The organism is Aquabacterium sp. J223 (assembly GCF_024666615.1).
Classification (GTDB): Bacteria; Pseudomonadota; Gammaproteobacteria; order Burkholderiales; family Burkholderiaceae_C; genus J223.
Genome location: NZ_CP088297.1, coordinates 4357178 through 4411463, shown reverse-complemented (window position 1 = coordinate 4411463; position 54286 = coordinate 4357178). Strand labels below are relative to the sequence as shown.

Genomic DNA, 54286 nt, shown 5'->3' with positions numbered 1-54286 from the left:
CCGGTCGTTGGTGAAGCTCTCGCTGGCGATCTGGAAGGCCTGCTCGCCGCGCACGTCGGCCACGGTGGCCAGCTCGGGCAAGCCGGCCAGCAGCTTCTCGACCGGCACCTTGGCCGCCTGGTAGGTGGCGCTGTTCAGCGCCGAGGCGCCGGCACCGGCGATGGTGCCACCGGTGGCGACCACCACCACCACCGGCTTGGCCGGCGCGGCGGTGGTGGCCTGGGCCTGGGCCTGGGCGTGCGCGATCGCCACGCTGGCGATCAGCGTGGCGGCGGCGCGGGGCAGCAAGCGGGACAGCAGCGGCAGGACAGGGGTGGGCATCGGGACCTCGGCGGTTGCACTGGTGACGCCACAGCTTGCAGCGCCTGCGCTGACGCTGCAAGGCCTGCGCCTGCCGAGGCCTGCTGCCGCGTCAGCCGCGTTCGCCGGTGGCCGGGACGGGGGTGCGCTCGGCACGCACCACCGGGGCCGGCTTGGCCGCCACCCGGCCGGTCTGCGGCAGCTGGTGGCCGTAGCTCAGGGCGTTGATGCGATCCAGCTCGCCGCTGGCACGGGCCTGCTCGTACTCGGCGCGCACCTCGGCGCGGGTGCGGGTGGAGGCGGTCACCGGTTCGGCGAAGACCTGGTAGCCGTCGACGCGGTACTGCGGCACATCGGCGGTGCGGGCGCGGGCCAGTTCGGCGCGGACCTGTTCACGGCTCGCGCCCTGGGACGCCGCGGCGGCCGGCGCGGCGAAGGCCTTGTCGTCGTCGCGGTGCAGCGGCAGCTCGCCGGCCCGCAAGGCACGTTGCGCTTCGGCCTGCACGTCGGCGCGGGTGAGGCCGCCGTTGTCCGCGGCCTGGGCGGGTGACAGCGCGGCCAGCGACGAGAGCAGGGCGATGGCGACGGTGATGGTGGAAAGGTGGCGGGAGGTCATGGTCGGCTTCCATTCAGTGAGGGCCGGGACCGGGATGGCTCGGCATGGGGGTCACTGTAGGCAGCCGTGGTCGTGGGATAAACCAGCGCCGTGAGAACGGACTGTTGCGCCGTCAGCATCAACCCGGCGCGATGGGCCGGGCGTCAGGGACGTTCAACGGGCCTTCCAGAAGCGCCGGTGCAGGGCGGCGATCTCCTCGGCCAACGCCGGCACCGGCCCGACCACCTGCACCGCCTTCTGGCCGGACGCGAAGACGTTGCGGCAGGGCAGGTCGAGCGTCGGGTTCTCGGCGTGCGCGCCCGTCAGCGCCAGCAGCTGGCGCTCCTCCATGCCGTAGACCAGTCGCCCGATGTGCGCCCAGTACTGCGTGCCGGCGCACATGGCGCAGGGTTCGACGGTGGTGACCAGGGTGCAGTCCCAGAGGAACCCGGGCGGGTGCAGGCGCGCGGCCTCGCGTGCCAGCACCGCCTCGGCATGGTTGACGCTGTCGACGTTGCCCTGCTCCATCAGCACCGTCTCGCCGTCGGGCGCCACCAGCAGCGCGCCGAAGGGGTGGTGACCGGCGTCCATGGCGCGGCGGGCGAGGTCGTTGGCGTGGCGCAGCAGCCGGTGGACCTGGTCGTCGGTGAGCGGTGTCATGCGCAACTTGTAGCACGCCCGGCGGAGGACCACGGGCCGCGGCTCAGCCCTGCACGCCCAGGCGCCAGGGATGCGACCGGTCGGCCGCGTCGCGCTGGCGGAACGCCTTGGGCGACAGGCCCAGCGTGCGCTTGAAGACCTTCGAGAAGCTGAAGGCGTCCTGGTAGCCCACCTCGGCGGCCACGGCCTCCAGCTTGTGGTCGGTCTCGGCCAGCAGGCGCATGGCCCGCTGCATGCGCAGCACGCGCAGGTGGTTCAGCGGCGTGTCGCCCATCGCGTCGCGGAAACGTTCCGCCAGGGCGGTGCGCGACAGGCCCGCCTGCTGCGCAAGTTCGTCCAGCGTCCAGGCGTGCGCGCTGCGCTCGTGCATCAGCGTCAGCGCCCGCCGCACCTGGGGATCGCGCACGGCGTGGCTCCATCCCTGGCCGACCTGGCCGCGCTGTGCCGCGATCTCGCGCAGCGCGTAGGTGAACACGGTGTCGAGCAGCGCCTGCACGATGGTGTCGGCACCGGGTTCGGCGGCGCGGATCTCCTGCTCCATCAGGCCGGCGGCCAGGGCCAGCGGCCCCAGGCGCGGTCGGGCATCGGCGCGCAGCACGGTCCAGGCCGGCAGTTCGGCGAAGAACGGGTGCAGCGGACGGTTCCACAGCTGGTAGGCGCCACCCACCACCACGCTGGCGCCGGCCTCGATCGGCCCCGGCGCGTGCGCGATGGTCTGCGGCGTCAAGCCGGCCAGCTCGGGCCCGACGGTCAACGCATGGTCGCAGCCGCGGGCCATGAAGGCGACGTCGCCGGTGGCCAGGGCCAGCGGCGCGTCCAGCGTGGGCGCATGCACGTGCACCGGCCCCTGCACCACGACGTGCAGGCCGATGCTGCGGTCGCAGGGGAAGCGCAGCGCCACGTCGGGCGGGATGGCGCGCAGGCCCAACAGCCGCCGCCGCAGGCTGGCGTCCTGGAGGATGTCGGAAAGCAGGTCCATGTTGAACGATTGGACATGAAAAGCGAACTCAAATCCATTCATCGTTCGATTCGGCGTCGACACCATGGGGCCATCGCAACCCCCATCAGGAGAACCTCATGTCCCGCATCCTCGTCGTCGGCGCCAGCGGCACCGTCGGGTCCGAACTGTCGCGTCTGCTCGCGGCCGAAGGCGAAACGGTGGTCAGGGCCACCAGCCGTGCGCCGGTCGCCGCCGACCAGGTGGCGTTGGACCTCGTCACCGGGGCCGGCCTGCAGGCCGCGTTCCAGGGTGTCGACCGCGCCTTCTTCCTCGCCCCGCCCGGCCATGCGGACCAGGAGGCGCTGCTGGCGCCGCTGATCGACGCCGCCGCGGCCCACCGCCTGCAGCAGGTGGTGCTGATGACGGCCATGGGCGCGAACGCCGACGAGAACGCGCCGCTGCGCAAGGCGGAACGGCGGCTCGAGGCCTCGGGCCTGGCCTACAACATCCTGCGGCCGAACTGGTTCATGCAGAACTTCAACAGCGTCTGGCTGCACGGCATCCAGACGGCGGGCCAGATCTTCCTGCCGGTGGGAGACGCCAAGGGCAGCTTCATCGACGCGCGCGACATCGCGGCCGTGGCCGCCCGGCTGTTGACAAGCCAGGGCTTCGCCGGCCGGGCGTTCGACCTCACCGGGCCGCGTGCGCTGGACCATGCCGAGGCGGCCGCCATCCTGTCGCGGGCCACGGGCAGGACCATCGGCTTCACCGACATCACGCCGGAGGCCATGCTGCAGGGCCTGCTGGGCGCCGGACTGCCGGCGGACTATGCGGCCTTCCTGGTCCAGATCCTCGGCTACTTCAAGGCCGGGGCGGCCGAGCGCACCACGGACGCCGTGCAGCAGGTCACCGGCCGTGCCCCGCGCACGTTCGAGCAGTACGCGAAGGACTATCGGACGAGCTGGGCGTGAACGGAGAAGGCCGCCCGAGGGCGGCCTTCTCGCATCGGCGACGCACCGGCCGTCGCGGTCACACGTTCTGCGACCCCCGGTGCGCCCAGCCCGTGGTGCGCTTCTCGATGAAGGCGAAGAACTCGTACATCGCCATCGCCATCGCGCCCACCACCACCAGGCCGGCGAAGGCCAGGCCCATCTGCATGGCCGAGCCGGCGGAGACCAGCAGGTAGCCGATGCCTTCGTTGGCGGCGTTCATCTCCGACACGGTGGTGCCGACGAAGGCCAGCGTGATGGCGACCTTGAGCGAGCCGTAGAAGTACGGCATCGACCGCGGCAGGCCCACCTTCATCAGCACGTCCCAGCGCTTGGCGCCGAGCACGCGCAGCACGTCCTCCAGCTCGGGCTCCAGCGTCGCCAGGCCGGTGGCGATGTTGACCATGATGGGAAAGAAGCTGATCAGGAAGGCGGTCAGGATGGCCGGCCCGGCGCCGATGCCGAACCACACCACGAGGATGGGCACGAAGGCCGCCTTGGGCAGCGCGTTGAAGCCGGTCATCAGCGGGTAGACCGCCGCATAGGCCACCCGCGAGCTGCCGATCAGGAAGCCCAGCAGCACGCCTACCGCGATCGCGAGCGCGAAGCCGGCCACCGTGACCCACAGCGTGCGCCAGGCGTGCTTGAGGATCTCGCCGCGGAACTCGACGATCTGCTCGGCGATGCGCGCCGGGCTGGGGAAGATGAACTCGCTGACGCCGAAGCCGCTGCAGATCGCCTGCCAGACCAGCAGGATGACCGCCAGCAGCACCCAGGGCGACCAGCGCTCGAAGTTCTTGTTGGTCACTGGGGCACCCCCGTGGCCACCGCCTGCGCGGGCTGCCGCATGGCGCCGATGTGGCCGCGCAGCTCGTGGACGATGTTGGTGAAGGCCGGTGTGTAGGTGATCTCCAGGTCGCGCGGACGCGGCAGGTCGATCTCGCGCTTGACCACGAAGCGTCCGGGGCTCTTGCTCATGACGTAGACCGTGTCGGCGAGGAACACGCTCTCCCGCAGGTCGTGCGTGACGAGGATGACGTTGAACTTCTGCAGCGCCTGCAGATCGCGCAGCGCGCACCACAGCTCCTCGCGGGTGAAGGCGTCCAGCGCGCCGAACGGCTCGTCGAGCAGCAGCATCTTCGGCTCGTGCACCAGCGCGCGGCAGATGCTGGCGCGCTGCTGCATGCCGCCGGACAGCTGCCACGGGAACTTGTCCTCGTAGCCGCCGAGACCCACGCTCTGCAGCAGCTTGCGCGCCTTCTCCTCGTACTCCGCACGCTTGGCGCGGAAGTTCGAGCGGTAGGGCTCGACGATCTCCAGCGGCAGCAGCACGTTCTGCATCGTCGTGCGCCAGGGCAGCAGGCTGGGCGCCTGGAAGGCCATGCCGGTGATCTTCAACGGGCCGGTGACCTCGCGCCCGTCGATGATCACCGTGCCCTTGCTCGGCCGCTTCAGGCCGGTGGCCAGCTTCATGAAGGTGGACTTGCCGCAGCCCGACGGGCCGACGATGGCGATGAACTCGCCTTCGCCGATCTGCAGGTTGATGTCCTCGACGGCGTAGTGGCCGGCAGCGAGCAACTCGTCGTTGTAGGCCAACCAGACATCATGGAAATCGACGAAGGCAGGCATGTCGGAACCTATTTCTTCGGGGCCGGGGGCAGCACGTTGCGCTCGGCGGCGGAGGGCAGGAAGCCGGCGTTCCACACCGCGTCGGGGTTGATGCGGCCCTTGGTGTTGAAGGCGTCGGCGACCTGGCTGGCCATCAGCGCCAGGCGCGGGCCCTTGACGTCGCCGAAGCCCTCGGCGCGGGCGTCCGGCGTGGCGATGGCGGAGTTGATCGCCAGCCGCAGCCGGCGCTCTTCCATGTCGGCGTTGATGATGCCGTCGCGCTCCTTCACCACCGCGGTGGCGGCCTTGGGGTCGGCCATCACTTCCTTGGCGGCCTTGGTGAAGGCGCGCAGGAAGCCTTTGACCGCCTCGGGGTTCTTCTTCAGGAAGTCCTCGCTGGCGATGATGACGTTGCCGTACAGCCGCACGCCGTGGTCGGGGTACATCATCACGGCCACGTCCTCGGCCTTGATGTTGCGGGCCTCCAGGTTGAGCAGCGAGGTGAAGTAGAAGCCGGTGATCGCGTCCACGTCGCCGCGGGCCAGCATGGTCTCTCGCAGCGGCGGGTCCATGCTGGTCCACTGCACGTTGCCGATGCCGTTGGCCTTCTGGAAGATGGGGAAGGCACGGCGGCCGGCGTCGAACACCGGGGCGCCGAGCTTCTTGCCCTCCAGGTCCTTCGGCGTCTTGATGCCGGTCTTCTTCAGCGAGAACACGGCCGCCGGCGTGTTGTTGTAGACCATCATGACCGCCACCGGCTTGTTCGGCGCGGTCGGGTTGTTGGCGTGGAACTCCATCAGCGCCGACAGGTCGGCGAAGCCCATGTCGTAGGTGCCGGAGGCCACGCGGTTGACCGCGTTGCCCGAGCCGTTGCCGGCGTCGATGGTGACGTTGAGCTTCTCGGCCTTGAAGTGGCCCTTGGCCACCGGCCACAGGAAGAAGGCCGACGGGCCTTCGAAGCGCCAGTCGAGCTGGAACTTGACGGGGGTTTCCTGCGCCTGGGCGGGCAGCGTGGTGAACAGCGAGGTGGCGGCGAGGCCGGCGGCGAGCAGGCCGCGGCGGGCGAGGGACAGGGGGCTGGTCTTCATGAGGGAGCGGCTCCGGGTTGACGAGGCGGCTTGCAACTTCTGTGCAAGCTCAGGGGGCGGGGGACAGCAGGTCGAACAGCGTGCGCGCGACGACGCGGGTGGCACGGTGCAGGTCGTCGAGCACCAGGTGTTCGTCGGCGCGCTTGGCGTTGGATTCGAGCACGGTGCGCGGGCCCGCGCCATAGATGACGGCCGGCACGCCGGCCTCGCCATACAGGCGCACGTCGGTGTACAGCGGGGTGCCGGAGGTGGGCAGCTCGTGGCCGAACACCTCGCGGCCATGGCGCTGCAGCGGCGCCACCAGCCGCTCGTGGCCGGGCAGCGGCTTCAGCGCGCGGGCCAGCAGCATCCGCTGGATGTCCACCGAGATGCCGGGCACCCGGGTGGCGGCGGTGGCGATGGTCTCGCGCACCTCGGCCTCCACCGCCACCGGGTCCTCCTCGGGGATCATGCGGCGGTCCAGCTTGAACGTGACGGTGCCGGGCACCACGTTGGTGTTGGTGCCGCCCTCGATGCGCCCCACGTTGAGGTACGGGTGGTGGATGCCGGCCACCTGCGAACGCACGTTGGCCCGGTAGTGCGCGTTGCGGGCGTACAGCGCCTGCAGGATGGCGACCGCGCCCTGCAGCGCGTCGACGCCGGTGTCGGGGATGGCGGCATGCGCCATGCGGCCGTGCACCGTCACCGCCATCTGCAGGCAGCCGTTGTGGGCGGTGACCACCTCGTGGCTGAAGCCGGCGGCGATCAGCAGGTCGGGCTTCGTCAGGCCTTGCTTCAGCAGCCAGCCGGGGCCGAGCTCGCCGCCGAACTCCTCGTCGTAGGTGAAGTGCAGCTCGACGTTGCCGCGCAGCGCGGCGTTCAGCGACTGCAGCGCGCGCAGCGCGAAGGTGAAGGTGGCGAAGTCGCTCTTGCTCACCGCCGCCGCGCGGCCGTAAAGCCTGCCGTCCACCACCTCGCCGCCATAGGGGTCGTGCGTCCAGCCCTCGCCCGGCGGCACCACGTCGCCATGGGCGTTCAGCGCGACGGTGGGCCCGGCGCCGTCGCCGAAGCGCTGGCGAACGACGAGGTTGGTGATCGATTCGAGGCCGAAGGCCTTCACCGCGTCGGCCGGCACCGGATGGCGCTCGGCCTGCAGCCCGAAGCCGGCCAGCCGGTCGGCCGTGGCCTCGGCGTGCGGCGCGTTGTTCCCCGGCGGCGTGTCGGTGGGCACGCGCACCAGCACCTGCAGGAAGGCCACCTGCTCATCGAAGTGGTCGGCGATCCACTGGTCCAGCGCGTCGTAGGGGCGGGTCATGCGAGGTCCTGGGCCAGGTCGTCGAGCAGGCGGTTGAAGGCCTGCACCGCCAGATCGGCGTCGTCGTCGGTGGTGGATTCGAGCGGGTTGTGGCTGATGCCGCCGTTGGCGCCGCGCACGAAGAGCATGGCCTGCGGCATCACCTCGTGCAGCTTCATCGCGTCGTGGCCGGCGCCGCTGGGCAGGCGGTGCAGCGGCACGCCCCGCGCGGCGACGGCACGTTCCCAGCGCCGCTGCCAGTCGGCGGCCGAGGGCGCGGCGGCGGCGCGCATCGTCTCCTCCAGGCGGTACGGCAGGCCACGGCGTTCGCAGATGGCCTTCAGCTCGGCCAGCACCTCGGTCGCCAGCGCGTCGCGCTGCGCGTCGGTGGGCGCACGCAGGTCGAGGCTGAAGCGGCAGCGGCCCGGCACCACGTTGATCGAGCCGGCCGGCACCTCCAGCTGGCCGACGGTGCCGACCAGGTCGGGCGCGGCCGAGGCGATGCGCTCCACCGCCAGCACCAGCTCGGCCACCGCGCAGGCGGCGTCGCGGCGGCGGTCCATCGGCGTGGTGCCGGCGTGGCTGGCGGTGCCTTCCACCTCGCCGAGGTACCGCACGCTGCCGTTGATGGAGGTGACCACGCCCAGCGGCAGGTCCAGCTCGTTGAGCACCGGGCCCTGCTCGATGTGCACCTCGACGAAGCCGAGGTAGCGCGCCGGGTCGCGGCGGATCGCGCCGATCTGCGCCGGGTCCAGCCCGGCGTGCGCCATCGCCTGGCGCATGGGGATGCCGTCGGCGTCGGGCTGGTCCAGCCAGGCCGTGTCGAACTGGCCGGTCAGCGCCGACGAGCCGATGAAGGTGGCCTTGTAGCGCTGGCCCTCCTCTTCGGCGAAGCCCACCACCTCCAGGCCGAAGGGCAGCCGCCGGCCCTCGGCCTTGAGCCGGGCCACGCAGGCCATCGGCACCAGGATGCCGAGCCGGCCGTCGTACTTGCCGGCGTTGCGCACGGTGTCGTAGTGCGAGCCGGTGAGCAGTCGCTTCGAGGCGGGATCGGCGCCGTGGTAGACCCCGACCACGTTGCCCACGGCGTCGAGCGACACCTCGTCGAAGCCGACGTCCCGCATCCACTGCTGCAGCTGTGCGGCGCAGGCGCGGTGCGCGTCGGTGAGGTAGGTGACGGTGAGCTGGCCATGTTCGCCGAAGCCGGGGTCGCTGTGCGCCGCCAGGGCCTCGGCCCAGTCCCACACGCGCTGGCCCTGCAGCGGCGGCTGGCCGAACTTGTCGTCCAGCCGCAGCTCGGCGATGCGGTGGATGTGGCGCAGGCACTCGGCCAGCTCCAGCGCCGGCGGCATGGCCAGCCGGCGCTGGAAGGCGGCGATGATCTGCTGGCGGGTGAGGCCGGTGCCGCGCGGGCCGCGCACCGCCAGGATGAACGGCCAGCCGAAGCGGGCGTTGTAGTCGGCGTTCAGCCGCTGCAGGGTGGCGAACTCCTCCGGCGTGCAGGCGGTGAGGCCCGACACCTGCTGCTCGTTGGCCGATTCGGCGGTGAGCGCCTTCGCCACCATCGCCTTGCCGGCCAGTTCGGGGTGGGCGCGCACCAGCCGCAGCTGCTCGTCGCGCGTGGCCTCGCGCACCACGCGGGCCAGCGCGGCCTTCAGCGCCGCCAGCGAGGCGAAGGGCCGCGCCGCGGCCGCGCGTTCGGCGATCCACGGCGAGTGCTCGTAGGTGCCGTCCAGCAGGGCGACGACCTCGTCGCGGCTGGCCGCGTTGAGCTGGTCCAGGGTCAGCGGCATGGCCCTCACTCCCACACGAACGCGGTGGCCGGATCGAACGGATGCACCTGCTGCCAGTGCCGCGCGATGTCGATGCGGCGGCAGACCCACACCCGGTCGTGCGCCTGCACGTGGTCGAGGAAGCGCTGCAGCGCGCGCATGCGCGCCGGCCGCCCGACCAGCCGGCAGTGCAGGCCCACGCTCAGCATCTTCGGCCGGTTCTCGCCGGCGGGGTCGCCCTCGGCGTACAGCACGTCGAAGGCGTCGCGCAGGTGGTCGAAGAAGTCCTCGCCGGTGCCGAAGCCCTGCGCGCTGGCGAAGCGCATGTCGTTGGTGTCCAGCGTGTAGGGCACCACCAGCTGCGGCGCGAGCATGCCGTCGGTCTTGCGCACCTGCAGCCAGAAGGGCAGGTCGTCGCCGTAGTGGTCGCTGTCGTAGAGGAAGCCGCCGTGGTCGGCCACCAGGCGCCGCGTGTTGGGGCTGTCGCGGCCGGTGTACCAGCCCTGCGGGCGCTGGCCGCACAGCCGCTCGATGGCCTCGACGCAGCGCGCCAGGTGCTCGCGCTCGGTGGCCTCGTCGGCGTTCTGGTAGTGAATCCAGCGCCAGCCGTGGGCGGCCACCTCGTGGCCGAGGTCGGTGAAGGCGGCGGCCAGGCCGGGGTGGCGTTCCAGCGCCATGCCGATGCCGAAGATGGTGAGCGGCATGCGGCGTGCGGTGAACTCGCGCAGCAGCCGCCACACCCCGGCGCGCGAGCCGTATTCGTAGATCGACTCCATGCTCAGGTGCCGGGCCGGGTAGCTGGCCGGGTTGAACATCTCCGACAGGAACTGCTCGCTGCCGGCGTCGCCGTGCAGCACCGAGTTCTCGCCGCCCTCTTCGTAGTTGAGGACGAACTGCACGGCGATGCGCGCGCGCCCCGGCCACATCGCGTGCGGCGGGTTGGGGCCGTAGCCGATGAGGTCGCGCGGGTAGCGCGCAGGGGTGATGGGGGCGATGTCCATGGTGCGAAGAATCAGCCGGCGTGGCCGCCAAGCGCCGACGCCAGGTCGCGCACCCGCGGGTTCAGCCGCAGGTTGCGCTCGACGTTGCCGAGGTGGTCGGCGATGAGCCGGACGGCGGCCTTGCCGTCGCGCCGCGCCAGCGCGTCGACGATGAGGGCGTGCTCGTCCTGCGACGCCTCGGCCGAGTGCGAGGACTGGTACATCAGCGCGATCAGCGAGCTGCGCGACAGCAGGTCGGCCAGCAGGTCGGCCAGCACCTCGTTGCCCAGCATGCGCGCCAGCAGCACGTGGAAGTCGGCCAGCAGCCGGGTGCGGCCCGGCACGTCGGTGCGGGCCAGCGCCTCGCGCTCGTCCGCCAGGTGCTGGTGCAGGCGCTGCACCTGCTCGTCGGTGATCTGCCGCGCCAGCCGCTGCAGCATGGCGGTTTCGAGGAGCTGGCGCACCTCGAACACCTGGCGCGCCTCTTCCACCCCCCGGCTGGGCGACGAAGGCGCCGCGCGCCGGCAGCAGGGTGACCAGGCGGTCGCGGCTGAGCTGGTTCAGCGCCTGGCGCACCAGCGTGCGCGAGACCTTGAAGATGTCGGCGATCTGCTGCTCGGCCAGCTTGGTGCCGGGCATCAGCCGGCGTTCGACGATGGCGGTGGTGATCGAGTCGACGATGCGGCGGGTGGCGTTGCCGTCGACCACCGGGTCCGCGTCGGCGGCCACCGCGCGCGCCGCGGGCGGCTTGGCCCGGGGCTTGCGTGCGGCGCCGCCCGTGCCGCGTGCGGTGCCTCGTGTGGTGGTCGGGACGGGGTTCATGACGCGCGGACTGTATGCGAAAGTGTATACACTTCGCTGCGCCTGCCAAGCCCATCTTTCCTTCGCCACCATGGACGCCTACCTGCTCGACTGGGCCAACCTGCTGCTGCGCTGGCTGCACGTGGTTGCCGCCATCGCCTGGATCGGCTCGTCGTTCTACTTCGTCTTCCTCGACAACCACCTGCACCCGCCGGAGGGCGAGGACCTGAAGGCCAAGGGCGTGGACGGCGAACTGTGGGCGGTGCACGGCGGCGGCTTCTACAACCCGCAGAAGTACAACGTCGGCCCCAAGCAGATGCCGAAGGGCACGCTGCACTGGTTCTACTGGGAGGGGCACGTCGCCTGGCTGTCGGGCTTCGCGCTGTTCTCGCTGCTGTACCTGTGGAACGCGTCGAGCTTCCTGGTCGATGCGCGGGTGTTCGCCTGGTCGTCGCCGGCGCTGGCCGCCGCGGCCGCCATCGCCTTCCTGGTCGTCGGCTTCGTGGTGTACGACGTCATCTGCCGCGTCTTCGGCCGCAACGCCGACGGCAGCGTGGGCGGCGGCAACGCCGACCTGCGGGTGGCGGCGCTGGTCTTCGTCTACGTGGTGGCCGCGGCCTGGCTGGCCTGCCAGCTGTTCGCCGGCCGCGCCGCCTTCCTCATCGTCGGCGCCATGCTGGCCACGACGATGAGCGCGAACGTGGCGATGTGGATCATCCCCGGCCAGCGCAAGGTGGTGGCGGACCTGACGGCCGGCCGCCGGCCGGACCCCATCCACGGCCAGCGCGGCAAGCAGCGCAGCGTGCACAACACCTACTTCACGCTGCCGGTGCTGGTGGCCATGCTGTCCAACCACTACGGGCAGTTCACCAACCACCCGCACAACTGGCTGCTGCTGGTGGGCCTGATGCTGCTGGGGGCGCTGGTGCGGGCCTACTTCGTGCGCCGGCACAAGAAGGGCCACAGCACGCCGCTGATGGCGGCGTCGCTGGCGCTGCTGGCCCTCATCGTCTGGGCCGCCCGCCCGGCGCCCACCCCGCCCGCGCCGCCGGTGGCCGCCGACGCCTCGCCGCCCACGCTGGCCCAGGTGCAGGCGGTGGTGAACCAGCGCTGCGTGATGTGCCACAACGCCGACATGGCGCAGAAGAACGTGCGCCTGCACACGCCGGACCTGCTCGTCGAGCACGCCCAGGCCATGGTCCAGCAGGTGGTGGTGACCCGCGCCATGCCGCTGAACAACGCGACGCAGATCACCGAGGAGGAGCGGGCGTTGATCGGGCGGTGGGTGAAGGCGGGGGCGCCGGCGAAGTAAGGCGGGCGCGGCGGATCAGGTCACAGCGTCCAGCGGGCTGCGCACGCCCAGCCCATGCCGCATCAGCACATGGGTGTAGACCATGGTGGTGCGCACGTCGGCATGACCCAGCAGTTCCTGCACCGTGCGAATGTCGTGGCCAGCCTGCAGCAGGTGGGTGGCGAAGGAATGGCGCAGCACGTGCGGCGACACCGGCTTGGCGATGCCGTTGGCCCGGGCTGCCGAGGCCACGGCTTTCTGCACCGTGGCCTCGTGCAGGTGGTGGCGGCGCTCGACACCGCTGCACGGATCGACGGACAGCGACGCGCTGGGAAACACGAACTGCCAGCCCCAGCTCCGTCCGGCCGCGGGGTACTTGCGGTCCAGCGCATCCGGCAACTGGACGTCGCCCCGGCCAGCGGCGAGGTCCCGTTCGTGCAGCGCCTTCACCCGGGCCAGGTGGTCCTGCAAGGGCAGCAGCACCGCCTCCGGCAGCACCGTCACCCGGTCCTTGCCGCCCTTGCCCTCGCGCACGGTCATCGCGCGGCCGGCGAAGTCCAGGTCCTTCACCCGCAGGCGCAGGCCCTCCAGCAACCGCAGCCCGCCGCCATAGAGCAGCGAGGCAACCAGCCAGGGCGTGCCGCTCATGCCCTGCAACAGTTGCCGCACCTCGGCCACCGAAAGCACCACCGGCAGCCGGCGCGAGGTCTTGGCGCCCACCACCTCGTCCAGCCAGGGCAACTGCACCCCAAGCACCTCCTTGTAGAGGAACAGCAGCGCCGAGCGCGCCTGGTTCTGGGTGGCAGCGGCGACCTCGCCGTCCACCGCCAGGTGGGTCAGGAACGTCTGCACCTCTGGCGCGCCCATGTTTGCCGGATGGCGCTTGCCATGGAACAGCACAAAGCGGCGGCACCACTGCACGTACGCTTCTTCGGTGCGCAGGGAGTAGTGGCGCAGCCGAATGACGTGGCGCAGTTGGTCGAGCAGGCGGGGAGGCGGGCGACCCTGCGCCGGAGCGCTTGCTGAACCGGCACCCGCTCGTCCGACAGGTGCAGGGGCCATCGGGTTCGACGGCGATGCGTGCGGTGGACGGAAAGAAGAGCGCATGCCGGAAAATTTAGTCGGCCTATCGCACTGCGTCGGCGCCTAGAACAAGGGACTCTCCGGTCAGTCGTTCGAGGGATGCCGCCACGGGAGAGAGTCCGGCGACACTCGCTTTAGGCCGAACGGTTCCGTCTATCGTGTTCGGTCCATTTAACGTTAGGGCTCACAGAAGAGGTCGGCGATAGATGAAGCTCAACACTCGGAGGGAGGCATGAGCATTCAATCTGCTATTCAGAACTTGAACCTGTTGTCCTTCCAGTACGAAGGGTTCAGCCGGACGGTGGAGCCTCACACGTACGGAATCGATGGCAAGGGTCACTATGCGCTGCGCGCATACCAAGTGGCGGGAGGCAGTCGATCGGGTGAGTACGTTGGCTGGAAGATCTTCCACGTCGGTGAGATGTTTGGCTTGTCAGCGCTTCCGACCAAGTTTTCAGGCCCGAGGCAGGGCTACAAGCGAGGGGACAAGGCTTTCCAAACCATCCTCGCTCAGCTATGAGCCCTAACCCTGCCATCGAGCGGACGGCTTCCAGCGTGCTTCGCACGCTTCCAGCCGCCGCTCATGTTGAACGTTAGCCATCTCACTCATGATCCAGCAGGCCGAAGTCATGCCGCTCCTTCTCGAAGCCTGTCCCGGCTTCGCAGAGGCGTGGGTTGAGCATGTGCGGGAGAACGGGAACGATCTCTTGTATGTGGCAGCAGGAAGCTTCGCGCGCTATCTGCTCTCGCTGCATCAGTCGGGCCAGTTGTCCGAGCTTTCAGCCGCAGGCGCGGCAATCGAGCAGCTTCATGTCAGTGGCTCGCAATGGGTCAAGGAGTTCGCGACAATTGGCCTTCTCGAGGGAATTCAGAATGTCTGGTCCCACAGCAACACAGATCCTGAGTGCTTTCGCCAGTTCCTCGGTCCCGAGAGTCAACGTTGGTGGGCAGGCCTCAACAAGTTCTGGTCCGGTCAGGCGCCACATGCTCAGGTCGATGGCTAACCCCTCAGTCAAGGGGGCAAAGTGCGGCAAGCCGCACTTTGCCCCTTACCTCGAACGTTAGGCCGCTGCAATGCCATTCGACCTCGCAGAGTTGTTCGTCCTCGCCGCGGAGGCGGCACTTGGCGCTAGGTTGCCATCGGCGTATCGCAGGGCGATGCTGCGCTCCAATGGGGGCGAAGTGCTGGTCAATGGCGAGGACTGGCAGCAGTACCCCATTGCGGACACATCGGATCGCAAGCGTCTTTCTCGCACCGCGAATCACATCCAGAAGGAAACGCTCGTCTGCCAAGGCTGGCCCGGGTTCCCGCCGAATGCTGTCGCAATAGCGGGCAACGGCTCGGGCGACCAGCTTGTCTTCGTAAGGCATGGCTCCGAGTTCGAAGCCGCGGTACATCTCTGGTCGCACGAGACTGGCTCACTCGTGAAGGTTGCGAATGACTTCGCCGAACTCGCAGCGGCCTAACCCTTCGTTGCACCCGAATCGCTACAGCGGGCTTCGCCCGCTTCCGCGATCGGGTGAACTCAAACGTTAGGCAGCACCGGCGCATGGCAGAGCGCGCGCTCAAGACTTGGTTCGACTACCGCCGCGAGGTACGCGAGTTCGATGCGGTGCTTGAGTACGCACGAGCCGTCTCTACTTCGCTGGTCGGAAAGCAGATCGACTCACCAAGAGTCAGTTATGCCGAGCAGATATTCATCAAGCTGCTGGCCCACTGCATCGTACTACGAAGACTATCGCCGGACCCTGCGAAGAAGGCGCGAAGCGAACTCTGGGATGTGCCGTCATCAAGCGCCGTAGCCCGCTGCGCAATCGAGGCACACGACGCGTTCGCGTATGTTGTCGGGCGCAACGCCAGTGACGCTGAGAGGTCCTTTCGGCTGATGTTGTGGGAGGCACATGACAAGACGCGTCGCATCAAGATGCTCGACGCCATAGGCTCGACCGCCTCGGAACTCGCGGCGATGAGGGCTACGGCGGACGAGATGCTCCAGAAGTTGCAAGCGCATCCGCTGTATCAAGCACTGCGCCGTGACCTTCAAAGGCAAATCGTCAAGGGTGATCCACCAGCATCACACCTCAGCCAAAGGGAGCTCTGTGCAGAGTGCGGTGTGGACTTTGAGTACTACACGGCCGTCACTATGCAGCTCTCGCAGTACGTACACACCTTCCCGTTCTCCGTGCGCCAGCTCTTCATGTTTCGTGCCGGCACACTCGAGTCACTCCGAATGATGTCGCTCCCGCTTCAGTTCGTGCTCCCATTCTTGACACGGGTGACAGAAGGGATGAGGGAGCTCTTCCCGGGTGAGACACCGTCACCGCCAAGCAGAACTGCACGGTCGATGACGGTCTGGCGATCCATCTCTGCTCATGGGACCAAAAGTGCTGCCTAACTTGTCGTTCAACCGGACCCGCTACGGCAGCCGTCTTAAGGCCGCTCCAGGCCAAGCCTCTCATCGTCCTTCCGCGGCCTTACGCCGTCTGCCTAGCGGGCCGGTTAACTCTACGTTAGGCATCAGATGTTCGGTCGCAGCGAATTCGAGCAACATCCAGACGAGCAACTCGACAGGTGGCAGTTCGGGCGCTCCTACAAAGGCCTTCACTACACGGTTTATCCGCAGTAGGCGTTCAGTCCGCCAGACTCCGAGCAGTTCATTAGAATTACACGTGCACCTAAAGACGCTAGCGACAACGGCTTGCGATTCTTGATCAATTCTGAACTCATCGATGACTGGGGCGGCCGTCAGGACAAACTGAGACCTTACCTCTCCGCGTCCCTGTTCCGCCTCATGACTGAAGAGGAGTTCAATCGCTTGGTGGAGGCACAGGCTCGAGACCTTGTAGCCTCACTCAAACCGCCGATACACAAGACCGGGCGCTACGTTGCTGGCCTCGCGATGCACACGATGGAGACGGAGTTTCTCGTGTCTCTAGTTGCGGAGTACGAAGATGAGTTCATCCACTTCTATTGGGAAACCTCGGCATGAACTCTCAGCTTGGCTCGCGCGCTGATGCTAACCCTTCCACCGAGAGGACGTTGACCGGCAAACTGGGCGCCGCCTCTCATGGCGAACGTTCGAGCCGCATCAGCCAGTTCCATAAATGAGAACACGACTCGCCGAGATTCAAGCCCTGGAGGTGGAGCTACATCACCCCGGTGTTCGTTGCAGCGTCGCCCGCCTGCAGCAGCTTCTGCACAAAGACTTCCACGAAGTTGGCCGCTCGGGTCGTGCCTACGATCGAGAAACGATCATTCGATTCCTGGGTGAGCAGAAGGCTCCTCCATCAGTGGCATCGGATGAATTTTCGCTTGCTCAGTTGGCACCCGATGTCGTGCTGCTGACCTACCGCTCGGCACACCAGAAGCCAGATGGAACTCTAGAGAACCACACGCTTCGTTCTTCCGTTTGGGTACGAGTGGCAGAGTCGTGGCAGCTTCGGTATCACCAGGGCACACCTGCCGCCTTTCCTTGGTAGCAGGCCTGGTGAGCAGATGCGTCCCAACGCCTCCGTCGTGCGCAGGGCTTTCAACCGGGTTCGTCGTCAGCACGCCACGGCTTGTGCCCATGGGTGGACGCCGCGGCCGTCACCCACCGCATTCCTTCCGCCATGGACCCCAGCATCACCCTCATCACACTCGGCGTGGACGACCTCGAACGGTCGGTGGCCTTCTACCGGGACGGCCTGGGCTTCGAGACGAAGGGCATCGTCGGCACCGAGTTCGAGAACGGCGCGGTGGCGTTCTTCAACCTGGCGTCCGGGCTGAAGCTGGCGCTCTGGCCCCGAAAGAGCCTCGCCGCCGACAGCGGCGTTGCGCTCCAGCCTGCCAGCGCCACCGAGTTCTCGCTGGCCCACAACGTCGGTTCCCGGGCAGAGGTGGACGCCGTGCTGCTGCAGGCCTCGCGGGCCGGGGCCAAGCTGGTCAAGCCCGCCCAGCCGACGTTCTATGGCGGCTACGCCGGCTACTTCCAGGACCTCGATGGGCACCTGTGGGAAGTGGCGTTCAACCCCGACCTCGCGTCGCTCGGGTAGCGGGTCGGCCCGCCCTTCAAGCCCAGCCCCGTGCGCCGGCGGCGGCCGCGTCGGCGGTGGGCCCGATCGAGGCGTCACGCCGCCCCACCGACGACCACGCGCGCTCGTGGAAGAAGTACACCACCGCCTGCACCGTCGGCTCCAGGAAGCTCAGGGTGAGGGCCGCGGCCAGGTTGCCGGTGACCGCGTAGGCCACCATCGCGGCCACGGTGATGTGGGTGACGTAGTAGGAGCCCGTCTTCTTGACGGTGAACTGGTTGGCTTTGATCCAGCGACTCATGGTGGGCACCGCTCGGACATGGACAGGCCTGCACTTTGGTCCCGTCCGCCGGTCGTGTGAAGCCGGCGGCGTCAATGGTGGCGATAGCCCACGCGGACCGCCGCCGACCCGCCACCCTCTGCCGCGGCGCCTTGCGATGGGTCGGACCGGCCTTGTAGAGTCCGTCCGATCGAGCCACCCTGCCTGAAGATGCGCCTGTACATCGTCCGCCGCATGGATGCGGCCGTGGACGCGCCGTGAGCCAGGTGCCCGCGGTGTGGCCCTACGTCGCCAAGGTGCTGGTGACGGCGGTGGTCGTCGTCGCCGTGTCCGAGGTCGGCCGGCGGCACGCGTTCTGGGCGGCGGTGCTGGCGTCGCTGCCGCTGACCTCGCTGCTGGCCTTCGTCTGGCTGCACCTGGGCGGCGGCGAGGCCGAGCAGCTGGCCCGCCTGTCGACGGGCATCTTCTGGCTGGTGCTGCCGTCGCTGGTGCTGTTCCTGCTGCTGCCGGTGCTGCTGCGGGCGGGCGTCGGGTTCTGGCTCAGCCTCGGGCTGTCGTCCGCCGCCACCGTCGCCGCCTACGCGGCAATGGCCGCCGTGCTGACCAGGGCAGGCGTGCGCCTGTAGCGCGATGCTCCGGGTCGTCCGCTTGGGAACACCGCGCGCCGAGGGCGAAGGGCTGCGCCTCGGCACGGTCCGTCGTCCGCCGCGTGGGGTGCCGAAGGCCCAGTTCGCCAGCGGCAACTGGTACGACGTGTGGTTCCCCACCCTGGCGCCGACCGCTGAGTCGGTGAAGCTGGCCTTGCAGGCGGAGACACCTGCGCAGTGGTCCGCGTTCGTCCGCCGCTACCGCGCCGAGATGGCCTCGCCCGAAGCGGCGCATGCCATCCGCCTGCTGGCCGCGCTCTCGCACCAGACCAACGTCTCGGTCGGCTGCTACTGCCAGCAGGAATCGAGGTGCCATCGGTCGGTGCTGCGGGATCTGCTGGTGGCGGCCGGCGCCCAGGTCGAGCCCTCGGGCAGCGAGTAGCGTCGCCGTCCGGGGCCTTCCGTGCGTCCGGCCTCGACCCTGCGCGCCTCAGTCGAAGATGTCGCTGAGCCAGGACTTCTTGCGGTAGCCGCCATGGCGGTGCTTGCCGAAGTCCGAGTCCTCGAAGGCGGGCCGGGCCCGCGGGTCGACGCCGCGGGCCATCGAAGGCGACACCGGGGCCGGCTGGTGGCGGGCGCCCAGTTCCACCAGCTTGTCCAGTTCCCCGCGGTCCAGCCACACGCCGCGGCAGGTGGGGCAGTAGTCGATCTCCACGCCCTGGCGGTCGCTCATCAGCAGGGTGGACTCCGGGCACACGGGACACTTCATGGTCAGGCCTCCATCGGGTCGGGCGCGCGGCACCGTGCCGCGCGTCGCTGTCCGGTCTGAAGGCCCGGGCCCGGTAGAGTTCCCGCCCACCCCTTCCACGCCCCGGCCTCATGACCCTCACCCCATCGCCCCTGACCGCCGCGCTCGCCGGCGCCTTCTCCGCGCTGGTCATGCCCGTGCTGTGGCCGCGGCTGGTGGACGACAGCCTGTGGCTGGTGCTGGGGTTCCTGCTGGTGGTCGCCTTCCCGGCCCATGCCTTCGTGCTCGGGCTCGGGCAAGCGCCGTCGGCCCGCCCGGGCACGCTGGACAAAGCCCTGCTCAAGCGGGTGGGCGCCTGGGGGCTGGCGGCGGCGCTGGTGCTGCTGGTGACCTGGGGCCTGCGCGCCTAGCCTCGGCCGCCCGCGGCGGCGGCGCGGCGCTTCAGTGGCCGGTCTCGCCGGTCAGGTCCTGGTGCAGGCAGAGGTAGTTGCCCTCGGGGTCCTTGAACCAGGCCGCCTTCTCGGCGCCCAGCACGCAGACGTGGTCCACCGTCTTCAGGCCGGGGAAGTCGTAGTCCTCGAAGGCGACGCCGCTGCGCTTCAGCTGGGTGATGGCGGCGTCGATGTCGTCGACCCGGAAGCTGATCGCCGTGTGGTCGGCCTTGGTGCCTTCCGGCTTGGGGAACAGGGCCAGGGTGCTGCCGCCGACGGTGTAGACGAACTTGCCGTCGGGCTTGAGCCCGCCGGGCTTGAGGCCGAGGCAGCGCTCGTAGAAGGCACGGGCGCGGGCCATGTCCTTGACGGGCAGCATGGTGGTGACGGAGGCATCGGACAACATGGGAGGTCCTTTCGCTCGATCCGGCCCGATCACGGTCGCCGGGTCCCCGACGAGCGTCTGGCCGGCGTCGAGCTTATGCCGGCCGTCGCAGCGGCGCCAGCCGGCGCGACGGCCGTGCTCAGCGGGCCGCCCGCCGAGGGGTGCGGGCCGCCCGCCGCGCCGGCTTGGCCTCGGCCCGCGCGTCGCGCCGCCACCAGTGCACCAGCCCGGCGGCGCTGAACAGCAGCGCCGCGCTCATCAGGGCGATGGACGAGCGGCCGCTCAGCCACAGGCACCAGGCGCCCAGCACCGCGTACAGCGCGGGCAGGCGTTCGTACAACCACTGCGGCAACCACATGCGTCCACCCCTGTCTTCGTTGTTGGGTCGTTGTCGACCGTTGATGAAGGCGAGGATCGCGGCGGGGGCCGCGGGCGTGTACCCCGCGATGCCGGGTGGGAGGCGCCGCCGGCGCCATGTTCGTGACGGAATGGGCAGGATCGTCCCCGCGCCATCCCAAGCCTGGTGGTGTGGCGCGCCGCACCATCCCCCATTGAGGCCACCGGGCCACGGTGCAACACTGCGCCCCGCCTGGTGGTTGCAGGGCCCGTCTGCCGCCGTGGGCACCAGAACGCACACGGCCCGAAGGCAGCAGGAGACGACATGGCCCCACCCGTGCCCGCCCGCGACGACCCCTTCCCGGGGGCGCCGCACGAAGGCGACGACCGGCCCGCCGAGCCCGCCGACCCGCTCGACACCCTGTGCGAGCAGCGGCGCCAGGCGCTGCCGCCCGAGGTGCGGGCCACGCTGACGCCCGAGCCCTGGGGCCTGGCGCTGTCGGGCGGCGGCATCCGCAGCGCCACCTTCTGCTTCGGCCTGGTCCGCGCGCTGGCGGCCAACCGGGTGTTCCACCGCTTCGACATCCTGTCCACCGTCTCCGGCGGCGGCTACATCGGCTCCACGCTGGGCAAGCTCTACCACGAGGCGGCCGACGGCTTCGGCGACGACGCGGCCTCCATCGAACGCGGGCTGGCCCAAGCCGACACCCGCTGGTTCGCCTGGTGGCTGCGCGCCAACGGCCGCTACCTGATCCCGCGCGGCGCGCAGGACGGCGTCTTCGCGGCGGCGGCCTTCGCGCGCAACCTGCTGGCCATCCACATCGAGCTGGCGCTGATCTGGGGCCTCGTCGGCGCGCTGCTGGTGATGCTCAACCTCGGCGTCTGGGGCTGGGCCGACGGCCTGGCCACCGCGCGGCCGGGCACGTTCGGCCTGGGCTGGGTGGAGCCGTCGCTGCTGGCGCTGATGTCGCCCTGGCCCACGCCCTGGCTGCTGCTGCCGCTGGCCGCGCTGGCCGGCGGCGTGTTCTGCTGCGCCTACTGGGCCCTGCCGGCGCAGGGCGCGCGGCTGGACGGGCAGCGCTGGCTGTCGCTGGCCTTCTGGCTGCTGGGCGCGCTGGCCATCGTGCTCGGCTGGGACTGGCTGCGCGGCACCCTGCGCGCGCGCCCGCCGCTGCTGGCCTTCGCGCTGCTGCTGCTGGCCTGCTGGATCGCCGGCACGCTGCTGGCCTTCGCGCTGGCGCAGGACGGCAGCGCCGACCGCCAGCGCAACCGCCTGACGCGCTGGCTGGCCAACGTGCTGCACGCGGTGGGCGTGCTGGTGGTGCTGGGCGCGGTGGACGCGCTGGCCTGGCGGCTGGCGGTGGCCGACCAGGAGCAGGCGGTCACCGGCGGCGCCATCGCGCTGGCGGCGGTGCTGCTGCGCGCGCTGCTGCCGCGCGTGGCCGACCTGCGCGGCCTGTCGCCGTGGACGCGCCAGGGCATCGGCTGGCTGGTGCACCTGGCCGGGCTGCTGGTGCTGCTGGCCATCGGCGTGTTCTGGGTCAGCCTGGTCCACCGCGGCGCCACCTTCGCGCTGTTCGACCGCCCGCCCAGCCCGCAGATCGGCCTGGCCTGGCAGTGGTGGCTGCTGCTCACCGGGCCGGCGCTGGCCATGGTCGTGCTGTCGTGGCGCAACGCCGACTTCCTCAACCGCTCGTCGCTGCACAACTTCTACCGCGCGCGGCTGATCCGCAGCTACCTCGGCGCGGCCAACGCCCGGCGCTTCGGCGACGGCACGGTGTCGCCGCTGGCCGCGGTCAACGGCGCGCGCATGGGCGGCGTGCAGGCGGTCAACAACGTGCACCCGCAGGACGACGTGCCGATGGCGGGCTACGCGCCGCAGGCCCGCGGCGGCCCGGTGCACGTGCTCAACGTCTGCGTCAACCAGACCCGCGACCCGCGCGGCGGGCTGTTCAACCAGGACCGCAAGGGCCTCCTGATGAGCATGGCGCCGGGTGGCCGCATCCGCGTCGGCAACGGCGGCTGGCGGGTGGTGCCGGCCGAGGCGGCGCTGAGCCTGGGCTCCTGGATGGCGATCAGCGGCGCGGCGGTGGCGCCCGGGCTGGGCGGCGCCACGCGGTCGGGCATCGCGGCGCTGAGCATGATCGCCGGCATCCGCCTGGGCTGGTGGTGGGACAGCCGGCCGCTGCGCCGGCCGGCGGAGGGCCGGTCGCCGCCGCCGCTGCGCAAGTACGGCCAGTTCGTCAGCGAGCTGCTGGCCCGCTTCGAGGGCTGCCAGCGCAGCCACTGGTACCTCAGCGACGGCGGCCACTTCGAGAACACCGCCGCCTACGCGCTGCTGCGAGAGGGCTGCCGCCTGATCGTCGTGGCCGACTGCGGGGCCGACCCGCGCTACGCCTTCGGCGACCTGGAGAACCTGGTGCGCAAGGCGCGCATCGACCTGCAGGCCGAGATCCGCTTCCTGCGCCCGCGCGACAACCCGGCCGGCACGCCGTGGGCGGCCTTCGGCTCGCTCAACGACCTCGCCTCGCCGGAAAGCCAGGCCTGCCTGGCGCTGGCCCGGGTGGACTACCGGCGCACCGGGCAGGTCGGCCACCTGGTCATCGTCAAGCCCAACATGTGCGAGGGCGCGCCGGTCGACCTGGTCAACTTCAAGGCCGACAACCCGCTGTTCCCGCAGGAGCCGACCACCGACCAGTTCTTCGGCGAGGCGCAGTGGGAGAGCTACTTCCAGCTCGGCGACTCGCTGGGCCGCTCGCTCACCCCGCCGCTGCTGTCCGACCTGGAGCAGATCGCCGCCGCCGCCTTCGTCACCGACGAGGGCTGCACCGTCGGCGCGGTCGAGGGCAAGGCCGCGACCGCCAGGCCGGTCAAGCGGCTGCCCTCGCGCATCGCCGCCACCGGCGCGGTCACCGCCTCGGTCAGCGCCGGCGCGGTGCTGACGCTGGCGCTCACCGCCTGGCAGGCGGTGGAGGGCGACCGCCGCCAGCGCGAGGCCGACCAGCGGCTGGACCGCGGCGCGCTGAAGGAGCTGGCCGACCTGTACGGCCAGCTGGCGCCGCCGGCCGCCCCCTCGGGTCGCCGGCCAGCACCGACACCCGGCTCGGCGCCATGGCGACGACGCTGCTGCGGGTGGCCGACGCGCAGTGCCAGGGCGGCAAGGTGCGCGACTTCCAGGAATCAGGCCTGCTGCGCGAGATCGTGGCCAGCACCCGCGCCGCCTGCGTGGCCTCGCCCACCCCGCACCCCGCCTGCCGGCTGCTGCTGGACGCCGACTTCGACGCCGACCGGGCCGGGCCCTGCCTGCAGCCGGTGGCCCGCGCCGCCTGCGAGCCGATGTACTGGATCCGCGACTACAGCGCCAGCGGCCCCGCGCGGCGCAACTGCCTGCCGGAGGGCGGGCCGGCCTCGCTGGCCGCGGCGCCGGCTCCCGGCGCGGTGGCCGCGGCGCCGGTGGTGGCGGCAGGGGCCGGGCCGAGCCCCTCGGGTGCCGCACCCGCGGCGGCCGCGGGCGGCGGTGCCGCGACGCCGGCCCGGCCGGTGTGCGCCGGCCGCACCGTCTACCTCCAGGTCTACGGCCCGGCGCGCAAGCCGCTGGCCGCCGCCGAGCGCGAGCCCTGGCAGGCGCTCGGCGCCACCGTGCCGGCGATCGAGGACGTCTGGGTCAGCGCCGACCGGCGCGGCCGCACCCGGCCACGGCCGGTGGAGGTGCCGACGCTGGTGGTGCACGGCGCGACGGCCGAGTCGCTGCCGGCCGACGCCTGCGTGCAGGCCATGGTCGGGCAGGCCCGGCTGCGCGGCTGGGTGGCCCGGCCGCTGGCCCCGTCGCTGAACCCCACGCCGGGGGTGATCGAGGCCTGGCTGCCGCCCTCGGTCCGCGGCGGCTGACGACCGGTCGGCCGCCGGGGCACCGGGATTGCCCTGGCGGCGCTGCGGTGCCCGCCGCGCTGACGAGTTCTTTCCCCGCCGTGCTGATCCCCTGGCTGCTGCTGGTCGGCGCCGTCCTCATCGTGATGGCGTTCTCCGGCCGGCTGGTGCAGCGGCTGCCCCTGTCCCCCGCCATCGTCTACCTCGGCGTCGGCGCGCTCATCGGGCCCTGGGGGCTGGACCTGGTGCGGCTGGACCCGCTCGCCGAGGCGGCGACGCTGGAGATCCTCAGCGAGGTGACGGTGCTGATCGCGCTCTTCGCGGTGGGCCTGCGGCTGCGGCTGCCGCAGCGCAAGGGCGCCTGGGCGCTGCCCATGCGGCTGGCCGGCGGCGGCATGGTGCTCACGGTGGTGGCGGTCGCGGGGCTCGGCTGGGCGCTGCTGGACCTGCCGTGGGCGCTGGCGCTGCTGCTGGGCGCCATCCTGGCGCCCACCGATCCGGTGCTGGCCTCGGACGTGCAGGTGCACGAGCCGGGCGACCGCGACGCGGTGCGCCTGTCCATCACCGCCGAAGGCGGGCTCAACGACGGCACGGCCTTTCCGGCGGTGATGCTCGGCTTGGGGCTGCTCGGCGCGCACGAACTCGGCGCCTGGGGCTGGCGCTGGTGGACGGTCGACCTGGTGTGGGCGGTGGCCGCCGGCCTGGGGCTGGGCCGGCTCTTCGGCCTTGCCCTGGCGCGGGCGGTGCAGGCGCTGCGCCGCCACGGCGGCCGGCTGGAGAGCGAGGAGTTCCTGGTCATCGGCGCCATCGCGCTGGCCTACGGCCTGGCGCTGGCGGTGCATGCCTACGGCTTCCTGGCGGTGTTCGCCGCCGGCGCCAGCCTGTCGCACGCCGAGCGCCGCCGCGGCCAGGGCGTCGACGCGTCGCAGGACGCCGCCCATTCGGACCGGCTGATCAACTTCTCGGCCCAGCTGGAACGGTTGGCGGAGGTGGCGATGGTGCTGATCATCGGCGCGCTGCTCAGCAGCGTGCGCTGGAGCGGCTGGACGCTGGCCTTCGCGCTGGCGGTGCTGGGGGGTGGCGCGGCCGCTGTCGGTGCTGCTGGTCACCCCGCGCGGACGGGTGAGCGGGCTGCAGCGCCGGCTCATCGCCTGGTTCGGCGTGCGCGGCGTGGGCTCGGTGTACTACCTGGCCTTCGCCGTCACCCATGGGCTGGCGCCGCAGGCCGCACGGCCGCTGGTGGACGCGGTGCTGGCCACCATCGCGCTGTCCATCGTGCTGCACGGCATCTCGGCGACGCCGCTGATGCGCGCCTACCGGCGGCGGCGCCCGCCGCGTCCGGACGAGGCCCCCAGGTCGGCGCCGGACAAGGAGGGGTTGTAGGCCCGGCGCCCGACAATCCGGCCGCCATGCGCCCGGTGCCACCGCTCCACCCGCCGTCCGTGGCGGAGCGCTGGTTCGGTTCCCGCGGCTGGCAGCCCTTCGGCTTCCAGCGCGAGGTGTGGACGGCGATGGCCGCGGGCCGCAGCGGCCTGCTGCACGCCACCACCGGCGCGGGCAAGACCTACGCGGTGTGGTTCGGCGCGCTGGCCAGGGCCGAGGCGCTGGGCCGCGCGGTCGAGGGCGGCCGCACCGCGGCGCCGATCGGCGTGCTGTGGCTGACGCCGATGCGGGCGCTGGCCGCGGACACCACCCGCGCGCTGCAGGCGCCGCTGGCCGACCTGGGATCGTCGTGGACGGTGGGCCTGCGCACCGGCGACACGCCGTCGGCCGAGCGCGCGCGGCAGGACCGTCGCCTGCCGACCGCGCTGGTGACCACGCCCGAGTCGGCCAGCCTGCTGCTCGGCCGCGAGGGCGCCCTGGCGCCGCTGGCCGGCGTGCACACCGTGGTGGTCGACGAATGGCACGAGCTGGTGGGCAGCAAGCGCGGCGTGCAGGTGCAGCTGGTGCTGGCGCGGCTGAAGCGGCTCAACCCGGCGCTGGTGGTGTGGGGCCTGTCGGCCACGCTGGGCAACCTGGACGAGGCGATGCACACGCTGGCCGGCGATGCGGCGCCGGGCGGGCCGACCACGCTGGTGCGCGGCCGCATCGACAAGGCGCTGACCATCGACACCCTGCTGCCCGACCAGCCCGGCCGGTTCACCTGGGGCGGCCACCTGGGGGCGCAGATGCAGGCGCCGGTGGTGGCCGAGCTCGACGGCTCGGCCACCACGCTGGTCTTCACCAACGTGCGCTCGCAGGCCGAGATCTGGTACCAGCTGCTGCTGGAGGCCCGGCCCGACTGGGCCGGGCAGATCGCGCTGCACCACGGCTCGCTGGACGGCGAGGTGCGGGCCTGGGTCGAGCAGGGCCTGAAGGCCGGGCGGCTGAAGGCGGTGGTGGCCACCTCGTCGCTGGACCTGGGCGTGGACTTCCTGCCGGTGGAGCGGGTGCTGCAGATCGGCTCGCCCAAGGGCGTGGCGCGGCTGCTGCAGCGGGCCGGCCGTTCCGGCCATGCGCCGGGCCGGCCGAGCCGCATCACCCTGGTGCCCACCCACACGCTGGAGCTGGTGGAGGCCGCCGCCGCCCGCCGCGCGGCCGAGCTGGGCCGCATCGAGCGCCGGGCCTCGCCGGCCAAGCCGCTGGACGTGCTGGTGCAGCACCTGGTGACGCTGGGCCTGGGCACCGGCGTGCCGGCCGACCCGCGGCCCGGCGGCGGCGGCTGCGGCTGGACCAGCGACGCGGTGTTTGACGAGGTGCGGCTGGCGCCGGCCTACGCCGCGCTCACGCGCGAGGAGTTCGACTGGGCGCTGGACTTCGTGGTGCAGGGCGGGGCCTCGCTGGGCGCCTACCCCGAGTACCACCGCCTGACGCTGTGCCCACCCGACGAAGCCGCGCCGGCCGACGCGCTGTCGCCGCTGCGCGCGCGGCCCGGCCAGCCGGTGCTGCGCGTCACCGACCGCGGCATCGCGCAGCGGCACCGGCTGGGCATCGGCACCATCGTGTCGGACGCGACGATGCCGGTGAAGTGGCTGAGCGGCGGCACGCTGGGCAGCATCGAGGAGGGCTTCATCGCGCGGCTGTCGGCCGGCGACTGCTTCGTCTTCGCCGGCCGGGTGCTGGAGTACGTGCGCACCCGCGAGCTCACCGCCTACGTGCGCAAGCCCGCCCGGGCGACCACCGGCATCGTGTCGGTGTGGAACGGCAGCAAGATGCCGCTGTCCAGCGAGCTGGCCGACACCGTGCTGGAGCTGCTGGCCGAGGCCGACGCCGGCCGCTTCGACTCGCCCGAGCTGCAGGCCGCCCGCCCCATCCTGGAGACGCAGAGGCGGCTGTCGCGCCTGCCGGCCCCCGGCCGGCTGCTGATCGAGCGCTGGCGCTCGCGCGAGGGCCACCACCTCTTCGTCTACCCCTTCGCCGGCCGGCATGCGCACCTGGGCCTGGGCCACCTGCTGGCCTGGCGGCTGTCGCGCGGGCAGGGCAACACCTTCTCGATCAGCATCAACGACCACGGCTTCGAACTGCTCAGCGCGCTGCCGGTGGACGATGCGCAGCTGGCCAGCGGCGCGCTGTTCGAGGACGGCGAGCGGGGGCTGGCCCACGACGTGCTGGAAAGCCTCAACGCGTCGGCGCTGGCGCTCAAGCGCTTCCGCGAGATCGCCCGCGTGGCCGGCCTGCTGCACCCTGGCTACCCCGGCGCGCCGCGCAGCGTGCGGCAGCTGCAGGCGTCGTCGTCGCTGTTCTACGAGGTGTTCCGCAAGCACGACGCCGGCAACCTGCTGCTGACGCAGGCCGACCGCGAGGTGCTGAGCCAGGAGCTGGAGCTGGACCGCCTGGCCGCCAGCCTGCAGCGGCTGCGGCGGTGGCAGCGGGTGGTGGTGGACCTGCCGGCGCCCAGCCCCTTCGCGCTGCCGCTGATGGTCGAGCGCTTCCGCGAGCAGTTCAGCACCGAGAAGCTGGCCGACCGGCTGCAGCGGCTGCTGGACGCCGCCGGCAAGGCCCTGGGCGAGCCGGCCGAGCAGGCCGCCGCCGGCCCGGTGCAGGCCGACGCGCCGCCGCTGCCGCCACGGCCGCGACCGCCCGACGGCCGGCGGCGGCGCGCGCGGCGCTGAGCGGGGTCAGAAGTTGCGGGCCTCGAAGGTGGCGGTGCCGTTGGCCGGGCCGCGCGCCAGGCGGGCGCGGCCGAGCAGGTTGCCGGCCGCGTCGATCTCGATGCAGGTCGACACCACCTCGCCGGCGCCCGACGGCGGGTTGTTCAGGCAGAAGAGCACGATGGCGGTCTGGCTGTCCTGCACCAGCTGCCACTGGATGTTCACCGTCGGGCCGGGGGCGGTGGCCGGATTGCAGTCGGGCCGCAGGCTCAGCGAGTACACCGTGGCCGGCGCGCCGTTGACCTGCGCAGCGGTCGGCAGGGCCACCTCGGTCGCGGCCCCCGGGTTGCTGCCGCATTCGCCGCTGACCTGGTTGCCGATCACCTTCACGCTGTTGCCGCTCAGCTCGTAGTAGATGGTGCCGTCGGCCGGCGGCAGCTTCAGGCCGGCCAGGATGGTGTTGCTGACCGACCGTGCGTAGGTTGTGCCGTTGAGCGGGAAGGCCGCCGCGGCCGCCGGCGCGATGGACACGGTGTACGTCGCGGTGGCGTTGCTGCGGTCCGGCAGGTTCCAGGTGCCGCCGGTGCTCAGCACGTTGCGGAACGCCGCCTGCACGTTGTAGGTGCCGGCGGCCGGTGCCGCCGGTGCCGCGCCCCCGCCGCCCCCGCCGCCGCCGCAGGCGGTCAACGTGGCAGCCAAGGCCAGCAGCGCCGGCACGGCGAGCCGTGTTCCAGTGGTCCGATTCATGAACGCTCCCTGAGGTGGTGTCGAATGCCGAGGGGCGTCGGCAACCACCATGCCCGTAACGCGATGTCACGTCTGCGGGCGGGCGGGCGGTCGGGGCGGGACCCGCGCGCGGGTCCCTCAAGGGCGCTGCCGCACCAGCGTGCTGCGGCCGAACAGGCTGGCCACCATCTCCACCGCCGCCTCGGCGGTGGCGTTGCGCACGTCGCGGGCGGGGTTGAGCTCCATCACGTCCAGCGAGCCCAGGCGGCCGGTGTCGGCGATCATCTCCATGCACAGCTGCGCCTCGCGCCAGGTCGGGCCGCCGCGCACGGTGGTGCCGACGCCGGGGGCGACGTCGGGGTCGAGGAAGTCGACGTCGAAGCTGACGTGCAGGTGGGTGCGCTCGTCCAGGGTGGCCAGCGCCAGTTCCATGGTGTGGCGCATGCCGTGCTCGTCGATGAAGCGCATGTCCCAGGCCTCGATGCCGCGGTCGTGCAGGAAGCGCTTCTCGGCGGCGTCCACCGAGCGCAGGCCGACCTGGCGCACGGACCGGGGCCTCAGCGCCGGCACCTCGCCGCTCATGCGCACCAGCGCCTCGGGGCCTTCGCCCAGCAGGCAGGCCACCGGCATGCCGTGCAGGTTGCCGCTGGGCGTGATGAGCGGGGTGTTGAAGTCGGCGTGCGCGTCCAGCCACAGCACCCGCAGCTTGCGGCCCTGCGCGCGGCAGTGGCGGGCCACCGCGCTGATGGAGCCGACGGCCAGGCAGTGGTCGCCGCCCATCAGCAGCGGCAGCCGCCCCGCCTGCAGCTCGGCCCACACCCCGTCGTGCACCGCCTGGTTCCAGGCGACGACCTCCTGCAGGTGGCGCAGGCCGTCCACCGCCGTGGTGAAGGGGTTGCGCGGGCCGTCGAGGTTGCCGGCGTCGTGGACGGTCAGACCCTGTTCGACCAGCACCTCGGCAAGGCCGGCGACGCGCAGCGCCTCCGGGCCCATGCTGGCGCCCCGGATGCCGGCGCCCACGTCGGTGGGCGCGCCAACGAGGCCGACGACAGTCGTCATGGCCCCGGCGGCCTTTCCACCGGCCGAGGAGGGTGCCGGTTCATGCACCCTTCTCGAAGCCGTATTCCTCGTCGAGCACCTGCCAGGCCTCCTCGGCCGTCTCGACGAAGCGGAACAGGTTGACGTCGCCGGGGCTGATCATGCCGGTCTCGACCAGCAGGTCGAAGTTGATCAGCCGGCTCCAGAAGTCGCGGCCGAACAGCAGCACCGGGCGCTTGCGCGACTTGCCGGTCTGCATCAGCGTCAGCGCCTCGAACAGCTCGTCCAGCGTGCCGAAGCCGCCGGGGAAGCACACCAGCGCGACCGAGCGCATGAGGAAGTGCATCTTGCGCAGGCCGAAGTAGTGGAACTGGAAGCACAGCTCCGGCGTGATGTACGGGTTGGGCGCCTGCTCGTGCGGCAGCACGATGTTCAGGCCGATGCTGCGCCCGCCGACCTCGTCGGCGCCGCGGTTGCCCGCTTCCATGATGCCGGGCCCGCCGCCGGTGACCACGTACACCGGCTTGTCCAGCTGCGCCGAGCGCCGCGTCACCAGCCCGGCGAAGCGCCGCGCCTCGTCGTAGTAGTGCGACATCGACAGCGCCGCCTCGGCCCGCCTGACCAGCAGCTCGGTGCCGTCCTTGCGGGCCGCCTCCAGCGCCGCCCGCGCATCGTCGGGTGCCGGGATGCGGGCGCTGCCGAACATGACGATGGTGGCCTCGATGCCCAGCTCCTGCATCAGCAGCTCGGGCTTGAGCAGCTCCAGCTGCATGCGGATGGGCCGCAGCTCCTCGCGCAGCAGGAAGTCCTGGTCGGTGAAGGCGAGCTGGTAGGCGCTGCCGGGCCCGTCGTAGCGCGACGGCGGCTGCGCCACCACCGCCTCCTGCTGGGCGGTGGGGAAATTGCGTTGCTTGAGGCCGTCGGCCTTGGCGTCCAGGGTCATGCCGTCGTTCTTGCTTGAAGGGTCGCCAAGGGTACAGCGGCGGGCCGACCGCGCCCGGCCCAGGTCAGGCCCGGGCGGCCGCCTCGCGGAAGACCGCGTCCAGCTCGGCGATCCAGACCGCCTTGTCGGCGTCGCCGGCGAAGCTGGCCTCGAAGCTGTTGCGCGCGAGCAGGTAGGCGTCGCGGGCGGTGAGCGCGGGCAGGGCGGCGAAGGTCTCGGTGTAGTTGGCGTTGACGTAGCCGCCGAAGTAGGCCGGGTCGTCCGAGTTGATGGTCACCTTCAGCCCGGCGTCGAGCAGCGCCTTGAGGTTGTGCTTGTCCAGCGCGTCGAACACGCACAGCTTGACGTTGGACAGCGGGCAGACGGTCAGCGGCACCTGCTCGCGCGCCAGCCGCTGCACCAGCGCCGGGTCGTCGACGCAGCGCACGCCGTGGTCGATGCGTTCGACCTTCAACACGTCCAGCGCGGTCTCGATGTAGGCCGGCGGGCCTTCCTCGCCGGCATGGGCGACGAGGTGCAGCCCGAGTTCGCGGCAGCGGGCGTAGACGCGGGCGAACTTCTCCGGCGGGTTGCCGCGCTCGCTGCTGTCCAGGCCGACGCCGATGAAGTGCTGGCGGAAGGGCAGGGCGGCCTCCAGCGTGGCGAAGGCGCTGGCCTCGTCGAGGTGGCGCAGGAAGCACAGGATGAGCGAGGCGCTGACGCCCAGCTCCTGCTTCGCCCGCGCCACCGCGCCGGACAGGCCCTCGATGACGGTGGACACCGGCACGCCGCGCTCGGTGTGGGTCTGCGGGTCGAAGAACAGCTCGGCGTGGCGCACGTTGTCGGCCGCGGCGCGCTCGAAGTAGGCCATGGCCATGGCCTCGAAGTCGGCCGCCTGCAGCAGCACCGACGCGCCGGCGTAGTAGATGTCGAGGAAGCTCTGCAGGTCGGTGAAGGCGTAGGCGCGGCGCAGCGCCTCCACGTCGGCGTAGGGCAGCGCGACGCCGTGTTGCTGGGCCAGCGCGAAGATCAGCTCCGGCTCCAGCGAACCTTCGATGTGCAGGTGCAGCTCGGCCTTGGGCATGCGCCGCAGCAGCGCGGGCAGCGCGGCGCGGGGGATGGCGTCGAAGGCGATGTCGGGCAGCGTCGTCATTCAACACACTCCGCAGGTGATGCCGGCCTGCTGCAGGTAGCGGCGGTAGGCGACCGAGAGGCGGTCGGCGGGGCCGTGGGCCTCGCCACCGGACACCGGCAGGCGGCGCGGCCGTTGCGATTCGAGGATCTCCTTGTCCTGCAGGAAGATGGTGGTCTCGAAGTCGATGAGCGCCTGATCCGACACGTCCGCATCGCTGGTCCACATGGTGAACCAGACGCGGCAGCGCTCGTCGCCTTGAGGGCTGGCCCACAGCGCATAGGCTTCGGTGTGGGAACCGGCGCCCTGCGCGGTCTTGACCAGCAGCGCGGCGTACGGCGACAGCACCTCGTAGCGGTAGTCGATCCAGCGGCCCTCGGTGGACGTGCTGCTGGCCTTTGGCTGCCAGGCCAGGTAGTGCGGCACCGACGGCCGGCCGTCGGCCGCGCGCTCGACCTCGTAGGCCGGCACCTCGGTGTGCGCCAGGTCGCCCAGCCAGCCGTCGTGCACGTAGCCGAAGTGGGCGGTGTCGAGGAAGTTCTCCACCGCCCGCGGCGCGGAGGTGGCGACGTCGAACGGGCCGCAGACCACCGCCCGGGCGGGCAGGCCGGCGGGCGCGGGCGGCGCCTCGTCGCCCTCGTCGCCCAGGCGCACCCAGACCAGGCCGTGGGCCTCGCGGGTCGCGAAGGTGCGCACCGCCTGGCCGGCGGCCGGCGTGCGGCCCGGCGCGGCGGGGATGTGCACGCAGGCGCCGCCGGCGGCGAAGCGCCAGCCGTGGTAGGCGCAGGCCAGCACGGTCGGCTCGCCGGTGCCGCGGCGCAGCCGGCCCAGGGACAGCCGCGCGCCCCGGTGGGGGCAGCGGTCGGGAAAGGCCTGCACGGTGCCGGCATCGTCACGCCACAGCACCAGGTCGTCGCCCAGCAGGGTCACGGTCAGCGGCCGGTCGCCGGCGGCCCGCAGGTCGTCCGGGCGGGCCACCGGATGCCAGAGCCGGTGTTCGTTCATCTCTCGGGTCCTTGCATGCGGACGGGGTCCTGCAGCGGCAGCAAGAAAGACGCCGCCCGGCGGCGAGGCACGGGCGGCGTGGTGGTGCGCAGGGCGGGCGGGGTGCCCGCCGCCGTCACTTCGCGGCGGGGATCTTGCCTTCCACGCCCTTGACGTAGAAGTCGATCTTGTCGCGCCAGTCCTGGTCGCCGGTGGCGTCCTTGGCCAGGCGCTCCTTGCCGGTGTTGTCGACCACCGGGCCCTTGAACACCTCGAAGGTGCCGGCCTTCATCTGCGCCTTGATCTCGTCGACCTTCTTGCGGATGTCCTCGGGCACCGCGTCCGACACCTTGATCAGGTCGTTCTGGCCTTCCTTGACGCCCCAGACGGTGCGCTCGGTCTTCCAGGTGCCGTCCATCACCTCCTTGATGGTCTTCTTGTAGTAGCCGCCCCAGTTGGCGACCGCCGAGCCGAGGTGCGCCTTGGTGGCGAAGGCGCTCATGTCCGAGTCCCAGCCGAAGGCGTACTTGCCGTTCTTCTCGGCGGTCTGCAGCACCGCGGTGGAGTCGGTGTTCTGCAGCAGCACGTCGGCGCCGCCGTTGATCAGGCTCTGCGCGGCCTCGGTCTCCTTGGGCGGGTCGAACCAGGTGCTGACCCAGACCACCTTGGTCTTGATCTTCGGGTTCACCGCCTGCGCACCGAGGGTGAAGGCGTTGATGTTGCGCAGCACCTCGGGGATGGGGAAGGAGCCGACGAAGCCGAGCGTGTTGGTCTTGGTCATCGACCCGGCGATCATGCCGGCGAGGTAGGTGTCCTCGAAGAACTTGGCATCGTAGATGCGCATGTTCGGCGCGGTCTTGTAGCCGGTGGCGTGCTCGAACTTGACGTCGGGGAATTCGCTCGCCACCTTGAGCATCGGCTCCATGTAGCCGAAGGAGGTGGCGAAGATCACCTTGTTGCCCTGCGCCGCCAGGTCGCGGATGACGCGCTCGGCGTCGGCGCCCTCGGGCACCTTCTCGACGATGGTGGTCTTCACCTTGTCGCCGAACTCGGCCTCGACTTCCTTGCGGCCCAGGTCGTGGGCGTAGGACCAGCCGGCGTCGCCGACCGGGCCGACGTAGATCCAGGCCGCCTTCAGCGGCTCGGCGGCGGCGGGCGCCGAGGCCGGCGCGGCGGCGGTGGGCGCGGCCGCGGGCGGCTCTTCCTTCTTGCCGCAGCCGACCAGGGCGGCTGCCGCGGCCAGCGAGGACCAGCCGGCGAGCTTGAACAGCGAGCGCTTGGACACGGGGTGGTTCATCGGGTCTCCAGGGTGACGGGGGGAACGGGAATTATCGAGGTGACGAAAAGCAAGAGCCGCGCCGCGGGGCCGCGTCAGCCACCGGGGAAGAACGGCTTGCCCAGCGACGCCGGCATGTTGATGCGGATCCAGGTCGGGTTGCGCGAGATCAGCACCAGCACCACGATGGTGGCCAGGTAGGGCAGCATGGACAGCACCTGGCTGGGAATCTCCACGCCCTCCCCCTGCAGGTGGAACTGCAGCATGGTGACGCCACCGAACAGGTACGCGCCCAGCAGCACCCGCGCCGGCCGCCAGGTGGCGAAGGTGGTCAGCGCCAGCGCGATCCAGCCCTTGCCGGCGGTCATGCCCTCCACCCACAGCGGGGTGTAGACCACCGAGATGTAGGCGCCGGCCAGGCCGCACAGGCCGCCGCCGGCCATCACCGCGGCCAGCCGCAGCCGGCGCACCGGGTAGCCCAGCGCATGCGCCGACTCGGGCGACTCGCCCACCGCGCGCAGCACCAGCCCGGCGCGCGAGCGGTAGAGGAACCAGGCCAGCGCCAGCGTCAGCGCCACCGCCAGGTACACCATCGGGTGCTGGCGGAACAGCGCCGGCCCGACCAGCGGGATGTCGGCCAGGCCGGGGATGGCAAAGCTCGGCCTCGGGCCCAGCTTCTCCTGCGTGTAGCGGATGCCGACGAAGGCCGAGAAGCCGGCGCCGAACAGGCTCAGCGCCAGGCCGCTCGCGTACTGGTTGGTGTTGAGCCAGATCACCAGCACGCCGAAGGCCGCCGCCATCAGCGCCCCCGCGCCGATGCCGGCGGCGAAGGCGAGCACGTCGCTGCCGGTGTGCACCGCGGTGGCGAAGCCGGCGATGGCGGCCACCAGCATCATCCCCTCGGCACCGAGGTTGACGATGCCGGCGCGCTCGTTGACCAGCAGGCCGAGGCCGGCCAGCGCGAGCACCGTGCCGGCGTTCAGCGTGGCGGCGAGGAGGAGGGCCAGGGACTCCATCAGGCCTCCCGCCGGGCCGCCCCGAGGGAGGCCTGCGCCCCCTCGGGGGCCGCGAACAACGTGAGCGGGGGGTCGTCATCAGGCTTCCTTCACCGTGGCGGTGGCGGTGGTGGGCGCTGCGACCGGCCGCGCGGCCGCCTTCCAGCGCACGCGGTAATGGATCAGCGTGTCGCAGGCCAGCAGGGTGAACAGCAGCAGGCCCTGGAAGACGCCGGTCAGCGCCTTGGGCAGGCCCAGCCGCGACTGGGCCAGCTCGCCGCCGATGTAGAACATGCTCATCAGCACCGCCGAGAAGACGATGCCCACCGGGTGCAGCCGGCCGACGAAGGCGACGATGATGGCCGCGAAGCCGTAGCCGGCCGGCACGAAGGGCGTGAGCTGGCGCAGCGGCCCGGCGGCTTCCAGCGCGCCGGCCAGCCCCGCCATGCCGCCGGACACCAGCAGCGCGGTCCACAGCGCGGTGCGCGAGGAGAAGCCGGCGTAGCGCGCCGCCGCCGGCGCCAGCCCGCCCACCTGCAGCTGGAAGCCGCGGTAGGTGCGGAAGAGGAACAGCCAGCTCAGCACCACGGCCGCCAGCGCGACCAGCAGGCCGATGTTGAGCCGGCTGCCGGCCATCAGCCTGGGGATCTGGGTGACGGTGGCGAAGGTGATGGTCTGCGGGAAGTTGTAGCCCTGCGGGTCCTTCCACGGGCCGTAGACCAGGTAGGCCAGCAGCTGCTCGGCGACGTAGACCAGCATCAGGCTGACCAGGATCTCGCTGGTGTTGAAGCGGTCGCGCAGCAGGGCGACGATGGCCGCCCACAGCACGCCGCCCAGCACCCCGGCCAGCAGGATGGCCAGCACGATCCAGCGGCTGGTCTCCGCGGTCGCCTGCATCGCCACCCAGCCGCCGGCCAGTGCGCCGAGGATGTACTGCCCCTCGGCGCCGATGTTCCACAGGTTGGAGCGGTAGCACACCGCCAGGCCGAGCGCGATGAGCACCAGCGGCACCGCCTTCACCCCCACTTCGGACAGCGCGTAGACGCTCTTCACCGGCTCGACGAAGAAGACCTGCAGGCCGCGGACCGGGTCCTTGCCCAGCAGCACGAACAGGCCGATGCCGATGAGCACGGTGATGGCCAGCGCGATCAGCGGCGAGGCCACCGACATGGCCTGCGACGGCTGCGGCCGGGCCTCAAGCTTGAGCATGGGCCGCCTCCCTCGTGTCGGCCGCGGCGCCCGGCCACAGCCCGCTCATCCATTCGCCGATCTGCTCCACCGTGGCCTCGCGGGTCGGCAGGCTGGGCGACAGCCGGCCGCGCGCGATGACCACCAGCCGGTCGGCGATCTCGAACAGTTCGTCGAGCTCCTCGCTCACCACCAGCAGCGCGCAGCCGGCGTCGCGCAGCGCCAGCAGCTCGCCGCGGATCTGCGCGGCGGCGCCCACGTCCACGCCCCAGGTGGGCTGCGAGATCACCAGCACCTTGGGCTTGGCGTCGATCTCGCGGCCGACGAGGAACTTCTGCAGGTTGCCGCCGGACAGGCTCTTCGCCGCCGCGTCGGGCCCGCCGGCCTTGACCTTGAAGCGGGCGATCAGCGACTCGGCCAGGCGCCGGACCTCGCCGGTGCGCACCCAGCCGCCGCGCGACACGCCCTCGGTGCGCGTCAGCAGGGTGTTCTGCTGCAGCGACAGCGTGGGCACCGCGCCGCGGCCCAGCCGCTCCTCCGGCACGAAGTGCAGGCCCAGCCGTCGGCGCGGCACCGGCCCGCGGCGGGAGATGTCCTGGCCGAAGAGCCAGACGCTGCCGTCGGGCAGGCGCACGTCCTCGCCGGAGACGGCGGCCATCAGCTCCTGCTGGCCGTTGCCGGAGACGCCGGCGATGCCGACGATCTCGCCTTCCTTCACCTCCAGCGACAGGCCGTGCAGCGCCACGCCGAAGGGGTCGCGCTGCGGCAGGCTCAAGCCCTTGAGCGCCAGCGCCACCGCGCCCGGCTGCGTCGGCCGGTGGGTGAGCGCGGGCGGCTCGGCGCCGATCATCAGCCGCGACAGGCTGGCGTTGGTTTCGTTGGCCGGGGTCACCTCGCCGGTGACGCGGCCGCCACGCAGCACGGTGCAGGTGTGGCACAGCGCGCGGATCTCGTCGAGCTTGTGGCTGATGTAGAGGATGGAACAGCCCTGCGCGGCCAGCTGCCGCAGGGTGATGAAGAGCTTGTCCACCGCCTGCGGGGTGAGCACCGAGGTCGGCTCGTCGAGGATGAGCAGCTGCGGCGACGTCATCAGCGAGCGCACGATCTCCACCCGCTGGCGCTCGCCCACCGACAGGGTGTGCACCGGCCGCAGCGGGTCCACCTCCAGGCCGTAGTCGGCGGCCACCTGGGTGATGCGCCGGGTGACCTCGGGCAGCGGCTTCGTCTTGTCGAGGCCCAGCCAGACGTTCTCGGCCACGCTCAGCGTGTCGAACAGCGAGAAGTGCTGGAACACCATGGCGATGCCCAGCGCCCGCGCCTCCTGCGGGTTGCGGATGTCCACCGGCTGGCCGTTGACGCGGATCTCGCCGGCGTCGGGCCGCACCGCGCCGTAGATGATCTTCATCAGCGTGGACTTGCCGGCGCCGTTCTCGCCCAGCACGGCGTGGATCTCGCCGGGCCTGACCTTCAGCGACACCGCGTCGTTGGCGCGCACCGCGGGGTACTGCTTGGTGATGCCTTGCAGCTCGAGTCGCAGGGTCATGGCTGGCTCCTGGTCACCACCGGCCGGCCCGCCACCCAGGTGGCCACCAGGTTCCGGTCGTCGCCCAGCGTCATCCAGGCGAACAGCCGGTCGTGCAGGTCGCGCGCCACCTGCTGGCGGCGGCGCGACACCGGGTCGCTGGCCCAGTCCCAGATGGCGAGGTCGGCGGTGGCGCCGACGTCCAGGCTGCCGATCTCCTGCTCCAGCCTGAGCGCCCGCGCGGCGCCGCGGGTGGCGGTGTACAGGCACTTGAAGGCGGTGAGCCGGCGGCCGCGCATCGCCTGCACCTTGTAGCCGTCGGCCATGGTGCGCAGCATGGACAGGCTGGTGCCGCCGCCCACGTCGCAGCCGAAGCTGACGTTCACGCCGCCAGCCTCGGCCGCGGCCCAGTCGAACAGGCCGCTGCCGAGGAAGAGGTTGGACGACGGGCAGTGCGCCACCTGGGCCCCGGCCGCGGCCAGCGCCTGCCGGTCGGCCTCGTCCAGCCAGATGCCATGGGCGAAGATGGAGCGGTCGTGCAGCAGGCCGAAGCGGGCGTAGACGTCGAGGTAGCTGCGCGCCTCGGGGAAGAGTTCGGCCACCCAGCGCACCTCGTCGGTGTTCTCGGCGACGTGGGTCTGCATGTACAGGCCGGGCACCTCGCCAACGAGGCGGCCGGCCAGGCGCATCTGCTCGGGCGTGCTGGTGACGGCGAAGCGCGGCGTCACCGCATAGGCCAGCCGGCCGCGGCCGTGCCAGCGCTCGATCAGCGCCCGGTTGTCGGCGTCGCTGGCGGCGGCTTCGTCGCGCAGGAACTCGGGGGCGTGGCGGTCCATCAGCACCTTGCCGGCGATGAGCCGCATGCCGCGCGCCTCGGCCTGCGCGAAGAGCGCGTCCACCGACGACACGTGCACCGTCGGGAACACCGCGGCGGTGGTGGTGCCGGTGGCCAGCAGCGCGTCGAGGAACAGCGACGAGATGGCCTCGGCGTGCGCCGCGTCGCCCATGCGGCGCTCGGCGGGGAAGGTGTGCGTCTCCAGCCAGTCGAGCAGCGCGGTGCCGTGGGCGCCGATGACGTCGATCTGGCCGCTGTGCAGGTGGGTGTCGATGAAGCCGGGCAGGACGAGGCGGCCGGTGTGGTCCTCGACCTGCCAGTCGCCCTGCAGCGGCTCGCTGGCCGGCTGCGCGCCGGCGATGCGGCCCTGCTCGTCGATCAGCAGCCAGTGGTCGGGCCGCCAGCGCACGCCGGGGCCGTTGACGTCCTCCAGGCCGGGGTCGGCGGTGAAGTCGAGCAGGTCCGCACGGATGGCGCGGCGGCGCAGGGCGGTCGTCATGCCACCGCCCTCTCGCGCCCGGCGCGCGGCGACGCCTGCACCAGCGACCGCGCCACGTCGCGCACCTGTTCGCGCAGCCAGCGCAGCGCGGGCGAGGCATGGCTGCGTTCGTGCCAGAGCTGGTAATAGACCATCGGCGGAAAGGCCACCGGGCAGCGCACGATGCGCAGCGGCAGGCCGGCGTCGAGGAAGCGCTGGCAGAACTGGCGGCCGGTGGTGAGCACCAGCAGGCTGTCGGCCACCATGGCGGGGATGAGGCCGAAGTGCGAGCTGCGCACCACGATGCGCCGTTTGAGGCCCAGGCGGTCCAGGTGCTCGTCGATCACACCGCGGGCGCCGGGGTGGGTGGCGGTGGGGGCGATGTGCTCGCCGTCGAGGTAGCGCTCCACGGTCCAGCCGCGCCCGGCGGCGGCGCGGGCCAGCGGATGGTCGCGGGCCATCAGGCAGACCACTTCGTCGCTCATCAGCCGACCCAGGTGCAGGTCGGGCGGCGGCTGCAGCCAGTTGCCGATCACCAGGTCGACCTCGCCCTCGGCCAGCCGCCGGGGGTAGTCGAAATCGGCCGACAGCGGCTGCAGCTCCAGCGTCACGCCCGGCGCCGCGCGCTTGAGCGCCACCACCAGCCGCGGCAGGAAGTGCGGGTCGAGGTAGTCGCTGGCGGCGACGCGCACCTGCAGGGCGCTCTGCGCGGCGTCGAAGCCGGCGCCGCGGCGGCGCGGGCCGAACAACTGGTCGGCTTCTTGCAGCAGCCGCGCCGCATGGTCGACCATCTGCAACGCGCCCTCGGTGGGCGACAGGCCGGCGCCGGCGCGCACCAGCAGCGCGTCGCCGGTCAGCGCGCGCAGCCGCTTGAGCTGCGCGCTGACGGCCGGCTGCGTGCTGTGCAGCCGCATGGCCGCCCGCGAGACGCTGCGCTCGGTGATCACGGTGTGCAGGACCCTGACAAGATGGAGGTCGATCTTGGCGAGCGATGCGTGGGTTGGCATAGGCGCGGGGCCATAAGCACTATGCGGGCCATCGTATACCGGCCGGTGCCCGACGCTGTATCTTGGACCCGCCATGGCTGAACCTTCCACCCGCCCGATCCGCTTCGTCCACCGCGGGCAGACCGTCCAGGTCGGCGACGCGGCCACCACCCGCACGCTGCTCGACTGGCTGCGCGAGGACGCCCACTGCACCGGCACCAAGGAGGGCTGCGCCGAGGGCGACTGCGGCGCCTGCACCGTGGTGGTGGCCGAGCGCGTCGCCGGCGGCGGCCTGGCGCTGCGCCCGGTCAACGCCTGCATCCAGTTCCTGCCGGCGCTGGACGGCAAGGCGGTGCTGACGGTGGAGGACGTGGGCGACCCCGGCGCGCTGCACCCGGCGCAGCAGGCCATGGTCGACTGCCACGGCTCGCAGTGCGGCTTCTGCACCCCCGGCTTCGTGATGAGCCTGGTGGCCACCTACGAACGCCATGCCGCCGCCGGCAGCCGGCCGACGCGGCAGCAGCTCGCCGACGACCTGGCCGGCAACCTCTGCCGCTGCACCGGCTACCGGCCCATCCTCGACGCGGGCGAGGCGATGTTCGACGCGCCGGCCCGGCGGCTGGACCGCGAGGCGCTCGTCGCAGCCCTCGACACCCTCGCGGGCGACGCGCCCTTGGCCTATGAAGCCGACGGTCGCCGCTTCTGGGCGCCGCGCAGCCTCGCGCAGTTCGCCGCGCTGCGCGAGGCCCATCCCGGTGCGCGCCTGCTCGCCGGCTGCACCGACATCGGGCTGTGGGTGAACAAGCAGCACCGCGAGCTGGGCGACATCCTCTTCGTCGGCCGGGTGGCCGAACTGCAGCGCATCGAGCCGCTGCCCGGCGGCGCCCTGCGCATCGGCGCCGCGGTGCCGCTGGAGGACGCCTACGCCGCGCTCACCGCGCAGCGCCCGCAGGTGCAGACGCACTGGCTGCGCTTCGCGTCGCCGCCGGTGCGCCATGCCGGCACGCTGGTGGGCAACCTGGCCAACGGCTCGCCCATCGGCGACAGCGCGCCGCTGCTGATCGCGCTCGACGCCACGCTGCTGCTGCGCCGGGGCGCCGCCAGCCGCCGCCTGCCGCTGGAGGCCTTCTACCTCGACTACCAGAAGAACGACCTGCAGCCCGGCGAGTTCGTCGAGGCGGTGGAGGTGCCGGCACCGGCCGCGGCCGAGCGGCTGCAGGTGCACAAGCTGTCCAAGCGGTTCGACAGCGACATTTCGGCGGTGTGCGCCGGCCTGCGGGTGGAGCTGGACGCGGCCGGCGTGGTGCGCGTCGCCCGCTTCGCCTACGGCGGCATGGCCGCCACCGTGCGCCGGGCCTCCGCGGCCGAGGCGGCGGTGCTCGGCCGTCCCTGGGACGAGACGGCGGTGGAGGCCGCCTGCGCCGCGCTGGCCGCGGACTTCCGGCCGCTGACCGACCTGCGCGCCAGCGCGGACTACCGCCGCACCACCGCGGCGGCGCTGCTGCGGCGCTTCTGGCTGTCCACGCGGCTCGACGCGCCGCTGGCCGCCGAACAGCTGCAGGTCTGGCAGGGCCTGCGGCCGGAGGTGACGACATGAACAACCCGATCGACCTGCCGCTGACCGAGGCCGAGGCCGCCGTTCCGGTGGTCGGCCGCTCGCGCCCGCACGAGTCGGCGGCGCTGCACGTCAGCGGGCGGGCCACCTACACCGACGACATCGCCGAGGTGCAGGGCACCCTGCACGCGGCGCTCGGCCTGTCGCCGGTCGCCCGCGGCCGGCTGCTGGGCATCGACGTCGAGCGGCTGCGCGCGATGCCCGGCGTGGTGGCGGTGCTCACCGCGGCCGACGTGCCGGGCCTCAACGACTGCGGCCCCGTGGTGCACGACGACCCGGTGCTGGCACCGCTGACGACCGACGACCCGGCCACCGAGCTGCGCCACCTCGGCCAGCCGGTGTTCGCGGTGATCGCCGAGACGCGGCAGGCCGCCCGCCGCGCCGCCGCGCTGGCCAAGGACATGGTCCGCGTCGAGCCGCTGACCCCGGTGCTCGACCCGCGCGAGGCGCATGCCCTCGGCCAGTACGTGCTGGCGCCGATGCACCTGACCCGCGGCGACCCGCAGGCGGCGATGAAGGCCGCGCCGCATGTGCTGCAGGGCCGGCTGTCGGTGGGCGGGCAGGAGCAGTTCTACCTCGAGGGCCAGGTCAGCTATGCGCTGCCCGTCGACGACGGCGGGGTGAAGGTTCACTGCTCCACCCAGCACCCCAGCGAGATGCAGGTGGCCATCTCCCACGTGCTGGCGCTGCCGGTGCATGCGGTGCAGGTGGAGTGCCGGCGCATGGGCGGCGGCTTCGGCGGCAAGGAATCGCAGTCGGCGCTGTTCGCCTGCGTGGCCGCGCTGGCGGCGCAGAAGCTCCAGCGGCCGGTCAAGCTGCGGCCCGACCGCGACGACGACTTCCTCGTCACCGGCCGCCGCCATGGCTTCGAGTACGACTGGACCGTCGGCTTCGACAACGAGGGCCGGCTGCTGGCCGCCGAGGTGACGCTGATCGCCAACGCCGGCCATTCGGCCGACCTGAGCGGCGCGGTGCTGGGCCGCGCGCTGTGCCACTTCGACAACGCCTACTGGCTGCCGAACGTGGCCATGCACGGCTTCTGCGCCAAGACCAACACCCAGAGCAACACCGCCTTCCGCGGCTTCGGCGGTCCGCAGGGCGCCATCGCCATCGAGCATGTCGTTGACCGGGTGGCCCGCTTCCTCGGCCGCGACCCGGTGGACGTGCGGCGGCTCAACTACTACGGCGTCGGCGAGCGCCACGTCACGCCGTACCGGCAGCCGGTGACCGACAACGTGCTGCAGCCGCTGACCGACGAGTTGCTCGCCAGCAGCCAGTACCGCCGGCGACGCGAGGCGGTGGCCGCCTTCAACGCGAAGAGTCCGGTGCTGAAGAAGGGCCTGGCCTTCAGCCCGGTCAAGTTCGGCATCTCCTTCAACCTGGCGCACCTGAACCAGGCCGGCGCGCTGGTCCACCTGTACCAGGACGGCTCGGTGCTGGTGAACCACGGCGGCACCGAGATGGGCCAGGGCCTGAACACCAAGGTCGCCCAGGTGGTGGCCGAAGCGCTGGGCGTGAGCTTCGAGAAGGTGCGGGTGACCGCCACCGACACCCACAAGGTGGCCAACACGTCGGCCACCGCCGCGTCCACCGGCGCCGACCTGAACGGCAAGGCCGCGCAGGCGGCCGCGCTGACCATCCGCGAGCGGCTGGCCGCGGTGGCCGCCGACCGGCTGGGCGTGCCGGCGGAGCGCTTGAGCTTCCACGGCGACGCGGTGCACGGCGGCGGCCACCGCCTGCCGTTGGCCGCGCTGGCGCGCGAGGCCTACACCCGCCGGGTGCAGCTGTGGTCCGACGGCTTCTACGCCACCCCCGGCCTGCACTGGGACGCGAAGACGCTCACCGGCCGGCCCTTCTACTACTTCGCCTACGGCGCCGCCGTGAGCGAGGTGCTGGTCGACACGCTCACGGGCGAATGGCGGCTGCTGCAGGCCGACCTGCTGCACGACGTCGGCCGCTCGCTCAACCCGGCGCTGGACATCGGCCAGGTCGAGGGCGCCTTCGTGCAGGGCATGGGCTGGCTGACCACCGAGGAGCTGGTCTGGCACCCGCAGACCGGCCAGCTGCTGACGCACGCGCCCAGCACCTACAAGATCCCGACGGCCAACGACGTGGGCGTGTTGAAGGCGGCGCTGTTCGACAACGCCAACGCCGAGGACAGCATCCACCGCAGCAAGGCGGTGGGCGAGCCGCCGCTGCTGCTGGCGTTCTCGGTGTGGCTGGCGCTGCGCGATGCGGTGGCCGCATCGGGCGGGCCGCAGGCCGACCCGCCGCTGGACGCTCCGGCGACGCCCGAGGCCATCCTGCGGGCCGTCGAGGCGGTGCGCTCGGCGGGCTGACGATGAACGAGGCCGCGCTGCGCGGGCTGGCCGAGGACTGGCGCCTGAAGGGCCGGCGTGCCGTCGTGGTGAGCGTCGACCAGGCACAGGGCTCCGCGCCCCGCGAGGCCGGCGCCCGACTGCTGGTGGCCGAGGATGGTGCGCTGGCCGGCACCCTCGGCGGCGGGCACCTCGAACTGCAGGCCATCGCCGCCGCGCGCGAGGCGCTGCAGCGCAACGAGCCGCTGTCGGTGCGCGTCGAGCGCTTCGCGCTCGGCCCCAGCCTCGGCCAGTGCTGCGGCGGCGCAATGGTGCTGCGCCATGCACCGCTGGACGCCGCGGCGCTGGCGGCTTGGCCGGAGCCGGCCGTGCGCTTCGTGCTGCAGCTGCATGGCGCCGGCCACGTCGGCGCGGCGCTGGTCCGGGCGCTGGCCGACATCGACTGCCGCATCCAGTGGGTCGACGGCCGTGAGGCGGTGTTCCCCACCGACCTGCCGGCGCATGTGCAGCCGCTGCGCAGCGACGCGCCGGAGGACGAGGTGGCCGACGCGCCGGCGGGCGCCGCCGTGCTGGTGATGACCCACAGCCACGACCTCGACCTGCGCATCGTGCAGGCCGCGCTGCAGCGCGGTGACCTGGGCTACGTCGGCCTCATCGGCTCGGCCACCAAGCGCGCCCGCTTCGAGCGGCGGCTGCAGGCGCGCGGGCTGGACACGGGGCGGCTGGTCTGCCCGGTGGGCGTGCCGGGTCTCGAGGGCAAGGAGCCGGCGGTGATCGCGCTGGGGGTGGCGGTGCAGCTGCTGCAGCGCTTCAGCCCAGCTTGTCCGCCTTCGACGTGAAGCTGTCGGCGTAGAACTCGTCGGCCGGCAGCCCGCACTGCGCCACCAGGTCGCGTTGCGCCGACTCGACCATGATGGGCGCGCCGCAGGCGTAGACCTGGTGGCCGCGGAGGTCGGGCATGTCGGCCATCAGCGCCTGGTGGACCAGGCCGGTGCGGCCGCGCCAGCCGTCCTCGGGCCGCGCTTCGCTCAGCACCGGCACGTAGCGCAGCTGCGGCAGCTCGCGCTCCATCTGCTGCACCCAGTCGTGCAGGTAGAGGTCGCGTCGGCTGCGGCAACCCCAGTACAGCGCCACCGGCCGCTTGTCGGCCTTGTGCTTCATGTGTTCGAGGATGGCCTTGATCGGCGCGAAGCCGGTGCCGCTGGCCAGCAGGACGATGGGTTTCGTCGCCGCATCGCGCAGGTAGAAGCTGCCGAAGGGGCCCTCGATGCGCAGGATGTCGCGCGGCTTCATCGTGCCGAAGACCTGGTCGGTGAACAGGCCGCCGGGCATGTGGCGGACGTGCAGCTCGATGCCGGGCACCTCCTGCTGGGTGTGCGGCGCATTGGCCATCGAGTAGCTGCGCCGCTCGCCGTCCTTGAGCAGGAACTCGACGTACTGGCCGGGGTGGTACTGCAACACCACGTTGGCCGGCAGCTGCAGCCTGAGCAGCGCCACGTCGGGGGGCGGGCTTGTCGATGGACGTCACACGCACCGGCATCTTCTGGACCGCGTACTGGCCGGCGCCGGGCACGGTGCGGGCCTGCAGCACGCAGTCGGTCTGCGGGGTGGCGCAGCAGGTCAGCACCAGGCCGGCGGCTTCCTCCTCCGGCGTCAGGGCCTTGAGCTGGTGCGCGCCGTGGATGACGCGGCCCTCAAGCAGCTTGCTCTTGCAGGAGCCGCAGGCGCCGTCGCGGCAGCCGTAGGGCAGGCCGACGCCCTGGCGGATGGCGGCGGCCAGCAGCGCCTCGTCGCGGTCGACGGAGAAGCTGCGGCCGGCGGGCTGGACGGTGACGGTGAAGCTCATGGTGGGGCAGGGTGCAGCCCTGTCGGGCCTGTCTACACTGCCTGCGATTCTGCCCGCCCACTTCATGTCCCTTCCCGCCCGCTTCCGGCGCCGCGCGCTGCTCATCGTCGGTTGCGGCGATGTCGGCCTGCGGGTGGCGCGACAGCTCAACGGACGGTTGCGGCTGCTGGCATTGACGCACAGTGAAGAACGCGCGCCCGCGCTGCGCGCGGCCGGCGTCGTGCCGCTGCGCGGCGACCTCGACACGCCGGCCACGCTGGTGCGGCTGGCCGGCCTGGCGCCGGCGGTGCTGCACCTCGCACCGCCGCCCGGTGAAGGCGACACCGACCCGCGCACGCGGCGCCTGCTGCAGGCGCTGTCGCGAGGCACGGCGCCCGCGCGCCTGGTCTATGGCAGCACCAGCGGGGTCTACGGCGACTGCGGTGGCGCCTGGGTCGACGAGACCCGGCGACCGGCCCCGGCGACGCCGCGGGCTCGCCGACGGGTGGACGCCGAACGCCGGCTCCGTGCCTGGGGGCGCAGCGGCGGCACGGCGGTGACGGTGCTGCGCATCCCCGGCATCTACGCGCTGGACCGCCAGGGCGGCGACCCGCGCGAGCGGGTGCGTGCCGGCACGCCGGTGCTGCGGCCGGAAGACGACGTGCACACCAACCACATCCATGCCGACGACCTGGCCCGGGCCTGCGTGCTGGCGCTGTTCCGTGGCCGGCCGCAGCGGGTGGTCAACGTCGCGGACGACACCGACCGCACGGCCGGTGACCAGGCGGTGCAGGTGGCCGCGCTGTGCGGCCTGCCGCCGCCGCCGCGGATCGGCCGCGCCGAAGCGGAACGCACGCTGTCGCCGATGCGCATGAGCTTCCTGTCGGAATCACGCCGGCTGCGCAACGCGCGCCTGAAGCGCGAGCTGCGACTGCGCCTGCGCTGGCCCACGGTGGACCAGGCGCTGCGGGCGGCACCGCCCCCGGCCCCCTAGCGGACCGCGGCCGCCGGTTCAGATGCCCTTGGCCCGCGACAGCGTCTGCTCGCGGTCCACCGCCTTCAGGCGCAGCTGGGTCGGCCGCTCGCCGCGCACGATGTCCAGCGTCACCTCGCGCTCGACCTGCCCCGCCCACACCGCCTGCCACAGCGAGGCCAGGTCGGTGACCGGCCGGCCGTCGAGCGCCACGATGCGGTCACCGGGCTGCACGCCCGCCGCCTGTGCCGGGCTGTCGGGAGCCAGTCGCATGACCTGCACGCTGCCGGCCTGCTCGACGCAGTTCAGGCCCAGCCAGGCGCGGCGGCTGGCGCTGGAGCGGCCCTGGGTGCGCAGTTCGGCCAGGATGGGCTTGAGCAGGTCCACCGGCACGAACATGTTGCCCACCATGGCAGGGCCGTCGGCGCCCATGGCGTCGCGGACCAGCAGCGAGCCGATGCCCAGCAACTCGCCCCGCTGGCTGAACAGCCCGGCGCCGCTGTGGTCCGGCCGCGCCGGTGCGGTGAACAGCGCCTGCTCGATCTGGTACTCCCAGTAGCCGGTGAAGCGGCGCTGCGACACCAGCCGGGCGACGGTGATGGCCGCGCCGTCGCCGCCGCTGACCACCATCATCGGCTCCCCCGCCGCCAGCGGCCGGGCCTCGCCGAGCGGCACCGGCGCCAGCCGCAGCGGGGTCAAGGACTGCACCAGCCCGAAGCCGGTGGCCTGGTCGTAGGCGACGACCCGGGCCGGCAGCACCCGCCCGTCGTCCAGCACCAGCTGCACCTGCTCGGCCTCCAGGATCAGGTAGCCGATGGTGAGCACCAGCCCGTCGTCGCCGATGACCACGCCCGAGCCGCGTCGCAGTCGGCCGAGCGTCTGCGTGGACGGCGCGCCCTCCACCGCCTCCACCCTCAGGCCGACGACGGCGTCGCTGGCACGCGTCAGCGCCTGCACCTGGGGGTCGGCAGGTTGGGCCGGGGCGGTGGCCTGCGCGCGGGCCGCCGACGGCAGCAGCAACAGGGCGGTGAGCAGGGAGGCCAACAGCCAGGCGGCGGCGTGGCGCTGCAACGGCGCGGGATGGAACGGGCGCATCGGCGACCTCCTCATCGGCGGGCGCCGGCGGAAGATGCCGCGGCCGGCCCACGCCCGCATCACAGCACGATGTGTACCCGCGCGCCAGCGGGTCCCGGGTGCCCCCGGGGAGGCTGGGGACCCTGCGGCGCGGCGGTCGGGCCGCCTACCGCACCCGGCGTGGGCCGCGACCGCCGAAGGGCGGCTTGCCCCGCCAGTAGCGGATCATCAGGTAGCCGCCCAGCATGCCGCCCAGGTGGGCGAAGTGGGCCACGCCCATGCCGCCGGTCAGGCCCAGCAGCAGCTCGAGCGCACCGAAGACGAGCACGTACCACTTCGCCTTCATCGGGATGGGCGGGATCAGCAGCATCAGCGTGCGGTTGGGGAACAGCAGGCCGAAGGCGAGCAGCAGCCCGTACAGCCCGCCGGAGGCGCCCACCGTCGGCGACAGGCTGCCGATCACCGACGTGAAGATCAGTTGCACCGCGGCGGCGGCGAGCACGCTGGCGATCAGGAAGTGGATGTAGCGTCGCGGACCCCACAGCCGCTCCAGCTCGCTGCCGAAGGTCCACAGGCCCAGCATGTTGAAGAACAGGTGGCCGAAGCTGCCGTGCAGGAAGGCGTAGGTCAGCACCTGCCACGGCAGGAACCGCCCCGACTCCAGCGGCCACAGCGCCAGCCACAGCTCCAGCGGCAGCATGCCCATGCCCGACAGCAGCTGCAGGCAGAACACCGCCGTGCAGGCGAACAACAGGAACTTGGTGACGGGGGGCAGGGGCGGCATCGGGCGGCGTGAGAGTGAGAGCCTTCGAGGCCATGACCCGCGACAGGTTCACCGCTCGGTCCGAAGCGCCTGCGAGGGTCCGGTGGTGCCCGCGGCCAGACTCGAACTGGCACGCCTTGCGGCGGCGGATTTTGAATCCGCTACGTCTACCGATTTCGTCACGCGGGCCGGGGCTGCCGGCGGCCGGACGACAGGGTCGTCGGCCAGGGCGGCGCAGTATGCCACGCGGTCCTGCAGGGTCGCCGGGGCTGCTGCCACAATGGAAGCAGCCCCTCTTGCCTGCCCGCATGCCTGCCTACAAGACCCTGGAAGACACCATCGGCCAGACCCCGCTGGTGCGCCTCGTCCGCCTGCCCGGTGCCGAGAACGAGCGCCGCGGCAACGTGCTGCTGGCCAAGATGGAGGGCAACAACCCGGCCGGCTCGGTGAAGGACCGGCCGGCGATCAGCATGATCCGTCGTGCCGAGGAGCGCGGCGACATCCGCCCCGGCGACACGCTGATCGAGGCCACCTCGGGCAACACCGGCATCGCACTGGCGATGGCGGCGGCGATTCGCGGCTACCGCATGCTGCTCATCATGCCGGAGGACCTGTCGGTGGAGCGGGCGCAGACGATGAAGGCCTTCGGTGCGGAGCTCATCCTGACGCCGCGCTCCGGCGGCATGGAGTACGCGCGCGACCTGGCCGAGCAGATGCAGAAGGACGGCAAGGGTCGGGTGCTCGACCAGTTCGCCAACCCCGACAACCCGCGCATCCACGAGGAGACCACCGGGCCCGAGATCTGGCACGACACCGAGGGCCGGGTCACGCACTTCGTCAGCGCCATGGGCACCACCGGCACCATCACCGGCGTGTCGCACCACCTGAAGTCGAAGAAGCCGTCGGTGCGCATCGTGGGCGCACAACCATCGGAAGGCTCCCGCATCCCCGGCATCCGCAAGTGGCCCGAGGCCTACCTGCCGAAGATCTACGACCGCGAGGCGGTCGACGAACTGGTCTACGTCACCCAGGCGGACGCCGAGGACATGGCCCGCCGCATGGCACGCGAGGAAGGGCTGTTCGCCGGCATCTCCGCGGCGGGGGCCTGCTGGGCCGCGCTGCAGCTGGCGCAGACGGTGGAGAACGCGACGATCGTCTTCATCGTCTGCGACCGCGGCGACCGGTACCTGTCGACGGGCGTCTTCCCTGCATGACCTTCAGGTTCTGTCCGCAGTGCGCGGCGCCGCTGGCGTTGCGCAGCGAAGAGGAAGACAGCGGCCCGAAGGAACGCCTGCGCTGCACCGCCTGCGACTACACCCATTGGAACAACCCGACGCCGGTGCTCGCCGCCGTGGTCGAGTGCGTGGACCGCGAGGGCCGGGTGCTGCTGGCCCGCAACGCCGCCTGGACGCACCGCATGTTCGCGCTCATCACCGGCTTCATGGAGGCCGGCGAGTCGCCCGAGGACGGCATTCGGCGCGAGGTGGCCGAAGAGACGGCCCTGCAGTGCGACAGCGTCTCGCTGATCGGCGTCTACGAATTCCTGCGCATGAACCAGGTCATCATCGCCTACGCCGTGCAGGCGCGCGGCGAGATCCGGCTGTCGCCCGAGCTGGCGGAGTACAAGCTGCTGGCGCCGCAGGACATCCGCTGCTGGCGTGCCGGCACCGGCTACGCGATGGCCGACTGGCTGCGTGCCCGCGGCCACGAGCCTCGCTTCCTCGACCCCAACTGATCCCTGCCCTCACCACGTCGACACCACGCATGGACGCCCACAAGGAAATCGACACCCGCGGCCTGAACTGCCCGCTGCCCATCCTCAAGGCCAAGAAGGCCCTGGCCGACATGGCCAGCGGCGAGGTGTTGAAGGTGGTGTCCACCGATCCCGGCTCGATGCGCGACTTCCAGGCCTTCGCCAAGCAGACCGGCAACGAACTGCTGGAGCAGGCGCAGGGCAGCGACGAGTTCGTCCACTACCTGCGGCGCCGCTGAATGTCTGCCCCTCGCCCGGCGAGGACGCCGAGCGGTCCCCCGAGGGCAAACGCGGGCCGGCTCGGGGGCGGCCCGGCGCTGGGCCCGCTAGGTGCGACCGGGACGGCTCACAGCTCGAGCGTCTTCAGGTAGTCCCGGAACCCCGGGCCCAGGTCGGCGTGCTGCAACGCCAGCTCGACGTTGGCCTGCAGGAAGCCTTCCTTGCTGCCGCAGTCGTAGCGCTTGCCCTGGTAGGCGTAGGCGAAGACCTTCTCGCGGCGCAGCAGGCCGGCGATGCCGTCGGTGAGCTGGATCTCGCCACCCACGCCGCGGGGCTGGTTGGCGATCTCGCGGAACACGCCCGGCGTGAGGATGTAGCGGCCGGCCACCCCCAGGCGCGAGGGCGCGTCCGCGGGCGCCGGCTTCTCGACGATGCGGCTGACGTCGGTCAGGCGATCGTTGACCGGGGTGCCGGCGACGATGCCGTAGCGCTTGGTGTGCTCGGCCGGCACTTCCTGCACCGCCAGGATGCTGGCGTGCCAGTCGTTGAACTGGTCGACCATCTGCTTGAGCACCGGCGGCTCGCCCACCATCAGGTCGTCGGCCAGCAGCACGGCGAACGGCTCGTTGCCCACCAGGCGCTGCCCGCACAGCACGGCATGTCCAAGGCCGAGCGCCTGCGACTGGCGGACGTAGATGCATTCCATGTCGCGCGGCTTGACCGTGCGCACGATGTCCAGCAGCTCCTGCTTGCCCGCCTGTTCAAGGGCTACTTCCAGCTCGAAGGTCATGTCAAAGTGGTCTTCGATCGGCCGCTTGTGGCGGCCCGTCACGAAGATCATCTCCCGCACCCCGGCCGCGTAGGCTTCCTCCACGGCGTACTGGATCAGCGGCTTGTCCACGACCGGCAGCATTTCCTTGGGCTGCGCCTTGGTGGCCGGCAAGAACCGGGTGCCGAGCCCCGCCACGGGGAAAATGGCTTTCTGCACTAACATTTCTTAACGGGCCCGCTGTGGTGACGAGATTCATTGTGGCACTTGCCGTGCGCAACCCCCGCGACTGAGCCACGCCCGTCCCCGATGTCGGTGCTCATCCTCGAACCCCTCGACCCGGAGGTCATGCGCTGGTTGGCCGACCGCCACCCGGTGCGCTACGCGCCGGAACTGGCGGGCGACCCGCGGGCCTTCCGCCAGGCCCTGTTCAACGTGCGCGGCCTGGTCATCCCGCCGTCGACCGCGCTGGACGCGCAGGCCCTGCACTTCGCGCCGGTGCTGAAGGCGGTGGGCCGGGTCAGCGCCGGCGCCGAGAACATCGACCTCACCGCCTGCGCGCGCGCCGGCGTGGAGGTGGTGCGCAGCCTCACCGCCACCGCGCTGGCCGAGGCGGAGTTCATGATCGGCGCGTTGCTGGCCATGCTGCGCCGGGTGCCGGTGGTCAACGAAGAGGGCCTGCTGGTCGGCCGCGAACTGGGTGGCGCCACCATCGGCCTGGTGGGCCTGGTGCCCACCGCCCGCTCGCTGGCCCAGCTGCTCGCCGGCTTCGGCGCCCGCGTGGTCGGCTACGACCCGGCGGTGCACGCCAACGACCCGGTGTGGACCCGCTGGGGCGTCGAACCCCTGGGCCTGCGCGAGCTGATGGAGCAGAGCGACGGCGTGTGCGTGCAGCTCGGCTACTTCAGCCGCTACCGCGGCCTGCTCGGCGAGCGCTACCTGTCGCTGTGCCGGCCGAACCAGGTGCTGGTGAGCATCAGCCCGTCGGGCCTGTTCGAGGAGGCCGCGCTGGCCGACGCGCTCCATTCGGGCCGCATGTCGGCCGCCTGGCTGGACAGCCTGGAGCCCGGCTGGCTGGAACCGGGCCGGCCGCTGGCCGACATCGACACCCTGCAGGTGACGCCCCGCGTGGCCAGCACCACCCGCGAATCGCGGGTGCGGGCGGCCTGGGCCGTGGCGCGGCGCATCGACGAGCTGCTGACCGGCAGCACCCCGGCGCCGCGCGCCGAGTTCAGGCCGACGGCGCCAGACGACTCGCTTGATCTCGAAGCCGGCGCAGCGTCTGGCTGAAGTCCTCCAGCCGCTGCTGCTCCTGGGCGACGACGGCCGCCGGCGCCCGCGCCACGAAGCTCTCATTGGCCAGCTTGGCCTGCGCCTTCGCGATCTCGCCCTCGAGGCGAGCGACCTCCTTGGCCAGCCGCGCGCGTTCGGCCTCGACGTCGATCTCGACGTGCAGCGCCAGCCGCAGCGGGCCCTGCATCGACACCGGCGCCGCCTGCGTGGCCGCGGCGAAGGCCGCGTCGTCCAGCATGCGCACCTCGGACACCCGTGCCAGCGCCTTCAGCAGCGGTGCGGCCGCGCCGACGAAGTCGTCGTCGCCGGTGACCAGCAACGGGACGCGCTCGGCGGGTGAGAGGTTCATCTCGCCGCGCAGGCTGCGGCTGGCGGCGACCAGGCCCTTCAGGCGCTCCATCCAGGCGTCCGCCTTGTCGTCGACCCGGTCGAGTTGGGCCTTGGGGTAGGCCGCGGTGACGATGCCGCCCAGCGAATCGGTCGCACGACCGGCCACCGGGGCGACCGTCTGCCACAGCTCGGCGGTGATGAAGGGCGTGATGGGGTGCAGCAGGCGCAGCACCGTTTCCAGCACGCGGATCAGCGTGCGCCGCGTGGCACGCTGTTGTGCCTCGGTGCCGGTCTGCAGCTGCACCTTGGCGATCTCCAGGTACCAGTCGCAGTACTCGTCCCAGACGAACGAGTAGAGGGCGTTGGCGACGTTGTCGAGGCGGTAGTCGGCGAAGCCCTTCTCCACCGCCGCCTCGACCCGCTGCAGCTCGCTGGTGATCCAGCGGTCGGCGGCGCTGAACTGCAGGTAGCCGTGGAAGGGCTGGCCCGGTGCGCATTGCGCCTTGGTGTGTTCGGCCAGCCCGCAGTCCTGCCCCTCGCAATTCATCAGCACGAAGCGGGTGGCGTTCCAGAGCTTGTTGCAGAAATTGCGGTAGCCCTCGCAGCGCTTGGGATCGAAGTTGATGTTGCGACCCAGGCTGGCCAGCGCCGCGAAGGTGAAGCGCAGCGCGTCGGCGCCGTAGCCGGGAATGCCGTCGGGGAACTCCTTCTTCGTCGCTTCGCGCACCTTGGGCGCGGTCTCCGGCCGGCGCAGGCCGGTGGTCCGCTTGGCCAGCAGCGGCTCCAGCGCGATGCCGTCGATCAGGTCCACCGGGTCGAGCACGTTGCCCTCGGACTTGCTCATCTTCTTGCCCTGCGCATCGCGCACCAGGCCGTGGATGTAGACGTCCTTGAACGGCACCTTGCCGGTGAAGTGCACCGTCATCATGATCATCCGGGCGACCCAGAAGAAGATGATGTCGAAGCCGGTGACCAGCACGGTGGAGGGCAGGAACAGCGACAGCTCCTTCGTCTCCTTCGGCCAGCCCAGCGAGGAGAAGGGCACCAGGGCCGAGGAGTACCAGGTGTCGAGCACGTCCTCGTCGCGGGTCAGCTCGCCCTCGTAGCCGGCCGCCTCGGCCTTGGCTCGCGCTTGTTCTTCGCTGCGCGCCACGAAGATCTCGCCGCCGGCGCC

Annotated in this window: 52 protein-coding genes, 1 tRNA gene and 3 pseudogenes (2 of these 56 cut by a window edge); 23 read left to right on the top strand and 33 right to left on the bottom strand. The window is 71.8% G+C overall.

All coding sequences use genetic code 11. From position 1 onward, the window contains the following. From LRS07_RS20700 to LRS07_RS20685, 4 genes are all read right to left on the bottom strand, one after another. Positions 1-321: the start of a type II asparaginase gene (locus tag LRS07_RS20700; RefSeq protein ID WP_260499801.1), read on the bottom strand. The gene continues 789 nt to the left of window position 1, outside the view; the window shows 321 of its 1110 coding nt (coding positions 1-321); it begins with the start codon at positions 319-321; its stop codon lies beyond the left edge, outside the window. Between the two features lie 91 nt (positions 322-412). Beyond that, entirely contained in the window at positions 413-916 is a 504-nt protein-coding gene (locus LRS07_RS20695) for a DUF4148 domain-containing protein (protein ID WP_260499800.1), read from the bottom strand. Positions 917-1069: 153 nt separating this feature from the next. After that, positions 1070-1555, bottom strand: coding sequence for a nucleoside deaminase (locus LRS07_RS20690; protein WP_260499799.1), 486 nt, complete (start codon positions 1553-1555; stop codon positions 1070-1072). A gap of 43 nt (positions 1556-1598) precedes the next feature. Further along, a complete protein-coding gene (locus LRS07_RS20685) occupies positions 1599-2534 on the bottom strand; it encodes an AraC family transcriptional regulator (protein ID WP_260499798.1) in 936 nt (311 codons plus the stop codon). A gap of 98 nt (positions 2535-2632) precedes the next feature. Here LRS07_RS20685 and LRS07_RS20680 point away from each other — a divergent pair, with 98 nt between their 5' ends. Further along, complete coding sequence (locus tag LRS07_RS20680; protein WP_260499797.1) at positions 2633-3466, top strand: SDR family oxidoreductase; 834 nt, start codon at positions 2633-2635, stop codon at positions 3464-3466. Between the two features lie 58 nt (positions 3467-3524). Here LRS07_RS20680 and LRS07_RS20675 read toward each other — a convergent pair whose 3' ends face one another. From LRS07_RS20675 to LRS07_RS20645, 7 genes and pseudogenes are all read right to left on the bottom strand, one after another. Further along, entirely contained in the window at positions 3525-4292 is a 768-nt protein-coding gene (locus LRS07_RS20675; protein WP_260499796.1) for an ABC transporter permease, read from the bottom strand. Further along, positions 4289-5113 carry an ABC transporter ATP-binding protein gene (locus LRS07_RS20670; RefSeq protein WP_260499795.1) on the bottom strand — a complete coding sequence of 275 codons (825 nt, stop codon included), beginning with the start codon at positions 5111-5113 and terminating at the stop codon, positions 4289-4291. The genes LRS07_RS20675 and LRS07_RS20670 overlap by 4 nt, the downstream gene beginning before the upstream one ends. Positions 5114-5121: 8 nt before the next feature. Next, positions 5122-6180 (bottom strand): ABC transporter substrate-binding protein, encoded by a 1059-nt coding sequence (locus LRS07_RS20665; protein ID WP_260499794.1) that lies wholly within the window; start codon positions 6178-6180, stop codon positions 5122-5124. A gap of 49 nt (positions 6181-6229) precedes the next feature. Continuing rightward, positions 6230-7474, bottom strand: a complete 1245-nt coding sequence (locus LRS07_RS20660; protein WP_260499793.1) for a M20/M25/M40 family metallo-hydrolase — start codon at positions 7472-7474, stop codon at positions 6230-6232. Further along, entirely contained in the window at positions 7471-9246 is a 1776-nt protein-coding gene (gene uraD / locus LRS07_RS20655) for a 2-oxo-4-hydroxy-4-carboxy-5-ureidoimidazoline decarboxylase (RefSeq protein ID WP_260499792.1), read from the bottom strand. The genes LRS07_RS20660 and uraD overlap by 4 nt, the downstream gene beginning before the upstream one ends. 5 nt (positions 9247-9251) lie before the next feature. After that, positions 9252-10226 (bottom strand): allantoinase PuuE, encoded by a 975-nt coding sequence (puuE, locus tag LRS07_RS20650; RefSeq protein WP_260499791.1) that lies wholly within the window; start codon positions 10224-10226, stop codon positions 9252-9254. Positions 10227-10237: 11 nt separating this feature from the next. Next, positions 10238-11027 (bottom strand): annotated as a pseudogene (locus LRS07_RS20645) (GntR family transcriptional regulator). Positions 11028-11097: 70 nt separating this feature from the next. On the opposite strand from LRS07_RS20645, the gene LRS07_RS20640 reads away from it, so the two are divergent. After that, positions 11098-12318 (top strand): urate hydroxylase PuuD, encoded by a 1221-nt coding sequence (locus LRS07_RS20640; RefSeq protein WP_260499790.1) that lies wholly within the window; start codon positions 11098-11100, stop codon positions 12316-12318. A 15-nt stretch (positions 12319-12333) separates the two neighbouring features. On the opposite strand, the gene LRS07_RS20635 is transcribed toward LRS07_RS20640, so the two are convergent. Next, entirely contained in the window at positions 12334-13359 is a 1026-nt protein-coding gene (locus LRS07_RS20635; RefSeq protein WP_260499789.1) for an integron integrase, read from the bottom strand. 253 nt (positions 13360-13612) lie between these two features. Here LRS07_RS20635 and LRS07_RS20630 point away from each other — a divergent pair, with 253 nt between their 5' ends. From LRS07_RS20630 to LRS07_RS20600, 7 genes are all read left to right on the top strand, one after another. After that, positions 13613-13900 carry a hypothetical protein gene (locus LRS07_RS20630; RefSeq protein WP_260499788.1) on the top strand — a complete coding sequence of 96 codons (288 nt, stop codon included), beginning with the start codon at positions 13613-13615 and terminating at the stop codon, positions 13898-13900. Positions 13901-13988: 88 nt separating this feature from the next. After that, positions 13989-14384 carry a DUF7674 family protein gene (locus tag LRS07_RS20625; protein ID WP_260499787.1) on the top strand — a complete coding sequence of 132 codons (396 nt, stop codon included), beginning with the start codon at positions 13989-13991 and terminating at the stop codon, positions 14382-14384. Positions 14385-14454: 70 nt separating this feature from the next. Beyond that, positions 14455-14847 (top strand): SMI1/KNR4 family protein, encoded by a 393-nt coding sequence (locus tag LRS07_RS20620; protein WP_260499786.1) that lies wholly within the window; start codon positions 14455-14457, stop codon positions 14845-14847. A gap of 83 nt (positions 14848-14930) precedes the next feature. After that, on the top strand, positions 14931-15776 hold the full coding sequence (locus LRS07_RS20615; RefSeq protein WP_260499785.1) for a hypothetical protein: 846 nt from the start codon (positions 14931-14933) through the stop codon (positions 15774-15776). 312 nt (positions 15777-16088) lie between these two features. Then, complete coding sequence (locus LRS07_RS20610) at positions 16089-16370, top strand: hypothetical protein (RefSeq protein ID WP_260499784.1); 282 nt, start codon at positions 16089-16091, stop codon at positions 16368-16370. 115 nt (positions 16371-16485) lie between these two features. Then, positions 16486-16860, top strand: a complete 375-nt coding sequence (locus LRS07_RS20605; protein WP_260499783.1) for a nuclear transport factor 2 family protein — start codon at positions 16486-16488, stop codon at positions 16858-16860. A 132-nt stretch (positions 16861-16992) separates the two neighbouring features. Next, positions 16993-17415: a VOC family protein gene (locus LRS07_RS20600; RefSeq protein WP_260499782.1), complete on the top strand. Its 423-nt coding sequence runs from the start codon at positions 16993-16995 to the stop codon at positions 17413-17415. Positions 17416-17431: 16 nt separating this feature from the next. Here LRS07_RS20600 and LRS07_RS20595 read toward each other — a convergent pair whose 3' ends face one another. Continuing rightward, positions 17432-17695, bottom strand: a complete 264-nt coding sequence (locus tag LRS07_RS20595) for a DUF2061 domain-containing protein (RefSeq protein ID WP_260499781.1) — start codon at positions 17693-17695, stop codon at positions 17432-17434. A gap of 236 nt (positions 17696-17931) precedes the next feature. On the opposite strand from LRS07_RS20595, the gene LRS07_RS20590 reads away from it, so the two are divergent. Together LRS07_RS20590 and LRS07_RS20585 are read left to right on the top strand one after the other, a co-directional pair. Continuing rightward, entirely contained in the window at positions 17932-18300 is a 369-nt protein-coding gene (locus LRS07_RS20590; RefSeq protein WP_260499780.1) for a hypothetical protein, read from the top strand. 4 nt (positions 18301-18304) lie between these two features. Then, entirely contained in the window at positions 18305-18703 is a 399-nt protein-coding gene (locus LRS07_RS20585) for a DUF488 domain-containing protein (RefSeq protein ID WP_260499779.1), read from the top strand. 48 nt (positions 18704-18751) lie between these two features. Here LRS07_RS20585 and LRS07_RS20580 read toward each other — a convergent pair whose 3' ends face one another. Further along, complete coding sequence (locus tag LRS07_RS20580; protein ID WP_260499778.1) at positions 18752-19030, bottom strand: TFIIB-type zinc ribbon-containing protein; 279 nt, start codon at positions 19028-19030, stop codon at positions 18752-18754. A 110-nt stretch (positions 19031-19140) separates the two neighbouring features. Here LRS07_RS20580 and LRS07_RS20575 point away from each other — a divergent pair, with 110 nt between their 5' ends. Then, a complete protein-coding gene (locus LRS07_RS20575; RefSeq protein WP_260499777.1) occupies positions 19141-19419 on the top strand; it encodes a hypothetical protein in 279 nt (92 codons plus the stop codon). A 31-nt stretch (positions 19420-19450) separates the two neighbouring features. Here the strand turns inward: LRS07_RS20575 and LRS07_RS20570 are convergent, their stop codons facing one another. Both LRS07_RS20570 and LRS07_RS20565 read right to left on the bottom strand, forming a co-directional pair. Then, the gene (locus LRS07_RS20570; protein WP_260499776.1) at positions 19451-19846 is read right to left on the bottom strand and encodes a VOC family protein; all 396 of its coding nucleotides are present in this window, start codon (positions 19844-19846) and stop codon (positions 19451-19453) included. Between the two features lie 118 nt (positions 19847-19964). Beyond that, entirely contained in the window at positions 19965-20183 is a 219-nt protein-coding gene (locus LRS07_RS20565) for a hypothetical protein (protein WP_260499775.1), read from the bottom strand. A gap of 303 nt (positions 20184-20486) precedes the next feature. On the opposite strand from LRS07_RS20565, the gene LRS07_RS20560 reads away from it, so the two are divergent. The 3 genes and pseudogenes from LRS07_RS20560 to LRS07_RS20550 all read left to right on the top strand — a co-directional run bounded on the left by LRS07_RS20560 (position 20487) and on the right by LRS07_RS20550 (position 28119). Beyond that, positions 20487-23993, top strand: a complete 3507-nt coding sequence (locus LRS07_RS20560) for a patatin-like phospholipase family protein (RefSeq protein ID WP_260499774.1) — start codon at positions 20487-20489, stop codon at positions 23991-23993. Between the two features lie 181 nt (positions 23994-24174). Beyond that, positions 24175-25041: pseudogene (locus tag LRS07_RS20555) on the top strand (cation:proton antiporter domain-containing protein); the annotation flags it as partial. 396 nt (positions 25042-25437) lie between these two features. Continuing rightward, positions 25438-28119, top strand: coding sequence for a ligase-associated DNA damage response DEXH box helicase (locus tag LRS07_RS20550; RefSeq protein ID WP_260502187.1), 2682 nt, complete (start codon positions 25438-25440; stop codon positions 28117-28119). Positions 28120-28125: 6 nt separating this feature from the next. Here LRS07_RS20550 and LRS07_RS20545 read toward each other — a convergent pair whose 3' ends face one another. The 11 genes from LRS07_RS20545 to LRS07_RS20495 form a co-directional block, all read right to left on the bottom strand. Next, a complete protein-coding gene (locus LRS07_RS20545; protein ID WP_260499773.1) occupies positions 28126-28845 on the bottom strand; it encodes a hypothetical protein in 720 nt (239 codons plus the stop codon). 117 nt (positions 28846-28962) lie between these two features. Beyond that, positions 28963-29883 carry an arginase gene (gene rocF / locus LRS07_RS20540; protein ID WP_260499772.1) on the bottom strand — a complete coding sequence of 307 codons (921 nt, stop codon included), beginning with the start codon at positions 29881-29883 and terminating at the stop codon, positions 28963-28965. Positions 29884-29923: 40 nt separating this feature from the next. After that, a complete protein-coding gene (locus LRS07_RS20535) occupies positions 29924-30805 on the bottom strand; it encodes an LOG family protein (RefSeq protein WP_260499771.1) in 882 nt (293 codons plus the stop codon). Positions 30806-30869: 64 nt separating this feature from the next. Continuing rightward, a complete protein-coding gene (locus LRS07_RS20530) occupies positions 30870-31937 on the bottom strand; it encodes an adenosine deaminase (protein ID WP_260499770.1) in 1068 nt (355 codons plus the stop codon). Then, the gene (locus LRS07_RS20525) at positions 31938-32921 is read right to left on the bottom strand and encodes a Rieske 2Fe-2S domain-containing protein (protein WP_260499769.1); all 984 of its coding nucleotides are present in this window, start codon (positions 32919-32921) and stop codon (positions 31938-31940) included. It lies immediately after the preceding gene. Between the two features lie 115 nt (positions 32922-33036). Beyond that, positions 33037-34197, bottom strand: a complete 1161-nt coding sequence (locus LRS07_RS20520) for a BMP family ABC transporter substrate-binding protein (RefSeq protein WP_260499768.1) — start codon at positions 34195-34197, stop codon at positions 33037-33039. Positions 34198-34271: 74 nt separating this feature from the next. Continuing rightward, entirely contained in the window at positions 34272-35192 is a 921-nt protein-coding gene (locus tag LRS07_RS20515; RefSeq protein ID WP_260499767.1) for an ABC transporter permease, read from the bottom strand. Positions 35193-35270: 78 nt separating this feature from the next. Continuing rightward, a complete protein-coding gene (locus tag LRS07_RS20510) occupies positions 35271-36380 on the bottom strand; it encodes an ABC transporter permease (protein WP_260499766.1) in 1110 nt (369 codons plus the stop codon). Next, complete coding sequence (locus LRS07_RS20505; protein WP_260499765.1) at positions 36367-37902, bottom strand: ABC transporter ATP-binding protein; 1536 nt, start codon at positions 37900-37902, stop codon at positions 36367-36369. The genes LRS07_RS20510 and LRS07_RS20505 overlap by 14 nt, the downstream gene beginning before the upstream one ends. Then, positions 37899-39215 carry a guanine deaminase gene (gene guaD / locus LRS07_RS20500; protein ID WP_260499764.1) on the bottom strand — a complete coding sequence of 439 codons (1317 nt, stop codon included), beginning with the start codon at positions 39213-39215 and terminating at the stop codon, positions 37899-37901. Before guaD ends, LRS07_RS20505 begins: the two co-directional genes overlap by 4 nt. After that, positions 39212-40201, bottom strand: coding sequence for a LysR family transcriptional regulator (locus LRS07_RS20495; protein ID WP_260499763.1), 990 nt, complete (start codon positions 40199-40201; stop codon positions 39212-39214). The genes guaD and LRS07_RS20495 overlap by 4 nt, the downstream gene beginning before the upstream one ends. Positions 40202-40274: 73 nt before the next feature. Here LRS07_RS20495 and xdhA point away from each other — a divergent pair, with 73 nt between their 5' ends. The 3 genes from xdhA to xdhC are packed head-to-tail and all read left to right on the top strand — an operon-like array spanning position 40275 to position 44952. After that, positions 40275-41777, top strand: a complete 1503-nt coding sequence (gene xdhA / locus LRS07_RS20490) for a xanthine dehydrogenase small subunit (protein ID WP_260499762.1) — start codon at positions 40275-40277, stop codon at positions 41775-41777. Further along, the gene (gene xdhB, locus LRS07_RS20485; protein WP_260499761.1) at positions 41774-44134 is read left to right on the top strand and encodes a xanthine dehydrogenase molybdopterin binding subunit; all 2361 of its coding nucleotides are present in this window, start codon (positions 41774-41776) and stop codon (positions 44132-44134) included. Before xdhA ends, xdhB begins: the two co-directional genes overlap by 4 nt. A gap of 2 nt (positions 44135-44136) precedes the next feature. After that, positions 44137-44952 carry a xanthine dehydrogenase accessory protein XdhC gene (gene xdhC, locus LRS07_RS20480; protein ID WP_260499760.1) on the top strand — a complete coding sequence of 272 codons (816 nt, stop codon included), beginning with the start codon at positions 44137-44139 and terminating at the stop codon, positions 44950-44952. Here the strand turns inward: xdhC and LRS07_RS20475 are convergent. Next, a pseudogene (locus LRS07_RS20475) lies at positions 44924-45959 on the bottom strand (CDP-6-deoxy-delta-3,4-glucoseen reductase). The gene xdhC and the pseudogene LRS07_RS20475 overlap by 29 nt on opposite strands. A 64-nt stretch (positions 45960-46023) precedes the next feature. Here LRS07_RS20475 and LRS07_RS20470 point away from each other — a divergent pair. Then, complete coding sequence (locus LRS07_RS20470) at positions 46024-46932, top strand: NAD-dependent epimerase/dehydratase family protein (RefSeq protein ID WP_260499759.1); 909 nt, start codon at positions 46024-46026, stop codon at positions 46930-46932. Between the two features lie 18 nt (positions 46933-46950). Here LRS07_RS20470 and LRS07_RS20465 read toward each other — a convergent pair whose 3' ends face one another. From LRS07_RS20465 to LRS07_RS20455, 3 genes are all read right to left on the bottom strand, one after another. Beyond that, positions 46951-48006: a S1C family serine protease gene (locus LRS07_RS20465; RefSeq protein WP_260499758.1), complete on the bottom strand. Its 1056-nt coding sequence runs from the start codon at positions 48004-48006 to the stop codon at positions 46951-46953. Positions 48007-48151: 145 nt separating this feature from the next. Then, a complete protein-coding gene (locus tag LRS07_RS20460; protein WP_260499757.1) occupies positions 48152-48769 on the bottom strand; it encodes a rhomboid family intramembrane serine protease in 618 nt (205 codons plus the stop codon). Positions 48770-48852: 83 nt separating this feature from the next. After that, positions 48853-48937: transfer RNA gene (locus tag LRS07_RS20455), tRNA-Leu, on the bottom strand. Positions 48938-49056: 119 nt separating this feature from the next. Here LRS07_RS20455 and cysM point away from each other — a divergent pair. Genes cysM through LRS07_RS20440 form a run of 3 tightly spaced genes read left to right on the top strand, consistent with a single transcriptional unit; the run spans position 49057 to position 50740 of the window. Then, complete coding sequence (gene cysM / locus LRS07_RS20450) at positions 49057-49962, top strand: cysteine synthase CysM (protein WP_260499756.1); 906 nt, start codon at positions 49057-49059, stop codon at positions 49960-49962. After that, the gene (locus tag LRS07_RS20445) at positions 49959-50483 is read left to right on the top strand and encodes an NUDIX hydrolase (RefSeq protein ID WP_260499755.1); all 525 of its coding nucleotides are present in this window, start codon (positions 49959-49961) and stop codon (positions 50481-50483) included. The genes cysM and LRS07_RS20445 overlap by 4 nt, the downstream gene beginning before the upstream one ends. Positions 50484-50512: 29 nt before the next feature. Next, complete coding sequence (locus LRS07_RS20440) at positions 50513-50740, top strand: sulfurtransferase TusA family protein (RefSeq protein ID WP_260499754.1); 228 nt, start codon at positions 50513-50515, stop codon at positions 50738-50740. 107 nt (positions 50741-50847) lie between these two features. Here the strand turns inward: LRS07_RS20440 and galU are convergent, their stop codons facing one another. After that, positions 50848-51714 (bottom strand): UTP--glucose-1-phosphate uridylyltransferase GalU, encoded by an 867-nt coding sequence (gene galU / locus LRS07_RS20435; protein ID WP_260499753.1) that lies wholly within the window; start codon positions 51712-51714, stop codon positions 50848-50850. Between the two features lie 84 nt (positions 51715-51798). Between galU and LRS07_RS20430 the strand changes: the two genes are divergently transcribed. Further along, complete coding sequence (locus LRS07_RS20430; protein WP_260499752.1) at positions 51799-52779, top strand: NAD(P)-dependent oxidoreductase; 981 nt, start codon at positions 51799-51801, stop codon at positions 52777-52779. Here the strand turns inward: LRS07_RS20430 and LRS07_RS20425 are convergent. Further along, a protein-coding gene (locus LRS07_RS20425) for a valine--tRNA ligase (RefSeq protein ID WP_260499751.1) crosses the window boundary here: on the bottom strand, positions 52721-54286 show its 3' portion. 1275 nt of this gene lie beyond the right edge of the window; only the last 1566 of its 2841 coding nucleotides appear in the window; its start codon lies off the right edge, out of view — the gene reads right to left on this strand; it ends in the stop codon at positions 52721-52723. The genes LRS07_RS20430 and LRS07_RS20425 overlap by 59 nt on opposite strands.

What these genes read in the sequence shown, in the direction of transcription:
- LRS07_RS20695 (WP_260499800.1), bottom strand. Translation starts at nt 916, where the DNA reads ATGACCTCCCGCCACCTTTCCACCATCACCGTCGCCATCGCCCTGCTC.
- LRS07_RS20690 (WP_260499799.1), bottom strand. Translation starts at nt 1,555, where the DNA reads ATGACACCGCTCACCGACGACCAGGTCCACCGGCTGCTGCGCCACGCC.
- LRS07_RS20685 (WP_260499798.1), bottom strand. Translation starts at nt 2,534, where the DNA reads ATGGACCTGCTTTCCGACATCCTCCAGGACGCCAGCCTGCGGCGGCGG.
- LRS07_RS20680 (WP_260499797.1), top strand. Translation starts at nt 2,633, where the DNA reads ATGTCCCGCATCCTCGTCGTCGGCGCCAGCGGCACCGTCGGGTCCGAA.
- LRS07_RS20670 (WP_260499795.1), bottom strand. Translation starts at nt 5,113, where the DNA reads ATGCCTGCCTTCGTCGATTTCCATGATGTCTGGTTGGCCTACAACGAC.
- LRS07_RS20665 (WP_260499794.1), bottom strand. Translation starts at nt 6,180, where the DNA reads ATGAAGACCAGCCCCCTGTCCCTCGCCCGCCGCGGCCTGCTCGCCGCC.
- LRS07_RS20660 (WP_260499793.1), bottom strand. Translation starts at nt 7,474, where the DNA reads ATGACCCGCCCCTACGACGCGCTGGACCAGTGGATCGCCGACCACTTC.
- uraD (WP_260499792.1), bottom strand. Translation starts at nt 9,246, where the DNA reads ATGCCGCTGACCCTGGACCAGCTCAACGCGGCCAGCCGCGACGAGGTC.
- puuE (WP_260499791.1), bottom strand. Translation starts at nt 10,226, where the DNA reads ATGGACATCGCCCCCATCACCCCTGCGCGCTACCCGCGCGACCTCATC.
- LRS07_RS20640 (WP_260499790.1), top strand. Translation starts at nt 11,098, where the DNA reads ATGGACGCCTACCTGCTCGACTGGGCCAACCTGCTGCTGCGCTGGCTG.
- LRS07_RS20635 (WP_260499789.1), bottom strand. Translation starts at nt 13,359, where the DNA reads ATGGCCCCTGCACCTGTCGGACGAGCGGGTGCCGGTTCAGCAAGCGCT.
- LRS07_RS20630 (WP_260499788.1), top strand. Translation starts at nt 13,613, where the DNA reads ATGAGCATTCAATCTGCTATTCAGAACTTGAACCTGTTGTCCTTCCAG.
- LRS07_RS20625 (WP_260499787.1), top strand. Translation starts at nt 13,989, where the DNA reads ATGATCCAGCAGGCCGAAGTCATGCCGCTCCTTCTCGAAGCCTGTCCC.
- LRS07_RS20620 (WP_260499786.1), top strand. Translation starts at nt 14,455, where the DNA reads ATGCCATTCGACCTCGCAGAGTTGTTCGTCCTCGCCGCGGAGGCGGCA.
- LRS07_RS20615 (WP_260499785.1), top strand. Translation starts at nt 14,931, where the DNA reads ATGGCAGAGCGCGCGCTCAAGACTTGGTTCGACTACCGCCGCGAGGTA.
- LRS07_RS20605 (WP_260499783.1), top strand. Translation starts at nt 16,486, where the DNA reads ATGAGAACACGACTCGCCGAGATTCAAGCCCTGGAGGTGGAGCTACAT.
- LRS07_RS20600 (WP_260499782.1), top strand. Translation starts at nt 16,993, where the DNA reads ATGGACCCCAGCATCACCCTCATCACACTCGGCGTGGACGACCTCGAA.
- LRS07_RS20595 (WP_260499781.1), bottom strand. Translation starts at nt 17,695, where the DNA reads ATGAGTCGCTGGATCAAAGCCAACCAGTTCACCGTCAAGAAGACGGGC.
- LRS07_RS20585 (WP_260499779.1), top strand. Translation starts at nt 18,305, where the DNA reads ATGCTCCGGGTCGTCCGCTTGGGAACACCGCGCGCCGAGGGCGAAGGG.
- LRS07_RS20580 (WP_260499778.1), bottom strand. Translation starts at nt 19,030, where the DNA reads ATGAAGTGTCCCGTGTGCCCGGAGTCCACCCTGCTGATGAGCGACCGC.
- LRS07_RS20575 (WP_260499777.1), top strand. Translation starts at nt 19,141, where the DNA reads ATGACCCTCACCCCATCGCCCCTGACCGCCGCGCTCGCCGGCGCCTTC.
- LRS07_RS20570 (WP_260499776.1), bottom strand. Translation starts at nt 19,846, where the DNA reads ATGTTGTCCGATGCCTCCGTCACCACCATGCTGCCCGTCAAGGACATG.
- LRS07_RS20565 (WP_260499775.1), bottom strand. Translation starts at nt 20,183, where the DNA reads ATGTGGTTGCCGCAGTGGTTGTACGAACGCCTGCCCGCGCTGTACGCG.
- LRS07_RS20560 (WP_260499774.1), top strand. Translation starts at nt 20,487, where the DNA reads ATGGCCCCACCCGTGCCCGCCCGCGACGACCCCTTCCCGGGGGCGCCG.
- LRS07_RS20550 (WP_260502187.1), top strand. Translation starts at nt 25,438, where the DNA reads ATGCGCCCGGTGCCACCGCTCCACCCGCCGTCCGTGGCGGAGCGCTGG.
- LRS07_RS20545 (WP_260499773.1), bottom strand. Translation starts at nt 28,845, where the DNA reads ATGAATCGGACCACTGGAACACGGCTCGCCGTGCCGGCGCTGCTGGCC.
- rocF (WP_260499772.1), bottom strand. Translation starts at nt 29,883, where the DNA reads ATGACGACTGTCGTCGGCCTCGTTGGCGCGCCCACCGACGTGGGCGCC.
- LRS07_RS20535 (WP_260499771.1), bottom strand. Translation starts at nt 30,805, where the DNA reads ATGACCCTGGACGCCAAGGCCGACGGCCTCAAGCAACGCAATTTCCCC.
- LRS07_RS20530 (WP_260499770.1), bottom strand. Translation starts at nt 31,937, where the DNA reads ATGACGACGCTGCCCGACATCGCCTTCGACGCCATCCCCCGCGCCGCG.
- LRS07_RS20525 (WP_260499769.1), bottom strand. Translation starts at nt 32,921, where the DNA reads ATGAACGAACACCGGCTCTGGCATCCGGTGGCCCGCCCGGACGACCTG.
- LRS07_RS20520 (WP_260499768.1), bottom strand. Translation starts at nt 34,197, where the DNA reads ATGAACCACCCCGTGTCCAAGCGCTCGCTGTTCAAGCTCGCCGGCTGG.
- LRS07_RS20515 (WP_260499767.1), bottom strand. Translation starts at nt 35,192, where the DNA reads ATGGAGTCCCTGGCCCTCCTCCTCGCCGCCACGCTGAACGCCGGCACG.
- LRS07_RS20510 (WP_260499766.1), bottom strand. Translation starts at nt 36,380, where the DNA reads ATGCTCAAGCTTGAGGCCCGGCCGCAGCCGTCGCAGGCCATGTCGGTG.
- LRS07_RS20505 (WP_260499765.1), bottom strand. Translation starts at nt 37,902, where the DNA reads ATGACCCTGCGACTCGAGCTGCAAGGCATCACCAAGCAGTACCCCGCG.
- guaD (WP_260499764.1), bottom strand. Translation starts at nt 39,215, where the DNA reads ATGACGACCGCCCTGCGCCGCCGCGCCATCCGTGCGGACCTGCTCGAC.
- LRS07_RS20495 (WP_260499763.1), bottom strand. Translation starts at nt 40,201, where the DNA reads ATGCCAACCCACGCATCGCTCGCCAAGATCGACCTCCATCTTGTCAGG.
- xdhA (WP_260499762.1), top strand. Translation starts at nt 40,275, where the DNA reads ATGGCTGAACCTTCCACCCGCCCGATCCGCTTCGTCCACCGCGGGCAG.
- xdhB (WP_260499761.1), top strand. Translation starts at nt 41,774, where the DNA reads ATGAACAACCCGATCGACCTGCCGCTGACCGAGGCCGAGGCCGCCGTT.
- xdhC (WP_260499760.1), top strand. Translation starts at nt 44,137, where the DNA reads ATGAACGAGGCCGCGCTGCGCGGGCTGGCCGAGGACTGGCGCCTGAAG.
- LRS07_RS20470 (WP_260499759.1), top strand. Translation starts at nt 46,024, where the DNA reads ATGTCCCTTCCCGCCCGCTTCCGGCGCCGCGCGCTGCTCATCGTCGGT.
- LRS07_RS20465 (WP_260499758.1), bottom strand. Translation starts at nt 48,006, where the DNA reads ATGCGCCCGTTCCATCCCGCGCCGTTGCAGCGCCACGCCGCCGCCTGG.
- LRS07_RS20460 (WP_260499757.1), bottom strand. Translation starts at nt 48,769, where the DNA reads ATGCCGCCCCTGCCCCCCGTCACCAAGTTCCTGTTGTTCGCCTGCACG.
- cysM (WP_260499756.1), top strand. Translation starts at nt 49,057, where the DNA reads ATGCCTGCCTACAAGACCCTGGAAGACACCATCGGCCAGACCCCGCTG.
- LRS07_RS20445 (WP_260499755.1), top strand. Translation starts at nt 49,959, where the DNA reads ATGACCTTCAGGTTCTGTCCGCAGTGCGCGGCGCCGCTGGCGTTGCGC.
- LRS07_RS20440 (WP_260499754.1), top strand. Translation starts at nt 50,513, where the DNA reads ATGGACGCCCACAAGGAAATCGACACCCGCGGCCTGAACTGCCCGCTG.
- galU (WP_260499753.1), bottom strand. Translation starts at nt 51,714, where the DNA reads ATGTTAGTGCAGAAAGCCATTTTCCCCGTGGCGGGGCTCGGCACCCGG.
- LRS07_RS20430 (WP_260499752.1), top strand. Translation starts at nt 51,799, where the DNA reads ATGTCGGTGCTCATCCTCGAACCCCTCGACCCGGAGGTCATGCGCTGG.